General features: G+C 70.6%; 51 protein-coding genes and 1 tRNA gene (2 of these 52 cut by a window edge). 23 read left to right on the top strand and 29 right to left on the bottom strand.

Going from position 1 to position 56,982, the window contains the following annotated elements; translation table 11 throughout:
* A protein-coding gene (locus tag F9C11_RS24235; RefSeq protein WP_409186963.1) for a branched-chain amino acid ABC transporter substrate-binding protein crosses the window boundary here: on the bottom strand, positions 1-344 show its 5' end (the start). It extends 832 nt beyond the left edge of the window; the window shows 344 of its 1,176 coding nt (coding positions 1-344); its start codon is at positions 342-344; its stop codon lies beyond the left edge, outside the window.
* 635 nt (positions 345-979) lie between these two features.
* Positions 980-1,594: an ANTAR domain-containing response regulator gene (locus tag F9C11_RS24230; RefSeq protein ID WP_009079762.1), complete on the bottom strand. Its 615-nt coding sequence runs from the start codon at positions 1,592-1,594 to the stop codon at positions 980-982.
* Between the two features lie 196 nt (positions 1,595-1,790).
* Here F9C11_RS24230 and F9C11_RS24225 point away from each other — a divergent pair.
* A tRNA-Leu gene (locus F9C11_RS24225) sits at positions 1,791-1,864 on the top strand.
* 162 nt (positions 1,865-2,026) lie between these two features.
* On the opposite strand, the gene F9C11_RS24220 is transcribed toward F9C11_RS24225, so the two are convergent.
* On the bottom strand, positions 2,027-2,749 hold the full coding sequence (locus F9C11_RS24220) for a hypothetical protein (protein ID WP_409179655.1): 723 nt from the start codon (positions 2,747-2,749) through the stop codon (positions 2,027-2,029).
* Positions 2,750-3,155: 406 nt separating this feature from the next.
* Between F9C11_RS24220 and F9C11_RS24215 the strand changes: the two genes are divergently transcribed.
* Positions 3,156-7,142, top strand: a complete 3,987-nt coding sequence (locus F9C11_RS24215) for a hypothetical protein (protein ID WP_409179654.1) — start codon at positions 3,156-3,158, stop codon at positions 7,140-7,142.
* Positions 7,143-7,847: 705 nt separating this feature from the next.
* Here the strand turns inward: F9C11_RS24215 and F9C11_RS24210 are convergent.
* The gene (locus F9C11_RS24210) at positions 7,848-8,726 is read right to left on the bottom strand and encodes a helix-turn-helix transcriptional regulator (RefSeq protein WP_409179653.1); all 879 of its coding nucleotides are present in this window, start codon (positions 8,724-8,726) and stop codon (positions 7,848-7,850) included.
* A gap of 159 nt (positions 8,727-8,885) precedes the next feature.
* Between F9C11_RS24210 and F9C11_RS24205 the strand changes: the two genes are divergently transcribed.
* From F9C11_RS24205 to F9C11_RS24195, 3 genes are all read left to right on the top strand, one after another.
* Positions 8,886-9,785 (top strand): alpha/beta hydrolase, encoded by a 900-nt coding sequence (locus tag F9C11_RS24205; RefSeq protein ID WP_409179652.1) that lies wholly within the window; start codon positions 8,886-8,888, stop codon positions 9,783-9,785.
* 78 nt (positions 9,786-9,863) lie between these two features.
* On the top strand, positions 9,864-10,505 hold the full coding sequence (locus F9C11_RS24200) for a GntR family transcriptional regulator (RefSeq protein WP_409179651.1): 642 nt from the start codon (positions 9,864-9,866) through the stop codon (positions 10,503-10,505).
* A gap of 909 nt (positions 10,506-11,414) precedes the next feature.
* Positions 11,415-11,984: a hypothetical protein gene (locus tag F9C11_RS24195; protein WP_409179650.1), complete on the top strand. Its 570-nt coding sequence runs from the start codon at positions 11,415-11,417 to the stop codon at positions 11,982-11,984.
* A 39-nt stretch (positions 11,985-12,023) separates the two neighbouring features.
* Here F9C11_RS24195 and F9C11_RS24190 read toward each other — a convergent pair whose 3' ends face one another.
* Complete coding sequence (locus F9C11_RS24190) at positions 12,024-13,031, bottom strand: fatty acid desaturase family protein (RefSeq protein WP_409179649.1); 1,008 nt, start codon at positions 13,029-13,031, stop codon at positions 12,024-12,026.
* A gap of 579 nt (positions 13,032-13,610) precedes the next feature.
* Between F9C11_RS24190 and F9C11_RS24185 the strand changes: the two genes are divergently transcribed.
* The 5 genes from F9C11_RS24185 to F9C11_RS24165 all read left to right on the top strand — a co-directional run bounded on the left by F9C11_RS24185 (position 13,611) and on the right by F9C11_RS24165 (position 18,358).
* A complete protein-coding gene (locus tag F9C11_RS24185) occupies positions 13,611-13,814 on the top strand; it encodes a cold-shock protein (protein WP_409179648.1) in 204 nt (67 codons plus the stop codon).
* 109 nt (positions 13,815-13,923) lie between these two features.
* Positions 13,924-14,481 (top strand): DUF6292 family protein, encoded by a 558-nt coding sequence (locus F9C11_RS24180; RefSeq protein ID WP_409179647.1) that lies wholly within the window; start codon positions 13,924-13,926, stop codon positions 14,479-14,481.
* A 1,097-nt stretch (positions 14,482-15,578) separates the two neighbouring features.
* A complete protein-coding gene (locus tag F9C11_RS24175) occupies positions 15,579-15,908 on the top strand; it encodes a hypothetical protein (protein WP_409179646.1) in 330 nt (109 codons plus the stop codon).
* A 921-nt stretch (positions 15,909-16,829) separates the two neighbouring features.
* Positions 16,830-17,159 carry an RGCVC family protein gene (locus F9C11_RS24170; protein WP_409186962.1) on the top strand — a complete coding sequence of 110 codons (330 nt, stop codon included), beginning with the start codon at positions 16,830-16,832 and terminating at the stop codon, positions 17,157-17,159.
* Positions 17,160-17,206: 47 nt separating this feature from the next.
* Positions 17,207-18,358: a N(5)-(carboxyethyl)ornithine synthase gene (locus F9C11_RS24165; protein ID WP_409179645.1), complete on the top strand. Its 1,152-nt coding sequence runs from the start codon at positions 17,207-17,209 to the stop codon at positions 18,356-18,358.
* An 84-nt stretch (positions 18,359-18,442) separates the two neighbouring features.
* On the opposite strand, the gene F9C11_RS24160 is transcribed toward F9C11_RS24165, so the two are convergent.
* Positions 18,443-18,772 carry a branched-chain amino acid transporter permease gene (locus tag F9C11_RS24160; RefSeq protein ID WP_409179644.1) on the bottom strand — a complete coding sequence of 110 codons (330 nt, stop codon included), beginning with the start codon at positions 18,770-18,772 and terminating at the stop codon, positions 18,443-18,445.
* Positions 18,765-19,481, bottom strand: a complete 717-nt coding sequence (locus F9C11_RS24155; RefSeq protein WP_409179643.1) for an AzlC family ABC transporter permease — start codon at positions 19,479-19,481, stop codon at positions 18,765-18,767. Before F9C11_RS24155 ends, F9C11_RS24160 begins: the two co-directional genes overlap by 8 nt.
* A 63-nt stretch (positions 19,482-19,544) precedes the next feature.
* Here F9C11_RS24155 and F9C11_RS24150 point away from each other — a divergent pair, with 63 nt between their 5' ends.
* Positions 19,545-20,003: an Lrp/AsnC family transcriptional regulator gene (locus F9C11_RS24150; protein ID WP_409179642.1), complete on the top strand. Its 459-nt coding sequence runs from the start codon at positions 19,545-19,547 to the stop codon at positions 20,001-20,003.
* A 153-nt stretch (positions 20,004-20,156) separates the two neighbouring features.
* Positions 20,157-20,279 (top strand): hypothetical protein, encoded by a 123-nt coding sequence (locus F9C11_RS24145; protein WP_409179641.1) that lies wholly within the window; start codon positions 20,157-20,159, stop codon positions 20,277-20,279.
* A gap of 55 nt (positions 20,280-20,334) precedes the next feature.
* On the opposite strand, the gene F9C11_RS24140 is transcribed toward F9C11_RS24145, so the two are convergent.
* The 3 genes from F9C11_RS24140 to F9C11_RS24130 form a co-directional block, all read right to left on the bottom strand.
* Positions 20,335-21,276, bottom strand: coding sequence for a zinc-binding dehydrogenase (locus F9C11_RS24140; RefSeq protein WP_409179640.1), 942 nt, complete (start codon positions 21,274-21,276; stop codon positions 20,335-20,337).
* A 193-nt stretch (positions 21,277-21,469) separates the two neighbouring features.
* Positions 21,470-21,931, bottom strand: coding sequence for a DUF6098 family protein (locus F9C11_RS24135; protein ID WP_409179639.1), 462 nt, complete (start codon positions 21,929-21,931; stop codon positions 21,470-21,472).
* A gap of 33 nt (positions 21,932-21,964) precedes the next feature.
* Positions 21,965-23,431, bottom strand: coding sequence for an aminotransferase class I/II-fold pyridoxal phosphate-dependent enzyme (locus F9C11_RS24130; RefSeq protein WP_409179638.1), 1,467 nt, complete (start codon positions 23,429-23,431; stop codon positions 21,965-21,967).
* A gap of 110 nt (positions 23,432-23,541) precedes the next feature.
* Between F9C11_RS24130 and F9C11_RS24125 the strand changes: the two genes are divergently transcribed.
* The gene (locus tag F9C11_RS24125) at positions 23,542-23,703 is read left to right on the top strand and encodes a hypothetical protein (RefSeq protein ID WP_409179637.1); all 162 of its coding nucleotides are present in this window, start codon (positions 23,542-23,544) and stop codon (positions 23,701-23,703) included.
* Between the two features lie 411 nt (positions 23,704-24,114).
* Here the strand turns inward: F9C11_RS24125 and F9C11_RS24120 are convergent, their stop codons facing one another.
* The 7 genes from F9C11_RS24120 to F9C11_RS24090 all read right to left on the bottom strand — a co-directional run bounded on the left by F9C11_RS24120 (position 24,115) and on the right by F9C11_RS24090 (position 30,532).
* Complete coding sequence (locus tag F9C11_RS24120; RefSeq protein WP_409179636.1) at positions 24,115-25,302, bottom strand: condensation domain-containing protein; 1,188 nt, start codon at positions 25,300-25,302, stop codon at positions 24,115-24,117.
* Positions 25,299-26,339, bottom strand: coding sequence for a hypothetical protein (locus F9C11_RS24115; RefSeq protein WP_409179635.1), 1,041 nt, complete (start codon positions 26,337-26,339; stop codon positions 25,299-25,301). The genes F9C11_RS24120 and F9C11_RS24115 overlap by 4 nt, the downstream gene beginning before the upstream one ends.
* Positions 26,336-27,244, bottom strand: a complete 909-nt coding sequence (locus F9C11_RS24110; protein WP_409179634.1) for a phosphotransferase family protein — start codon at positions 27,242-27,244, stop codon at positions 26,336-26,338. The genes F9C11_RS24115 and F9C11_RS24110 overlap by 4 nt, the downstream gene beginning before the upstream one ends.
* Positions 27,241-28,458 carry a hypothetical protein gene (locus F9C11_RS24105; protein ID WP_409179633.1) on the bottom strand — a complete coding sequence of 406 codons (1,218 nt, stop codon included), beginning with the start codon at positions 28,456-28,458 and terminating at the stop codon, positions 27,241-27,243. The genes F9C11_RS24110 and F9C11_RS24105 overlap by 4 nt, the downstream gene beginning before the upstream one ends.
* Positions 28,455-28,706 carry an acyl carrier protein gene (locus tag F9C11_RS24100; protein ID WP_409179632.1) on the bottom strand — a complete coding sequence of 84 codons (252 nt, stop codon included), beginning with the start codon at positions 28,704-28,706 and terminating at the stop codon, positions 28,455-28,457. The genes F9C11_RS24105 and F9C11_RS24100 overlap by 4 nt, the downstream gene beginning before the upstream one ends.
* A 5-nt stretch (positions 28,707-28,711) precedes the next feature.
* Entirely contained in the window at positions 28,712-29,887 is a 1,176-nt protein-coding gene (locus F9C11_RS24095; protein WP_409179631.1) for a radical SAM protein, read from the bottom strand.
* 165 nt (positions 29,888-30,052) lie between these two features.
* Complete coding sequence (locus F9C11_RS24090; protein ID WP_409179630.1) at positions 30,053-30,532, bottom strand: hemerythrin domain-containing protein; 480 nt, start codon at positions 30,530-30,532, stop codon at positions 30,053-30,055.
* A gap of 155 nt (positions 30,533-30,687) precedes the next feature.
* Between F9C11_RS24090 and F9C11_RS24085 the strand changes: the two genes are divergently transcribed.
* Positions 30,688-31,782 carry a glutamate--cysteine ligase gene (locus F9C11_RS24085; RefSeq protein WP_409179629.1) on the top strand — a complete coding sequence of 365 codons (1,095 nt, stop codon included), beginning with the start codon at positions 30,688-30,690 and terminating at the stop codon, positions 31,780-31,782.
* Between the two features lie 271 nt (positions 31,783-32,053).
* On the opposite strand, the gene F9C11_RS24080 is transcribed toward F9C11_RS24085, so the two are convergent.
* From F9C11_RS24080 to F9C11_RS24055, 6 genes are all read right to left on the bottom strand, one after another.
* Positions 32,054-32,869, bottom strand: a complete 816-nt coding sequence (locus F9C11_RS24080) for a DUF1206 domain-containing protein (RefSeq protein ID WP_409179628.1) — start codon at positions 32,867-32,869, stop codon at positions 32,054-32,056.
* A gap of 104 nt (positions 32,870-32,973) precedes the next feature.
* Positions 32,974-33,420, bottom strand: a complete 447-nt coding sequence (locus F9C11_RS24075) for an STAS domain-containing protein (protein ID WP_409179627.1) — start codon at positions 33,418-33,420, stop codon at positions 32,974-32,976.
* A 222-nt stretch (positions 33,421-33,642) separates the two neighbouring features.
* Positions 33,643-34,686 (bottom strand): serine hydrolase domain-containing protein, encoded by a 1,044-nt coding sequence (locus F9C11_RS24070; RefSeq protein ID WP_409179626.1) that lies wholly within the window; start codon positions 34,684-34,686, stop codon positions 33,643-33,645.
* Positions 34,687-34,826: 140 nt separating this feature from the next.
* Complete coding sequence (locus tag F9C11_RS24065) at positions 34,827-35,693, bottom strand: manganese catalase family protein (protein WP_409179625.1); 867 nt, start codon at positions 35,691-35,693, stop codon at positions 34,827-34,829.
* A 100-nt stretch (positions 35,694-35,793) separates the two neighbouring features.
* Positions 35,794-37,281 carry an FAD-dependent oxidoreductase gene (locus tag F9C11_RS24060; RefSeq protein ID WP_409179624.1) on the bottom strand — a complete coding sequence of 496 codons (1,488 nt, stop codon included), beginning with the start codon at positions 37,279-37,281 and terminating at the stop codon, positions 35,794-35,796.
* A complete protein-coding gene (locus tag F9C11_RS24055) occupies positions 37,281-37,715 on the bottom strand; it encodes a DUF4383 domain-containing protein (RefSeq protein WP_409179623.1) in 435 nt (144 codons plus the stop codon). The genes F9C11_RS24060 and F9C11_RS24055 overlap by 1 nt, the downstream gene beginning before the upstream one ends.
* Before the next feature lie 175 nt (positions 37,716-37,890).
* Here F9C11_RS24055 and F9C11_RS24050 point away from each other — a divergent pair, with 175 nt between their 5' ends.
* From F9C11_RS24050 to F9C11_RS24040, 3 genes are all read left to right on the top strand, one after another.
* Positions 37,891-38,910, top strand: a complete 1,020-nt coding sequence (locus F9C11_RS24050) for a DNA topoisomerase IB (protein ID WP_409179622.1) — start codon at positions 37,891-37,893, stop codon at positions 38,908-38,910.
* A 425-nt stretch (positions 38,911-39,335) separates the two neighbouring features.
* Entirely contained in the window at positions 39,336-39,875 is a 540-nt protein-coding gene (locus F9C11_RS24045; RefSeq protein ID WP_409179620.1) for a DUF5994 family protein, read from the top strand.
* A gap of 963 nt (positions 39,876-40,838) precedes the next feature.
* Complete coding sequence (locus F9C11_RS24040) at positions 40,839-41,282, top strand: hypothetical protein (protein WP_409179618.1); 444 nt, start codon at positions 40,839-40,841, stop codon at positions 41,280-41,282.
* An 886-nt stretch (positions 41,283-42,168) separates the two neighbouring features.
* Here the strand turns inward: F9C11_RS24040 and F9C11_RS24035 are convergent.
* The 3 genes from F9C11_RS24035 to F9C11_RS24025 all read right to left on the bottom strand — a co-directional run bounded on the left by F9C11_RS24035 (position 42,169) and on the right by F9C11_RS24025 (position 45,158).
* Positions 42,169-42,993, bottom strand: a complete 825-nt coding sequence (locus F9C11_RS24035) for a slipin family protein (RefSeq protein WP_409179617.1) — start codon at positions 42,991-42,993, stop codon at positions 42,169-42,171.
* A 660-nt stretch (positions 42,994-43,653) separates the two neighbouring features.
* Positions 43,654-44,424 carry a GAF and ANTAR domain-containing protein gene (locus F9C11_RS24030; RefSeq protein ID WP_409179616.1) on the bottom strand — a complete coding sequence of 257 codons (771 nt, stop codon included), beginning with the start codon at positions 44,422-44,424 and terminating at the stop codon, positions 43,654-43,656.
* Positions 44,421-45,158 carry a GAF domain-containing protein gene (locus F9C11_RS24025; RefSeq protein ID WP_409179615.1) on the bottom strand — a complete coding sequence of 246 codons (738 nt, stop codon included), beginning with the start codon at positions 45,156-45,158 and terminating at the stop codon, positions 44,421-44,423. Before F9C11_RS24025 ends, F9C11_RS24030 begins: the two co-directional genes overlap by 4 nt.
* Before the next feature lie 1,214 nt (positions 45,159-46,372).
* Between F9C11_RS24025 and F9C11_RS24020 the strand changes: the two genes are divergently transcribed.
* Both F9C11_RS24020 and F9C11_RS24015 read left to right on the top strand, forming a co-directional pair.
* A complete protein-coding gene (locus F9C11_RS24020) occupies positions 46,373-47,470 on the top strand; it encodes an AI-2E family transporter (protein ID WP_409179614.1) in 1,098 nt (365 codons plus the stop codon).
* Between the two features lie 386 nt (positions 47,471-47,856).
* Positions 47,857-48,363, top strand: a complete 507-nt coding sequence (locus F9C11_RS24015; RefSeq protein WP_409179613.1) for a GNAT family N-acetyltransferase — start codon at positions 47,857-47,859, stop codon at positions 48,361-48,363.
* A gap of 264 nt (positions 48,364-48,627) precedes the next feature.
* Here F9C11_RS24015 and F9C11_RS24010 read toward each other — a convergent pair whose 3' ends face one another.
* The gene (locus F9C11_RS24010) at positions 48,628-49,218 is read right to left on the bottom strand and encodes a TetR/AcrR family transcriptional regulator (protein ID WP_409179612.1); all 591 of its coding nucleotides are present in this window, start codon (positions 49,216-49,218) and stop codon (positions 48,628-48,630) included.
* Positions 49,219-49,308: 90 nt separating this feature from the next.
* Between F9C11_RS24010 and F9C11_RS24005 the strand changes: the two genes are divergently transcribed.
* Together F9C11_RS24005 and F9C11_RS24000 are read left to right on the top strand one after the other, a co-directional pair.
* On the top strand, positions 49,309-50,241 hold the full coding sequence (locus tag F9C11_RS24005; RefSeq protein ID WP_409179611.1) for a zinc-binding dehydrogenase: 933 nt from the start codon (positions 49,309-49,311) through the stop codon (positions 50,239-50,241).
* 95 nt (positions 50,242-50,336) lie between these two features.
* On the top strand, positions 50,337-51,128 hold the full coding sequence (locus F9C11_RS24000) for an IclR family transcriptional regulator (RefSeq protein WP_409179610.1): 792 nt from the start codon (positions 50,337-50,339) through the stop codon (positions 51,126-51,128).
* Here F9C11_RS24000 and F9C11_RS23995 read toward each other — a convergent pair.
* The gene (locus tag F9C11_RS23995; protein ID WP_409179609.1) at positions 51,115-53,979 is read right to left on the bottom strand and encodes an FAD-binding and (Fe-S)-binding domain-containing protein; all 2,865 of its coding nucleotides are present in this window, start codon (positions 53,977-53,979) and stop codon (positions 51,115-51,117) included. The genes F9C11_RS24000 and F9C11_RS23995 overlap by 14 nt on opposite strands.
* Positions 53,980-54,099: 120 nt before the next feature.
* Between F9C11_RS23995 and F9C11_RS23990 the strand changes: the two genes are divergently transcribed.
* Positions 54,100-55,374: a hydroxyacid-oxoacid transhydrogenase gene (locus F9C11_RS23990; RefSeq protein ID WP_409179608.1), complete on the top strand. Its 1,275-nt coding sequence runs from the start codon at positions 54,100-54,102 to the stop codon at positions 55,372-55,374.
* Between the two features lie 16 nt (positions 55,375-55,390).
* A complete protein-coding gene (locus tag F9C11_RS23985) occupies positions 55,391-56,725 on the top strand; it encodes an MFS transporter (RefSeq protein ID WP_409179607.1) in 1,335 nt (444 codons plus the stop codon).
* On the opposite strand, the gene F9C11_RS23980 is transcribed toward F9C11_RS23985, so the two are convergent.
* Positions 56,718-56,982 carry the 3' portion of an alpha/beta fold hydrolase gene (locus F9C11_RS23980; RefSeq protein ID WP_409179606.1) on the bottom strand. Its footprint extends 623 nt past the window's final position, so only the last 265 of its 888 coding nucleotides appear in the window; the start codon falls outside the window, past its right edge — the gene reads right to left on this strand; its stop codon occupies positions 56,718-56,720. The genes F9C11_RS23985 and F9C11_RS23980 overlap by 8 nt on opposite strands.

The raw sequence follows: 56,982 nt of genomic DNA, 5'->3' as shown, positions 1-56,982 counted from the left end.
TTGACGATCTGGGTCACGATGCCCGGCGCCTTGTCCGGCGTGCCCTCGGTGTCGAACTGCTCCAGCTTGACCTGGCAGCCCGGGTTGGCCTTGTTGTGCTGGTCGACCGCCAGCTTCGCGCCCTTCAGGATGTTCTGGCCGAGGGCGGCGTTCTTGCCGTTGATCGTGCCGGCGTAGGCGATCGAGGTCGGCGCGCACTGCGCCTTGCCGTCTCCCGCCGGGTCCGCCGCGTTCGCCGCCGCCGACGGGGCCGCGGCCTGCGGCGCGCCGCTGTCGCCACCCGAGTCACCGCCGGTCCGCGCCGAGCAGGCGCCCAGGGAGATGACTCCCGCCGCGGCCAGCACGATGACCTTAGTGAGTCGTGCTCTCTGCACTCGTTCCTCCAAATGCCACCCGCCACGCTCCCCGGGGGAACGGCGGGTCCCTGCGTGGGACTTCGACTGGGCGCTGAACGTAGCCGCCGGGTGAGGTGTTGCACAGAGTCACAGCGAGTCTTGTATCCACATCGTGACGGTCGTCACGAGAATTAACGGACGATTTACACTCGATCGTCTTATTGCAACGACCGAGTGAATGACTCTTCGTGTTCGTGTGCCCCTCGAACGGACCTTGACCTGACGTCCGATCGATGGGGGCAGTGTAGGAACTTCCCCTCCGTCATCGTGACCGACACCACGATCCCCCGGCCTCCAAGGTAGCAACCTTGCCCTTTCGCGCAGGGCGGATCAACCCGCACGGGTGGGTCGCCGTTCGGTGCGGCGGAAGGGTTTTCGCTGGCCAGCGGCCAGATTTCGGCGCGGCCCGGCGGCCCGGGACGGAAGCGGCGAAACGGGCGGAGGTCCCGGTGGGCGGGAGCGCGTTCCGAGGCCGGGCGGTGACTCTCCGGAACGTTTTCCGGCGTCGCCGGCCCGCCGGAAAACGAAAAAGCGGGCGCGACCCCCTGGCCGCGCCCGCTTCCCCGGGTTTTTTCGCCGGTCGCTCAGCCGATGCTTTCCACGACCGCCTCGGCGACGGCTTTCATCGTGGTGCGCCGGTCCATCGCGGTGCGCTGGATCCAGCGGAACGCGTCCGGTTCGGTGAGCCCCTGGCGGCTCATCAGCAGGCCCTTCGCCCGGTCGATGACCTTGCGGGTCTCGAGCCGGTCGGTGAGCCCGGCGACCTCGGCCTCGAGGGCCTGCAGCTCGGAGAACCGGCTGACGGCCAGCTCGATCGCGGGCACGAGGTCGCGTTTGGCGAACGGTTTCACCAGGTACGCCATGGTGCCCGCGTCGCGGGCCCGTTCGACGAGGTCGCGCTGGCTGAACGCGGTGAGAATGACGACCGGCGCGATCCGGTCGCCGGTGATCCGCGCGGCCGCCTCGATGCCATCGAGCTTCGGCATCTTGACGTCGAGGATCACGAGGTCCGGCTTGAGGTCGGTGGCCAGGGCGATGGCCTCCTCGCCGTCGCCGGCCTCGCCGACGACCTCGTAGCCCTCCTCGCGCAGCATTTCCACCAGGTCGAGCCGGATGAGCGCCTCGTCTTCCGCGACGAGCACCCGTCGCTGCGGCACGCCGGCGGCGGCGCCGTTCGACTCGGCAGCCTGTTCGGTCACCGGTGTCCTCCTGAAGGCTCGGCGGGACGTCTTCGACACGCGGTCACCCGCGAGAGCCCAGCGTACCGGGACCGATCCAGATCCCACGATGGCCTTCACCACGAAGTGGCGGGCGACACCCAGCCCCGGCCCCAAGTCGATCACCGGACCCGGTCGCCGGAGGAGAGGGCGGGTCCCGTAGAGTTTCCGGCACTGCGCCCCCGTAGCCCAACTGGCAGAGGCAACGGATTCAAAACCCGTCCAGTGTGAGTTCGAATCTCACCGGGGGCACCGTCGAGAACCCCACCAGACGCGGCCAAGCCGGTCCGGTTCGTCCCTTCAGTTATCCCCTCCGCCGCACTCGCGATCGCGGGCAGCTCGTCTGCTGGAAGGGTGATCGCCAGTTTCGCATGGTTTCCGCCTTCGTGGACCTGGATCGCCAGCTGGACCGCCTCAAAGAGTGCTCCGGACAGATCCGCGGGGACCTTCGCGAAGTCGGCCACCAGCCGGGGCAATGCGTCGAGAAGACTGATGTCCTCCGTCGTCGGGCGCTTCGGCGCGGCGGCTTCCGCCTCGCGCAGCGCGTCGAACTCGGCAACGAGCTGCGGAGGCGATGACACCGACATTCAGGTCGACCTCGGTGGAACTCGCGGCGAGGCGCGCGTTCTTGTGCTGGATCTCCTCCTGCGCGGAATGCACATCGGCCGGGACACCGGCGCTGTCGGCTCCGTGCTCTTCGTCTTGCCCCATCAGATCGCGGGTGCGGCGGCGATCGGCGGCACGGGCTTCCTCGTGGGTTTTCACGGTGGTCCGCAGCGCGTAGTCGATACCGAATCCGAGATCGGCCAACCGGGCGAGGATTTCGTGACCGGGAAAGGGGAACGCGCGCGGCATTTCCGCGAGGATGAGATAGGCCTCGCAGCTCGCGAGGAGACCGTCGTCGGACGGGGTCAGGCATTTGACGAACCGCAGGTTCAGGGCCGCGAGCGGGGCGAGCAGCCCGGACGGCGGAGCCAGCACGTGGGAGAGGAATCCACGGAGCCAGCCCAGCGGAGTGCGGGCCTCGATCCGCGCACGGCGCACCAACACCGCCGACAACGGCACGCACCACCGGGTCGCGCCCAGCCAGTCCAGTAACGGCAGCTTCCACGCCACGACCGGCGATACCAGGAACACCACACCCTGCGTCAGCGTGCAGGACTCGCCAGGGAAAAGCCACCGTCCCAGCCTGGCATCCGCCAAGCATCCGCGGATACCGCCGCGGCCGCGTATAAGAGCGACCGACCAGCGTGTCGGTGCGGGGTTTCGGCGCGGGCACGGCTAGCGGGTGCCCCAGGAGCCGAACATCCCTGACACCGCGTCCAGGTTCAACAGGACGTTCCCGCAAATCGAGTGTTCTCAGGCACAGGCACGGTTCAGTAACGCGAACGGCACGACTGTCACCGCGATGCAATACCGTGACACAGCCGGTCGACATCTTCGAGGTACGACGGAGATCGTTCATGAGCATCTCGCCGAGTGCGGAGCGAACTGGCCATGGACAACCAAGCAGAGGGATTCTGACGAGACCGTGGAGGGGATAGTGCCTGCCAGTTTGCCGGCGGGGTTGGATCGCTACGTTCGGCCGTCTTCCGAGGGAGTCGAGGGCATCCTCGACGAAGACGGTTTCCTCGAAGTGCCGAGCACGAATATCGCCTGGTGGTACGGCGGCCCACAACCCATCCCCGTGGCGGAGCTGACCGGATCGGGTAGTTTCGTCCTGCTCGCGCCGGGCGGTGCGGGGAAGACGACCGTGCTCGAAGCCCTGAGGACCTGCGAGCCTACGGCGACGGTTGTTGACCTCAGCCTGTACGACAAGAGCGGCATGCACCGCGAACTGGCTGCCGCGATCGACATCGGGCAACCTGTCTATCTTGACGGGCTGGATGTCGCCGCTCGTGAAGTGCCAGGTGCGCTCCGCATCCTGCAGTCTCACCTGGTGAAACCCGAATCTCGCGGGATTCCTTGGCGGCTGGCCTGCCGCCCCGCAGCCTGGGACGCCCACCTGTCTCAAGCGCTATCCGACGCTCTGCCCGACTTTCAAAAGTTCGTCCTCTTGCCCCTGACCCGGGCCGCCGCAGCAGCACTGTGCGAGCGGATTGACGCACCCGAGGACTTCATCAACGCCGTCACCGACGCGAAGCTCGGCCGGCTTGCAGGATCGGCGCTGCGATTCCAGGCCGCGGCAGAGCAGTGGCGGGACAGCCGCACTTTGCCCGACAGTCCGTTAGCTGCGATCTCATACGAAGTTGAGCGTCTGCTCACCGACGCTGCCCCGACAGCTAACCCGACCCTCCCGCTTGATCGGATGCTCCGGATTGCTATGCGCATGGCTGCGATGGTCGTCTTCGGCGGCATCAACCGCTACGCCCGGACAAGTGAACCAGCTGCGCCGGGGCGTCGCGACGTGGCGACGCTTCCGTCCGCCCCCGAACCGGACGAGCCTGGCGTCATAGTCGGACCCGAGGCGTACGCCGAAGTACTCGACACAGCTCTCTTCGACGCCGCGCCCGGCAGCTCAGTAGCGTTCCGCCATCAGCAGTATGCGGAGTACCTCGCTGCGCGGTACGTGACTCAGCGCTCAAACGTCACTCACCGACAGGTCAGAGACTTGCTTCGGGCTGGAGCAGACGGACAGGTCCCCGGCGTTCTCGGCGGTGTCCTGGCTTGGCTCCTCGCCCTTCGGCCCGAACTGGCGAATGATCTTGTGCCTGCGAACGCGTATTTGCTGGCTCAAGCCGGGGTGGAACTGCAGTCGGACGAAATCCGCAGCTTGATCACTTCAGCCCTGCTCGAAACCGCACGCTCCGGAGACACCCAGCCAGAGTGGGGATACGACCTGCCTTGGCTGGGGCACCCGATGCTTGAAGCCGCCCTCAGCCAGCACCTCAACGACGGCCTGACCGACGCTGGGCACCTATGGTGGGTAGCCCGGCTGGCCGAAGCGACAGGTTGCAAGGGCGTTGTGGACCAACTTCTCGCGGAGGCGCTGGAAGAAAGCTGGCCAGACTGGGCACGCCGAGCAGCAGTAGCCGCCGTAGCGACCTCGGGCGACCTCGCTGCTGTCAACAGCCTGTCTCCGCTGCTGAGCCTTGACGCAGCGCGCGACCCGAATGACGAGTTGCGGGCCGCGGCGATCGAGGCGATGTATCCGCGCGTGTTAAGCACCACAAGCGTGCTGGAAGCATTAAAGCCGCGGAATAATCGGTCTCTGGTCGGCGCTTACGTTATGCTTCTGAGCCGTTTGCCCGGTCAGTTCGCGGTTGGTGACCTGCCTGAGGTTCTCGAATGGGCGTCTCAGCTGCCGGGACCCGGCGATGCCGCCTGGGGGCAGTTCCCGGAGCGGCTTGTCGAGGTCGCATGGCGCAACCGGCAGGCGGAGAATACCATGCCGGCCCTGGCTCGTTTTGTCGCGCATCTGATCGCTCCGTCGCCCTGGAGCTCCTGGACCTTTCACCGGAAACCGCCTTGGGAATCCGCGCCACGCGAAGAACGACGGCAGCTTCTGGTTTTCACGGCCCAGCATATGGATGCGATTAGTGCACATGACCTCGTCACATCCCATCTCGTCACCGACGATGACGCAGACTATTTGCTCGCCGACCTCATAAACCTCCCCACCGCTAGCTGGCCAGCGCTCGTTGAAATCCTTGGCCATCTCCTCTTCGAGCCAAGCCGCAGCCAGGCTGACGCTGTCCTCACGATGCAGGAGGATCATCCGGCCTTTGCGGCGACCGCATACTTTCGCGAGCCAGTGGAACTTGATTCGCCGATCGCTCAGCAAAGTAGGCGTTCTCGCGAGCGCGCGGTGCATCGGGAACGCCAGGCTGCCGAACGGATCCTTCATCAACGAGCCAGACTGGCCAAGGCGCTCGATGCCGCCAGCGCCGACGTCAACGAGTGGTGGACCATTCCTCTCGCGTTGGCCGGCCAGCGCCACGGCGATCTATTCACTCATGACCTCACGCACCGGGCTGGGTGGAAACTCCTCGACGATGTTGAGCGCGAGGTTGTGTTCAAACTTGGCTTGCGCTATCTCGAACAACACAAGCCGAGTACCTCTTCCGAGCACCTGCAGCAAATCAATGATCTCGACGTCATGGCCGACTGGTCTGGCGTGTTTTTCCTTACCACGCTCACTGCGCACCGACCGGAAGTCATTCAACAACTCGGCATCGACGTGTGGCAACGATGGGCAACGCCCATCGTCACAGCATGGAACGTTGACCACGAAAACGGAAGCAGGAAACTCCGCGAGCAACTCCTTGAGCTCGCACCAGCGACAGCACGCACATTTCTCGCCGAGGCTGCCCTTGCAGCTTTGCCAGCCGACTCTGAGCATTTGCCCCAATATGACACGTACCGGAATCTCATGCCAGAGCTAAGCTCGGATTTAATTCCGCGCCTAGTTCGAGGCGACTACTCGGGGAACCTGACCGAGAGTCTCGTGGACCTTCTTGTGAGAGAAGTTCCGGTTGCGGCATCCGAGCTCTGCCTGCACCTCTGGAACACCGGTCAGGCAGAATTTGCAGACACAGCCCTGCGCGGCCTTGCCGTCCTCGAATCCGAACTCGTTATCAACCTATACAATAACGGCGAACTCCCTGCGGATCAACTAACGAAAGCATCTCCCTGCCTCAAAATAACTACGTTGAGCAATCCCAGCCTCAGCCTGCTTGCTGAAGTCCTCCTCGATCTGCACCCGCCGCACAGGGATCCTCCTTGGGACAGTCACCCGCACTCGGATCGAAGCATAGAAAGAGCACGAGGCAGCGTGCTCGACGAGCTTGTTGCGCGCGGCCTCAGCGATGTTCTTGAAAATCTCCAAAAGGGCCGGCATGAGACTGATCGATCGATTCTCGCCAGCTACCTTCGCCGGGCGCGCGTTCGCGCCATGGACTTGACCTTCCGGCCGATCGAGCCAGCCGAACTGCTGCAGCTCCTTGGCCGCGCAGACGCACGTCTGGTACGCAACGACCAGGACCTGCAGTCCGTGGTAATTGAGGCCCTTGGCGACCTCCAGCGCATGATCGATCGCGAATCCTACCGCGACTTGTGGAACCTGGGAGACGTCGCGACTCCGAAGTCCGAAGACGACATCTCCGACTGGATTCGACGCAACCTCGAGCAACGCCTCGGCGGTGGCGCGGTCGTGGCTCGCGAACCCCAGGTGCGTCGCCCCAGAGACAAGGGAATCGGCACCCGCATCGACCTCACAGTGTTCGCGTCAACAGCAACCCAGCCCCGTAACCAAGCCACCGTGATAGCCGAGGCCAAACTCGTCAACCACAGAGAACTGTTCACTGCTATGCGCGAACAACTCGTTGAGCGCTATCTCAACCCGACCGGCCTGCGCCATGGCATCTACCTGGTGTACTGGGTCGATCCCTCGCAACGTCCGCCACATTGGCGACGTGGCCGCCTCGATTTGGAAGAGCTTGCCCGAGAGCTAGCGGAGCAAGCGCATGACCTCGGACCGGGTTTTACGATCGTCCCCGTTGTCCTCGATATAAGTCGTCCAGTCTCGTGAGGCGGTGCGCTGGTCGCGTCGGATCGGTCAACGATTCTCTCCGACTTGCACGCGCAAACACGCCCGATCCGATCATCACACCCGCTCGGGCAACTGCCGGTCACCGAAGACAACCAAGCACAGCAGACGGGCTCGTCGGCCAGCCGCATCGTAATTCCTCGCAGCAATCCACTCGCCAGGTTCCAGTACCTCGTCACCGTTGTGAGCTTGGGCAGCGAGAAGCTCCAGTTGCGCGGCTGATGCTGCGGCCTTTCGCCCCTGCGAGAGCAATACAGTCGTTGCCGTGTTCTCGGTGCCTGTTGCTTGATCTGCCTACGGCCGCTCTGCCCGGCTTGCCGTGGCTGAGTACATGTATCCGGCAATGTGGTCACGAACGAGTCTGACTTTCGCTCGCACCTCACAACGTTCGCGCTCGACCAACTCCGGCGGCTATAGATCACGTTTCCATTGACGGAGTCAACCGCCACTACTAGCGACAACGGCCTGACATCCGGCCCCATCTCACGAGGCAAGGTTGCTCTCGTTCACCCCGGATCTCCACGATGAGGGGCATCCTTCCGCAGGCCTACGCCTCTGATCTCGCAGCCGCGCCGAGCGATGGTGATGCCCCTCGACTCGTTGTCGCCTTGTCAAGGGTTGATGCCGCGGTGTGTCCAGATCTTCGTTTCGCCTCTTGACTTCTGTGGACCGGGAACACTGTCCCGGTCAGCCATTCCGCTGTCCGGCCTTGCTCGCGACCGAATCCCGCAGCCGGGCCAGCCGTTCCGCCGATTCCGAATCCGGCTCCGCCGACCAGATCACCAGCTGCTGGTCGACGTTGCCTGCCTGCTGGAAGCTGTCCCAGTCCAGCGACATCTCCCCTACCTCGGGATGCGCGACCGTCTTCGTGCCGAAGTTCTGGTGTGCCACCCGGCGTTCGGCCCACCAGCGGCCGAAGTCCGGGCTGGTCAGGGAGAGATCCCCGACCAGGCGCGACAGGGCCGGGTCGGTCGGGTTGCCCGCGGCGTTCATGCGCAGCACCGCGACGCACGTGCGCGCGACCTGTTCCCACTCCGGGTACCGCGCCCGCATTTCCGGATTCGTGAAGACCAGCCGGACGTAGTTGCGGTCCCGCTCGGGAATCTCGCTGAAATCGAGTAGCAGCGCGGCGGCGAGCGCGTTCCACGCCAGGATGTCCAGGTACCGGCCGAACACCAGCGCGGGCACCCGGTCCAGCTGGCCCAGCAGCCGCTCCAGCTGCGGGCGGATCGCGCGGCGGCGCCGGGCCGGTTCGCGCGGCGCGGGCGGCGAACCAGGCCGGGTGAGCAGGGTGCGGACGTAGTCGCGCTGTTCGCCGTCCAGCCGCAGGACTCGCTCCAGTGCTGCCTGGACCGGCTCGGACGGGGCGAGGCGGCCCTGTTCGATCCGGGTGTAGTAGTCCGTGCTGATCGAGACCAGCTGTGCCACTTCTTCGCGGCGCAGTCCGGGCACCCGGCGGCGCTCGCCGGCCGGGACGTCGAGGCCGACCTCGCGCGGCTGCAGCTCAGCGCGGCGGTGCTGGAAGAACTGTCCCAGCTCGCGCAGTTCAGTCGGTGCGTCGGCCATGCGTTCCACCCTACGTCGGATGCCGCATTCTCTCCTGGGAAGGATCTTTCCCAGGATAAGCCTCTCTCTCCTGGGCGCACCCGCGCGAGACGAAAATGGAGGCAGAAGCCGGGCAGGACGGGAAGGTCCCGCCGAGGTCCCGGCGAAGGAGCAGACACCATGACGGTCCAGCAGACCGCGGTCCGGTTCCTCAGCGACGGCAAGGAACTGGCCGGTCTCGTCCACCTCCCGGACAACGCCTCGGGCAAGCTGCCCGCGATTGTGGTCGGGCACCCGACCACCGGCGTCAAGGAACAGGCACCCGCCAACTACGCGCCGAAGCTCGCCGAGGACGGCTACGTCGTTCTCACCTTCGACGCGGCATACCAAGGCGAAAGCGAAGGACTCCCCCGCGGCCTGGAAGACCCGGTGCAGCGCGCCGACGACTTCCGCAACGCCGTCACCTATCTGGCCACCCGCCCGGACGTCGACCCCGAACGGATCGGCATCATGGGCATCTGCGGTTCCGGCGCCTACGCGCCCTACGCCGCCCAGACCGACCACCGCGTCAAGGCGGTCGCCGGGGTCAGCGGCACCGACGTCACCAGCTTCTTCCGCGACGTCGACCCCGACGCGTGGAAGGCCCAGGTCGCCGCTTCCGGCAACGCCCGCACCGAAGAAGCCGAGGGAAAACCGGCTCGGACAGTCCCGGTGCTGCCGGACGCGGTGGACGAGTCCACGCCCCCGGCGATCGCGGAGTTTTTCGACTACTACAAGACTCCGCGAGCCCAGCACCCGAACTCGATCGGCGCGTACGTCCTGCGCAGCGCCGACCTGCTCGACCAGTTCGACGCGTTCGCCGGCGTCGCGAAGATCGCCCCGCGCCCGCTGCTGATGATCGCGGGAACGGAAGCGATCACCCGCGGCTTCAGCGAGAAGGCCGTCGCGGACGTCGGCGAGTCCGGCAAGCTCGTGCTGATCGAGGGTGCCACGCACGTCGATCTCTACGACCGCGACCCGTACGTCGCCCAGGCCATCGACGAGCTGAAAGCGTTCTTCGGGCAACACCTGAAGGTGTGAGCCGGTCCCGGCCGCGCACCCGGCCCACCGGTCGGGTGCGCGGCCGAGCCCTTCTCCCGAACCGGTGTTAAATATATAATGCGTCCCTACGCCTGTGAGCTGATCATGTCGGGCCAGGTCAAACCGGGCGAATTCCTGCGCACCGAGCCGATCGCCGAGGCCGTGGGCGTCAGCAACACCCCGGTCCGCGAAGGCCTGCTGTCGCTGAGCAGCGAAGGCTTCGTGGAACTGGTGCCGCGCCGCGGATTCGTCGTCGCCCCGGTCTCCCGCCAGGACATCCGCGACCTGTTCTGGGCCCAAGCCCAGTTCTCCGCCGAGCTCGCCGCCCGCGCAGCGAAGCGGATCACTCCCGACGAGATCGCCCGGCTGGAAGCCATCAACGACGACTTCGAAAAGGCCGCCAAAGCCGGCGACCCCGAAACCGTCACCCGGCTAGGCCACGACTTCCACCGCCAGATCAACCTGGCAGCCGACTCGCACCGGCTCACGATGCTGCTCAACTCGGTGGTCAAGCACCTGCCGAACCGTTTCTACGGCTCCATCGAGGAACACGTCACCGCCACCCGCGACGACCACGTGGAGCTGGTCCAAGCCCTGCGCGGCCGGCACGCCCGGAAGGCCCGGACGATCGCCGAACGGCACATCCTCGAAGGCGCGGACAGCGTCATCAGGTCTCTCGAGGAACGCGGCCTGTGGGCGGACGAGGAAGCGACTGCCTGACCGCCGGGGCTCTCGGTACGCCCTCCGGTATCGCGAGCGGTGATCCGGCCACACGTCCGTCTCGGCAACGAAGCCGTCGGTGTGCTGGCTGCCTAATCATGACCGGTCTTCCGCATGGCCGCTCGGCGGCAGACGCCACTGAGCGGACCGACCGGCAGGCTTCTGGCCTTGGTCAGCGCCTCGGGACTGCGATCGACACGGTTGCGCGTCGAAGCTGCTCAGGAGAGGAGCCGCAGGGCCTTTACGGCCTCGCGTCGGCGCGCCGCAAGGGCGGGCCCGGCCTCGTCAGGTTCGGTGCCCGCAGGCTCTGGCAGTTCATCCAGCTGCCGTCTCGCATCCGACAGACCGTGGTGGAACTGGTCCAAGGTAGCCGCGTCACGGCGGCCGACACCCATCACCCGGTTAAGTTCGGCCAGGACCTCTGCAGGGTGACGACCGGTCAACCGTGCCAGCCGGTTGCCCGCCCGGTGCGGTTCGGACCGTTGAGGCCCGGCGAACGGTGCCGCTGGGCCAGGCCGTTTCCCCTCTCCGGAGCCCTCTTCCAGGAGGGCCGTGGCAGTCAGGTAGGTCCAGCAAGCCACCGGGTGAGGCGGCCAGCCGGTCGGTGCGCAGACGGTTGCAGAATCCCTGGGGTGCCAGTGTCCCGGGCAGGCGACATCCGCCGCAACGGCCGTCACGGGAACTCAACCGGGAAGGCTGTCTCGATCATCCCGTCGCGGACGACTACCCCATACGGCGTATTGGCGAGAAATCCGATCACCGCGCGAATGCCCTGCAGCGAGTCCCGCAATGCAGCACCGCCTGCCTGAAGGAGGGTGCGATCAACTACCGATCCTGTGACACTGGGCGAGCCGGGGCCGCCCAGGCCGGAAACTGACCGGATCCCGCAGGAAGGGCATCGCATCCGCCATGGACATCCAGGCAGGCGTGCACCACCGTGTCACCGGATTGCCCGCCACCGTGGACGAGGCCGTCGTGGCGCTCGGGCACCCGGTCGCACTCCCGACCGGTCCCCTGCACGGTCCGCCGGGCATCGAGACGCGGTCCTCCCGCGAGGTCGGCGAACCAGGCTGGGCCGACGCGATCACGCTCCGCTTCCGGGGCCCTCTGCTGTGCGTCGTCACGCAGAAACGAGACCGCTGCGCCGACTCGCTGGCCGCAACGGCGGCCACGACGCTCGGCTCGTGCTGGCAGTCCGGCCCGGTCGAAGCCGAGGACGCGGAACACCTGCTGTGGCAGCTCATCCGCACCGAGCAGGCCGCGTCCCGCCGCGGCCGCACCCAGCACACCACCGTCGACGGCCGCGCGCACACCGCAATCCGGGTCGAATACGCCGACCTTGCCGCCTGGGCCCTCGACCTCGGCGAGCTCCGCATCAGTCTCTCCGGGCCCGCCGACACCGTCGACGGCCGCGGTGTCGTCCTCTGGCTTCCCCAGCCCCCGGAAGGCCCACCGCCCCGCGGGCAGGGGAACCCTTGATCCTCTCCGTTCATTCGCGCGTGCGGCGCCAGCGGGAGGTCACCTGAGGCCGCGGTCGGCGGCTCGCAGCGGTGCGCCCAGCTGATGCAGATGGCCGAGGACCTGCCGGTAGGAGTGCAGCAGACCGGTCTGGGCGTAAGGGATCCCGTGGCGGCGGCAGAATCCTTCGACGATCGGCTGGGCTCGGCGCAAGTGCGGGCGGGGCATGTTCGGGAAGAGGTGGTGCTCGATCTGGTAGTTCAGCCCGCCGAGCACGAAGTCGACGACCCGGCCGCCGCGGATGTTGCGCGAGGTCAGCACTTGCCGGTGCAGGAAATCGGCCGGGCGCCCGGTCATCGTGGGCATTCCCTTGTGGTTCGGCGCGAACGAGCAGCCCATGTAGACGCCCCAGAGGGCTTGGTGCACCACGACGAACGCGGCCGCGAGACCGGGCGAGAGCACCAGGAACACCGCGGTGAGGTACCCCGCGGCGTGCGCGGTCAGCAGAATCCCTTCCACGCGGCGCATTTTCGTGTCGCCGCGCCACACCGCCCGGATTCCCGAGACGTGCAGGCTGAGCCCTTCGAGGGTGAGCAAGGGGAAGAAGAGGATCGCCTGGTTCTTGGCCATCCAGCGGAGAAAACCCCGCTTCGCGCGGGCCTGCGGGCCGGTGAAGGCCAGCGCCGGGATGTCGAGGTCGGGGTCGTGCTCCTCGTGGTTGGGGTTGGCGTGGTGCCGGTTGTGCCCGTCGATCCACCACTGGTAGCTCATCCCGACCAGGCCGCCGTGCACGACGCCGACCGCGTCGTTGGGGCGGCGGGTCCGGAAGATCTGCTTGTGCCCGGCGTCGTGGCCGACGAACGCCAGCTGCGCGAACACCACGGCCAGGAGGGCCGCGATCAGCAGCTGCCACCACGTGTCGCCCAGGAATGCGAAGGCGACCCACGCTCCGGCGAGCACCGCGAGGTTCGCGGTGATCACTGCCGCGTAGTAGCCGTGGCGGCGGCGCAGCAGCCCGGCTTCCCGGATTTCGGCGAGCAGGGTGCCGTATGCCGCCGGAGCGTTCATCGGCGCGTCGTCGCAGGGGCTCCGGAGAACGAGGAGGAGAACCGGACGCCGCGGCTGCGGCGCTGATCGGCGGGGGAAAGCGTGCGCCCGGCGGCGTGCGAGACGGGATGGCTGAACAGGACGGGCGCGGCCGGGGCGCGAGCGCTGCGGGAACGTACGGGTATGCGCGACAAAGGAACTCCTGGGAAGGGGGCGGGCGAAAGCGGCCGGCGGCGCGCGCACCGGCAGGCGGTGGCGAGCGGGCCGTCATCGGGAAAGGGCTTGGGGTCGCAGGTCGGACAGCGTCGGCAAGGCTCCTCGTGACCCGGGGTCGAAAAGCGCGGCGCGAGCCTGCTGATCCCGACGCTACCCGCGTCGGCGGGCGGCTGCCGGACGGGGGTCCGGCTTGACGTCGCGGCCGCCGGTGTGTTCCACTGCTCTCGGTTGAAGATTTTTGTGCTCGTTGTTCCCGACGCCGCAGAGGTTTTTGGCGAGCGTCGTCTCGGTGCCTTTCCGGCTTTCCTTGGTTTCGCGCTCGCAACCCGGCCGCCTCGCTCGAGGTCGCGCCGCATCGTTTCGACACGGCAAGGAAGTGCTCGGATGTCCGAAGGCACTGTGAAGTGGTTCAATTCCGAAAAGGGATTCGGTTTCATCGCCCCCGACGACGGAGGCAGCGACGTGTTCGTCCACTATTCGGAAATCGCCGGCGGCGGGTTCCGCAGCCTCGACGAGAACGCCCGCGTGCAGTTCGACGTCGGCCAGGGCAACCGCGGCCCGCAGGCCACGGCGGTGTCGGTCCTCTGACCACCGTCACGCCTGCCGGGCGTCCGCGCCGCCGCGGACGCCCGGCGGCGCCTGCCCGCCCGCCCTCGTCCCCGCCGCGTTCGGCTTTCCGGGGTGCGGGGTGCAGACCGTGACCGCGATCCCCGCAGGACCGGCCGCGCAGCCCGCCTCCGACCGTGCCCGGAATTCGCGCGAGCACGAGCGATGCCGCGTCCGCGCGGCGCGCACAGTCGTCCGGACGGCGCGCGATCCGCGCGGCGAACCTCTCTTGCTGTCCATTGTGGACCTCAAGCCCGCCGGCGCCGCGGCGCCGAGCCTGGACTCCGCCCTGGCGGGCTACCTCCGGCAGGTGGCCGAGGAGGTCGGCGTTCCCCTCGACGCGGTGACCCACGAAGTCACCGACACCGCCACCGCCTACCTCGGCCTCAGCTCCGGCACCGCCGAGCACCCGCGGCGCGACCTGATGCTCGTCTGGGACGAACGGCTCGGCTGGTCCGTCGCGATCGAGCCGCGCGGCGACGACCGCTCGCCCGTGCTCTGCCGTCTCCGCGGCCACGTCGCGCCCCCGGCCGGGACCGTCGCGCAGTTCGTCGCCGGAGTTCTCGGCGGCGATCGCGGCGGCCAGCTCAGCCCCGTGCCTCCTCAGCTCGACCGGGCGACCCTGGCGGCACACCTGAACGCGCTTTAGGTCGGCTCGCTGACGCGGACTCCCCGGCCCGCCGCGAGGTCCGGAGACTCGTGAGCGAATCCGGCGCACCGGGGAGGCGCGCAACCCCGGGCCTTCGGCCATCTGCGGACCGCGCGGGACCGGGGAGACGGCGCACGACCCGCGTCGTTTCCCCGGCCAGTTCTTCCCCGGCTACGCGGCCGCGGACACCGCCGGATCGTGTCGCCACCGCCGCCGGGCCGGAGTCGTAGCAGTCGCGTGGAGCGCGAAGGCAGCGGCGTTTCCCGCGCTGCGCAAGCTCGCGGGCCGGGAGAGCTGACGGCTGGCGGGCACGACAGTTTTCTTTCCTGGGCAGCGATGCCCGCTGCATGCGGATCTTCCGCAGACGGCGCGCCACCGACGCGGCCAGGACGAGGCTGGCTCGGCTGAGCTGCGGCTGGCGGGTCGGCAAGCTCACTCGCCGCCGCGTTCAGCCGGACGTTCGCGAGGACCGGACATCGGCATCCCGGCGCTGGCATTCCGGCGGGGCCGGGTTCCCGCGCTGGACGGCGGGATACCAGGCTGAGACGCCAGAAACCGGACTGCCGGCTGAATGACCGTCTCAGGCCGGAAGAAGCCCGCGCGGGACTGCAACCCGCCCGTCGCTGGAGCCGACCGGCTCCGAGCGCGGGCACGTCGACGGCCGGTGGCCGCGGTCAGCGGACGACGCCGCGCGACTGCCTCGCCGCGGCGCTGGCCGAAGCGACCGGCTCACTCCGCCTAGAGGCCAGCCGCGCGCTCAGTCGCAGTGAAGATCGGATCCGCTTACGCCGCAGGCAATCCGCCGCTTCTTGATCGCATCCCGGATCTCGGGTGGCTTTGAGCGAGCGTTGCCGCGCCGTACCCGGATGGTGTACTGACATCGCGTCAGAGTGTCCCTAGGGTGATTTCTGTAGAGGAGGGTCGCCTCAGGCCCCTGCGCGGGATCCCGCAGACGCGGTTCTGCTCCCGGCCCCGGCTTGCTGCCGTGAGAGGGAACTGGCCACAGTGAGCCGGAGGTTCTGATGCCGCCTGCCTTTCCCTTCGCGGCGGCCCGGAACCATCGTGGTCCGCTGTGCGGCTACTGCGGCGAGCACGCCGTGTCCGGGAGCCTCCAGACCGCTCTGGTGCGCGACTCCTCGGTCATCGACGTGGTGGAATTCGCCTTGCCCGGGCAGCGGATCGTCCACGCGTGCTGCGACGAGCACCTGGCCGTGCTGGTGCGCAAGGCCAAGCTCGAATGGGTCGACGAACAGTGGTGGTTCGGGCTGCTGTGCCAGGCCAGCCGGGACTCGTCGCTGAGCCGCGCATCCCTGCGCCAGATCTCGCGACGGGTACGGCTTTCGACGGAACAACTGGATGCGGCGCTGCGCTGGAACGCCGGGCGGGCCGACCCGGTCGCGCACTTGCCGGGCGGGCAATCCTGCTGAAACGGAATTCGCTGCGGCCCCAAGACCGCGCGTCCCCGGGCGCCGCACGCAACCCGGCCCCGAGCCCACGCGACGGTGGCGCGCAAGCACGTCGCCACTGGCCGAACTCGGCTGTTCGGGTCCGCGTTCCGCGGCTGCCGTGGCGTCGCGTGCGTTGACCCGAGCAGGTACGGGCAGCCGGAACCGCCGAACCGTCGTGCTTGACCAGCGATACCCGCCCCGCGAAAGCGGAACCGCGGTATTCCCGGGCTCGGATACCAGCCGGTGGCCGGGCCGGGGTTGGCGGCACGTGCTGATAGACGATTTCCTTCCGGCGCAACGGTTTCCGCGCGCAGCAGTGAGCGGGCGGAGGTGATGCCGCTCCATCGGCGTTCCCGGTCCGGCACCCCCGGTGGACCGGGAGCGGGCGCCCACCGGATGCTCCCGGCCGCCACTGGCGGTACGCCCTCGGTCCACTGCCGTCCTCCCCCCCGCGCGCGGCAGACGCTGCCGATCGGCGCCGGGTTTCGGCGGGCCAGTCTGCTCCGTGCCGCCGGAGATCCCCCGGCGGGAACGGCCCCCGGGCAGCGACTCGGTCGCCGGGGGCGGCACCCGAGTGCGTGACCGTGACCTGCCGGGATCCTGGTGCGTGTAGGGTCAGTGGCATCCGGGAGCACCCCGTGTGCGGGCACTCGAGCCCGCACCGTCCCCGGACTCCGCCTGGTTCTCGCGCGCCACGTGGTGACGACCGCGGCACGCCGGCCTTCTCGTCCCCGTCTCCGGCGGCTGCCGGGACTGGAGCGTCGTGGACGTACCGCACCGCATTCCGTCGCGGGTCCGCACTGTGCCCGTCCATTCCCCGGGCACCGTCGCCGGCGTGGTCCGCGCGGCTCCGAACGGCTCGGCGGCCGCCGGCCGAAAAGGAGGCCGGCGGTGATCGCGATGCGCGCCGCCCGGACGCCGGCCGCCGCCTGCCCCGTCTGTCCACATGAGAAGAACACGCACGACCCGATCGCGAACCGCTTCTGCGCGGCGACCGCGGCCGGCGCCCGGCGCCGCCGATGCGCCTGCGCCGCAGGAAGCCGCGAAACCAGGAAAGAGGAACAGCACATGACCGCCGAACCCGCCTTCGTCTCCCGCTACGACCAACGGGTCGCCCGGGTGCGGGACCTGCTCGAACAAGACACCGGCCTCACCGAGACGGCCTGCCAGGCCCTCGCCGTGCGGCTGCTGCGCCTCATCGACGAAGCGCCCGAAAAGCTGCGCCGGTAACGCTCGGAAACGCGGTGTCCAGACCACCATCCAGCAAAAGGAACCCGGTGCACCAGCTCACTCTCGGCGTCGTCGCGCATTCGCGGAAACCGGACGAACGCCGGCTGCCCATCCACCCCCGGCATCTCGAGCGGATCGACGCCGACCTGCGCGAGCGCATCTACCTCGAATACGGCTACGGCAAGGACTTCGGCGTGCCCGACGAGCAGCTGAAGGGCACCGTCGCGGGGCTGCGCACGCGGGAGGAGCTCATCGCCGAATGCGACGTCGTCCTGCTCGCCAAACCGGTTCCGAGCGATGTCGCCGAACTCCGGCCGCACCAGGTGCTGTGGGGCTGGCCGCACTGCGTCCAGGACCGGGAACTCACCCAGCTGGCCGTCGACCGCAGGCTGACGCTGATCGCGTTCGAGGCGATGAACCACTGGACCCGCGACGGATCCTTCGGGCTGCACGTGTTCCACAAGAACAACGAGCTGGCCGGCTACTGCTCGGTCCTGCACGCCCTGCAGCTGACCGGGTCGACCGGCGACTACGGACGCCGCCTCCGTGCCGTCGTGATCGGTTTCGGCGCGACCGCACGAGGCGCGGTCACCGCGCTCAACGCGCACGGCGTGCACGACGTGCGCGTCCTCACCGGCCGCGGCGTCGCCGCGGTCGGCTCGCCGATCCACTCCGCGACGATGGTGCACTTCCAGCACGACGCGGACACCCCGGGCGATCCCCGCCGCAGCCACGCGCTCACCGACCGGGGCCGGGTCCCCCTCGCCGGGTTCCTCGCCGAGCACGACATCGTCGTCAACTGCGTGCTGCAGGATCCCGGCGAGCCGCTGACGTTCCTCGGCAAAGCCGACCTGGACGCGTTCGAACCGGGCAGCCTCATCGTCGACGTCTCGTGCGACGAGGGCATGGGCTTCAGCTGGGCCCGGCCCACGTCTTTCGCCGACCCGACATTCGAAGTCGGCGCGGGCATCACTTACTACGCTGTCGACCACAGCCCGTCCTACCTGTGGAGTTCGGCGACCTGGGAGATCAGCGAGGCGCTGCTGCCCCTCCTGCGGCCGGTCCTCGACGGGCCCTCCGCGTGGGGCGCCGACGACGTCGTCGGACGCGCCGTCGAGATCCGTGACGGCGTCATCGCGAACCCGGCGATCCTCGCCTTCCAGCGGCGTTCTGCGGAATACCCCCACCGCGCGACGTAGCCGTCGGCGGCCGCCGGTCCGGTCTCGTCACCCGGCTTCCCAGGTCGGGAAGACGCGGTACCGCGCTCGCACCGGCGGGACGGCTCATCCCGGGAACAGCACACTCGCCAGCACAACATGCACCGCAGTACCGCCGACAATGCTCAGCACCGCGTTGCGGCGCCACCAATGCAGCCCGATCGTCACCGCCAGCGCGATGGTCGGGGCCAGCGCGCTCGGGGACGTCCACGAGACGTCTCGCAGGCAGTAGACCAGCAGGATCACCATCACGCCCGCTGGCATGCGGGTGCTCAGGTACTGCACGGTCCGGCTGGCGCGCAACGGGGCCAGGACCGCGAACGGGAGCGCGCGCAACCCCCACGTGACCGCGGCGGAGACCGCGACCGCGGCGAGCAGGTAAGCGGGGTCAGGCATTGCTCACGCTCCGTTCGGCCACGACGCCGCGGACGATCAGCCCTCCCGCGAACAACAGGAAAGCCGCCAGCAGCAGCTGGCCGGGGAAGAGCACGCGGGCCAAGACCGCGCTCAGGGCGGCTAAGACGGGAGTCGGCAGATCGCCCTTGCGGTCGCGGACGGCGTCGAGCGCCAGCACGACGAACAAGGCCGTCATGGCGAAGTCCAGGCCGACGACGCTGCTGGGGATCAGCGACCCGAGCAAGCCGCCGACCGTCGCTCCGCTGACCCAGAACAGGTGCAGGAACAGTTGCAGCCACAGGATTCGCGCGCCGTTCCACTCCCGCGCACTGTCCGTTGTGGACAGTGCGTAGGACTCGTCGGTGAGGGCGAAGGTGCTGTACGCGCGGGCCGCGCGGCCGCGCACGCGGTGCAGCGGGAAGGACAGGGCGTAGAACACGTGCCGGACGTTGACCAGGAACGCCGAGAGCCCGATCGACGCCAGCGGAGCCGCCGTCGCGGCCAGGCCGACGAGCAGGAATTCGAACGAGCCCGCGTAGATGAACGTGGTGAAGATCGTCGCCCACCACCAGGCCAGGCCCGAATGCGTGAGGAACGCGCCGAACGCGAGCCCGAGCGGGACCAGGCCGATCCCGACGGACCCGCAGTCCTTCAGCGCGGCCAGCGCGGGCGAGCGATCACGGACAGCCAGGTCGGACACGGATTCCACGCTGGGAACACTACGTCAGCTCACGGCTAATGTGGTGTCCGATCATGGCGCTAGAATGCCCTCGTGGGCAAGATAGTGAAACTGGATGCGCTGGACCGGGAAATATTGTTTCACCTCCGCCAGGACGGCAGACTGACCAACGTCGACCTCGCCAAGCGGGTCGGGCTCACCCCTCCCCCGTGCCTGCGCCGGGTCAAGCGCCTCGAGGACGCGGGGGTGATCGCCGGCTACCGCGCGGTGATCGACCCCGGGGCCGTCGGCCGGGGGCTGGAGACGCTGATCGACCTCGAGGTCTACGCGACCGACCGGGCCACGATCGAGGCGCTCGAGGACACCATCGCCTCCTACGAGGAGGTCATCGAGTTCCGGCGGCTCTTCGGCCGCCCCGACTACTTCATCCGCGTCGCGGTCGCCGATCACGCCGCGTACGAGGAGTTCCAGACCCGGAAGCTGTCCGGGCTGCCGGGCGTCCTGCGGGTCACGTCGCATCTGACGATGAAGAAGATCAAGGGCGACGCCTGACCACGTCCCGGGGAACACCTCGGCGCCGTCCGGCGTTGAAGGAGTGAGCACGCCCATCTCTGAGCGGGGCCCGCACAGCGGGGCCCCGTTTGCCGTGTCAGGGGCCGGAAATCCCTCCCGCCCCGAGACTGGCGAGTGATTGAGGTGGGCACCATGGACGAAAACCTGGCCTGGCAGATCGCGCTGGCGCTGCTCCGGGTCGCGATCTCGTGGCTGGCGCGGCAGGCAACGGCTCCCCGGCTCGAGCGCCGCGCCGCGCCGAGGAAGACCCGCTGAACTCCCCCCTGGACGTCGGGTTGGGCGCCGTCGCCCAGCCCGACGTTCCTCCAGGTCACTCCATCCGCAACACGATCTTGCCGAGCTTTCCCGGCGAACCCAGCCGGACATACGCCTCCGGTGCCTGCTCCAGCGGATAAACGCTGTCGACGGGAACCGTGAGCCGACCCGCCGCGAGCGCGCCCAGGAGCCCTTCCCGCAAGCGGGTCGCGAGGACCGCCTTCTCGACGGTGCTGCGGGCCCGGATGGTCGATCCGAGCACCCGGCCGCGGACCCGCATCAGGTCGAACAGCAGCAGCGACGCCTCCTCCCCCGCGCCGACTCCGATGACCAGGATCCGGCCGTACGGCTTGAGCCACCGCACCCGGCGCAGGCAGTCCTTGCCGCCGACCAGTTCGACGACGATGTCGTACGGGCCGTTTTCCTCTTCCTGGTCCGGGGTCACGACCGTCGCGTCCGGGACCAAGGCCTGGACGGCGGCGTGCGATTCCGGGCGGCGCACGCTCGCCACGACGTCGGCTCCGGCGAGTCCGGCGACCTGGAGCATCGCGGTCCCGACACCCCCGGCCGCGCCGGTGACCAGCACTCGGTCGCCCGGGCGCACGCCGGCCTGCTCGACCAGCCCGTCCCAGGCGGTGCTGAACGCTTCGGGGAAACCGGCCGCGCGGACGTCGTCGACCGAGTCCGGGATCGGCAGCAGCAGGCTCGCCGGAACCGCGATGCGTTCGGCGTGGGCGCCGCCGCCGACCACCGCCATCACCCGATCTCCGGCGGCCCAGCCGGTCCCGGCCGGTTGTTCGACCACCCCGGCGATTTCGAGGCCGGGGATGTCGTCCGGCCAGCCGGGCGGAGCGGGGTAGGTGCCCCGGGCCTGCTGCAGGTCCGCCGCGTTCAGTCCGGCCGCGCGGATCCGGACCACCACGTGGTCGCCGTCCGCAGCCGGGTCGGGCGCATCGCTGAGTTCGAAGGTGCCGTTCTTGATCTTCACCGCACGCATGGGCCCAGCTTCGCAGATCTCCTCAGGCGTCGTGCTCTGAGGCCGAACCGGCAGCCGCCGAGCGAGCCAATGCCCGGCCCAGCAACCGTTGAGCACCCGCGTCGGCTCGTGCCCGGGCACGCCCAGGATTCCCCTCGCCGACAGCGCGCAAGACCGGGCAAACCGCGGGATTCCTTGCGCGGCGCGACGCGGGTCAGGACTGCCGGTCCATCGACCCCCAGTCCGCCGGGGCCTCCTCCGCCACCAGGCGGCGCGCTTCGTGCATCACGGCGTCTTCGATCCACGCCAGCGGTTCGGCGTCCACGATCAACGGCTCGTTGTCCGGGCCCCGCGCGATCTCGCGGCCCCGCAGCAGCCACGGGCGCACGCCGGGGCCGCCGCGTTCGCGCAGGTGCTGGTAGTCGTGCAGGCGCCGGGCCAGCCACAGCCGGAGCGAGCGGCCGCGCCACCACGGCTGCCGGGCCAGCGAGTTCGCCGACAGGCCGGGCAGCAGCATCCCAGTGAGCCCGTCGCGGCTTTCCTCGCCGGAGCGCAGGTCCGCGTCCGGGCCGCGCGACCACCGCACGTACAGGTCGTCCTCTCCGGCCCGGCGGAACGCCGAGACCAGTTCGTCCAGGTCGCGTACCACGGGCAGCCGGTCGTCCCATTCCGTCATGGGCGCGGGATTACCCACGTCCGCCGGAGGCAATCAGCGCGCGACGACCCGGACGCCGCGCAGCAGCGGGTCCACCGGGTCGGGCAGGAACATGCCCGCCTCCACGCCGCTGCGCAGGTAGTCGAGCACCGGGCGGGTCAGCACCTCGCCGGGCAGCACGGCCGGGACGCCCGGCGGGTACGGGCTCATCGTCTCGGCGGCGATCCGCCCGGCGGCCTTCTCCACCGGGACCTGTTCGGCCGGGCCGAAGAACGCGTCGCGCGGCAGCATCGCCTGGTCCGGTTCCAGGTCCTCGGGATCCGGCAGGTCCACCGGTTTGGCGCGCGGCAGTTCGTCGGCGTGCTCGGAAAGCGCCCGCAGCGCCTCGACCAGCCGGGCGGCGGTGCTCTCGTCGTCGCCGACGGTCAGCTGGGCGGCGATCCGGCGATGGTCCGACAGCCCGGCGTCGACGCGCTGGTGTTCGCGCAGCCAATGGTTCGCGTCGTAGCCGGAGCAGCCGAGTTCCGACACGTCGATCAGCAGTTTCAGCGGGTCCCGGTCGTCCGCGCGGCCGGGGCCGAGAAGCTCGGCGTCGCCCAGCACGGCGATCCCGGGGATCCCGGCCAGCCGCTCCCGGGTGTCGGCGGCCAGCCGGAGCACTTCGTCGAGCAATTCCTTTCCGTGCTCGACCATCTGCCGGCGCCAGCCGTCGAGCCCGGCGTAGATCAGCGACGACGGGCTGGTGGTGTCGAGCAGATCGGCGCGCATGGCGAGCACGTCGGCGTCCACCAGGTCGCCCCGCAGGTGGTAGACCGAGCCCTGTTCCAGGCCCGCGCCCATTTTGTGCACGCTCGTCACGCACAGGTCGGCGCCCGCGTCCATCGCCCACGCCGGAAGGTCCGGGTGGAACGGGAAGTGCGCGCCCCAAGCCTCGTCGACGATCAGCGGCGCCCCGCGGTCGTGGCAGATCCGCGCGACGCCGCGGATGTCCGCGCAGGAACCGTAATCGGTCGGCGTGATGAGCAGCATTCCCTTCGCCGCCGGGTGTTCCGCGAAGGCCGCCTCGGTTTCGTCCGGACCGGGCGGGTGGGCGAAATGCCGGTCCCGGTCCCAGCGCGGAGGCACCCACACCGGGCGGACGCCGCTGAGGATGAGCCCGGCCACCACGGATTTGTGCGCGTTGCGGGAGATCAGCAGCTCTTCGCCGGGACCCGCGACCGACAGCATCGCCGATTTGACCGACAGCGAGCTGCCGCAGGTGGAGAAGAACGCGCGGTCCGCGTGCACCGCGTCCGCCATCAGGTCCTCGGCCTTGGCCAGCACGCCGCGGTTGAGCGCCCGGTCGTCCAGGCCGTTCATCAGGATGATGTCCGAGGCGAACACGTCGCGGCCGACGATCTCCGCCAGCCGGGGGTCTACGCCGCGGCCCTGCTTGTGTCCGGGCGGCAGGAACGACACGTGCCCGGACGCGCGGAACCGCCGGATCGCCTCGAGCACTGGTGCGCGGGAATGATCGGCCACGCGCCCGGCATACCCAGTCCGGCGAATCTCAAACCCGGGAGCGTTTCGCGGGCCCCGATAGGGGTAGTCCGTGGTGGTCTTCGCACGGAGACGGAGGAATCATGACTCAGATGACAGAAGAACCGAAGCCGGCCGGCGGCCTCGCGGCGCCGCGGCGCACCTGGCCCGGCGACCACGACCCGACGGACCAGAACTGGCAGGAGGTCGGCGACGAAATCGAGCTGATCGCCCAGCGGGCCGGACGGACGTGGCAGCAGCCCGAAACGGACTGACCGCACCCGGGCCGGACGACGGCGAAGACGAGGAACGGGCAGGCGAGGGTGCCTGGACGTACTCCGGTCTTCGCCTTGCGCGGGCTTCCGGCCGGCTTCGCCGAGTCTCCGTCGGCCGTCGATCGGCGCGGCTCAGCGCGCCGCGGGTCGGTCGGCCGGGGTTGCCTGCCGACTGGCCGGAATGGACGGACCCTTCGGACGGTCCTGCTTTCCCGCCATTCTCCCAAACTTCGGCGGCGCTCCCGTTTCCCGGTGAAGCGGGCCGTTGCCGAAGCCCGGAAAGCGTTGCTGAGCAACGGGCACGAGATCGAGGCGGTCGACCTCGGCGCGCGCGGTGGAGGCCGGCTGGAAGGCCGATCAGCCGCAGCCGGCCGCGTCCGGGGTGAAGCTGCTCGTCGCGCTCGACCTGCTCTACCGTTCCGAGTCCATTGTGGACCCAGCACCGACCTGCTCAGCCACTACCGGCCAGAGCGAACGGACTCGGTCGCGCGTCCAGCCGCGGCCGTCCGAGGACAGGTGCGCGGTCAACGTGCCCTCGGCCGTCGAACGGGACCGGATCGCCAGCGTCGTGCGGGCGCGCGTGTCCTTCGGCCCGGCTGCCGCGACGACCTGGCCGGTGACCGGGCCGAACGCGTACGGTTCGGGCCAGTCGTCGGGAACGTATTCGTAGAACGGCACCGCGTCCGGAGGCTTGAGGAACGCGCGGACTTCCGGCGTCGGGAACCGGCAGTGGCGGCGGCAGTCGCGCAGGACGTCGCGGACCTCGACGGCGTATTCCGGGGTCAGCCGCGGCGGTGGGGCCGGCAGCGGAACGTACGCGGTGAGCAGGCACGGCCCCAGCATCCGGCGCCATTCCGGGCGGTCGCGCAGGCTGAAGACGGTGGTGAACGCCAGCGGCCCCGGGCCGGTGTGCGGGCGCATCGCGCAGGCCAAGGCGGCGAACAGCGTGGTGGCGGGAGTCGTGCGGTGCGTCCGCGCGAACCGGTGGACCGCGTCCAGTTCAGCTTTCGAGAGCAGCGTGGCGCGCTCGGCGTACGGCGGGCCGGTCCCGTCCGGCCGGACCGACGCGAACTCCTGGGCCATCGCGTTTTCCCACCACGCCCGGTCTCCGGCTTCCGTCATCCGGCGCAGCCGGTCTTCGGCGGCCGCGTAATCGCCGTACTGCGCGGAGGGCGCGGGCGGCGCGGCACCGCCCAGTTCGGCGGAGTACAGCGCGGCGAGTTCCCGGCAGGTGGCCCAGACCGTGCTCGGATCGGCGACCAGATGGTGCAGGTGCACGGTGAGCAGTTCGCCGCCTACCAGGCGGACCACGAGCGGTCCGGAATCCGGCGGCACCGGTGCGTGCAGGCGGTCGGCGACGTCTTGGCACACCTCGAGAACCGGCGGGCCGGGCGGCGACACCACCTGGGCGTCCTCGGTCACCCGGGTGCGCAGGATTTCGTGCCGGGCCACGAGTTTCGTCAACGTGGCGGCCAGGACGTCCGGGTCGAGCGGCGCGCTCAGCCGGAGGACGGTGTTCATGGTGAACCACTGCCCGGTGAAGTCCGGGCCGTAGTCCATCATCACCCGTTGGAACACCGAAAGCGGGCGGGTGTTCACGCGGCCAGCTCCGCCGCGTAGTCGGCGATCCCGGGCAGCGCGCGCACCAGGTTCTCGTACATCTCGGCAAGCAGTCCGGCGGAGAAACCGCTGTCCCGCCAGGTTTCGTACGGGAGCCCGAAACCGAGCCTCTGCCAGACGTCGGCGTTGCGCTTTTCGGCTTCTCCCAACGGTTCCAGCAGCAGCAACGGCGTCGCGGCCCACAGCGAGTCCAGGCAGGTGCCGCCGCCGGGCTTGCTGACCATCGCCCGCGCCGAGCGGACCAGCTCGAACGAATCCGGATGCGCCTCGCCGCGCGTGTAACTCTCGCGGTTCGCCGGCCGGAGCGGCGGGAAGCCGTTGTCGTGCCAGGGATGCCATTCCGGATCGAGCAGGAAGTGCCGGATCCCGGGCCGGGAGTCCACATCGGACTCCCGGTAGGCCAAAACGTCGAGGGCGAACCCGGCGTCGGTCAGTTCGGCGACGTGCTCGCGATAGGTGCCCATCCCCCAGCCGCCGCCGTGCAGGTACAGCCGGGGCTGGCGCTCCTCCCACGGCAGCGGCGGGCGGGTGCTCACCGGCACGCTGCACGGGACCGTCATCGACGCGCCGTCCACCAGGAAAACGTCCTCGTGCGGCACCTGCCATCCGGCGGCTTTCCGAAACGACGGCGAGGCGATCGCGTCGATATGGCAGAGCACCACGCGTACGGTGCGACCGCGGGCGAGGTAGCGTTCGACGATCGGCAACCAGAAACCGGAGAAGAGCACGAAAGTCTCGACTTGCTCGACGTCCCAGCGGGCGAAGAGTTCGGCTTCGGCTGCCGGGTCGGTCACCGCGGCGGGGTCGGTCGCGAGGCGGTGCCCGGCCTTGGCGAGGCGGAAGTCCCGGTGGAAGGCCCATTTCATCTCGGCGGTGGTGGCCAGTTTCCGTTGCGGCAGCAGCCGTTCGAGGACGCTGACGTCGGCGGCCGCGCCGCGTTCCCGCAGCCGCTGGGCGAGCAGGAGACCCGGCACGTGCACGCCGAGCGCCACGCCGGAAGTGAGCACTTCGATCACGAAAACCTCCCCAGAAAGGCCAAAGCCCGGCGCAAATGCGCGGTCGCCAGCTGGATCGCCGCGGGCGCGCCGCATCCGCGCGGCACCGTCTCGACCAGCATGATCAGGTACAGATAGCACCGGTACAGTGCGAGCCGCACGCGGACCGCGTCGTCGAAGACCAGGTCGCCGCCTGCGTCCCGGTAGCCGCGGCAGAAGTCGGCGTCGCGTTCGATGTCGCCGAAAAGCGCCGTCGACACCAGGTCCGCGAGCGGGTCGCCCCAGAACGCGCGTTCGCCGTCCACGAAACCGGTGATCCCGGAGTCGCCCAGCAGGATGTTGCCTTGCCACAGATCGAAGTGGACCAGCACCGGCGTCCGTACCGCAGACAGGACGCCGGTGCGCGCCAGGAGTGTCGTGCGGATCTGGTCGAGCGGGAGCGCGACGGCGAATCGTTCGGCGTCGGCCAGCACTGCGGCCAGCATCGCGGTGAAGGCGGTGCGCCAGCTCGGCGAAAGCCTGCCGGGGTAGCCGAATCCGGTGCCGGTGATCCGGTGCAGGCCGGCCACGAGACCGCCGAGTTCGGTCCGCCGCGCGGCGCGTTCCGCGGGAGGCAGCCGTCGAGTGGCCCAGCTGTCGCCGGGGAGTTCGGTCATGACCAGGACGTCGCCGTCGACCAAGCGTCCGGAGAAGTCGGTGTGCACCACGCGCGGCACCGGCACGGCAGCAGCGGCCAGTTCGTAGAACCGCGCTTCAGTGCGCAGCAGGCCGCGCTCGTAGGTCAACGCGGGCGCGTCCGGCGGCGGGGACACCTTCACGACCAATTCGGGCGGCCGGACCCGGTAGGCAGTGTTGAAAGTCGCTCCGGTCAGCGGCGTCCATTCCGCCTGCCGCACCCCGGCCTCCCCGAGCACGTCGGCGATCATCTGGTCTCCATTCCGGCCGCCGAGATCGCGTCGAGAAGACCGGCGCGCAGACCCGCGCTCTCGCCGGGGCGGGCCATCAGCGCGCAATAGATCCGGCCGCCCGGTGCCGCGAGTCCGCTGCCGCCGACCAAGACGACTCCGGGCACCGTGCAGCCTCGATAGCGGAGCCTGTGCAACGCGCGGAAAAGGTCGCCGATTCCCTTGCCTGGCGGGACTTTCAAGTCGAACCGCCACAGATGGCAGCGCAGGCCGTGCGGACGGACGCGGCGGTCCAGCAGCAGCGACAACAACCCCAGTGACCGGCGAGCGTTGATCTCCAGCACTGGCACGAGGGTTCCGTCCGCGCGCACCATCGCGTCGATGCCCACCGGTCCCCAATAACCCGCCGAGGCCAGGGCTTCGGCCACCGCGGCGAGGGTTTCGGCGTAGCCGGCGGACGCCAGTTCGGCGAGCAGCGCGTCCGGAGCGGGCTCGGATCCGGCGTGCCGGAAGCCGCGGTTGTGCATCACTTGCACGCCAAGCGTTTCCCAGCGTCCGCTGGGTTCGAGGTGCAGGTGCGCCGAGAAATCCGTGCGCCGGTCGTACCGCGGCTGGACCAGGAGTTCGACGCGGGCCTGCTGTTTCTCCAGCGTGCGCGTGATCGCGCGCAACACCCCGGGCGTGGTCACTTCCAGGGTCGCGCGACCGGACACTCCGTACGGGTCTTTCACCACGCTCGGCCGGGTGCCGACCGCCTCGGCGAGTTCGGCCGCCGACCGGACGACGACGCCCGCGCCGGGCAGTCCGAGCGAGGTGGCCAGCGCGTGCGACCAGGTCTTGGAATTGACCTCGGCCACCGTTTCCGCCGCCGGAAACCGGTGGGCGCGACCGAGTCGGGCGGCCAGCGCGACGGTGTCCGGCAGCACCGCGTAGGGAGCCATTTCCGGTCGTCCAGCGAGCGTCTCCGGGGCCACCGCCCGCTCGACCGGGGTTCCCGGCGGCGCGGGCACCACGCGATGGTCGAACTCGATGCCGCAGCCGGCCAGCGATTCGCGGATCTCCGGCGCCGGGGCGCGGCGGGTGAGCAGCAGGTCGCCCGGCGCACATCCCGCGGCGAGCAGTTCGTCCATGGCGTCGGCGTCGGCGCCGCCGGGCGCGGCGGGCAGGGCGGCCAGGTCCGCGGGCCGCCACCAGCGCTCGGCGTCGAAGGTGCCGAAGTGCGCCGTCGCGGTCATGACGCCGCGAGCGTCCGCAGGAACCCGGTGAACCGGCCGAACACGCGCAGGTCGTCGAGTTCGAGGTGTTCGTAGTCCAGCTGCACGCCGAGTTCGTCCTCGACGCCGAGCAGGAAGGAGATCATCTGCAGGGAGTCCAGGCCGTAGTCGTCGACGAGGTCGGCGTCCGGGCCGATCTCCTCGGCGGCCGTCCCGTTGTCCAGCACGGCGACCAGCACGTCGGTGACCCTGCGTTCGAGGTCTGCCACGGCGTTCACACTCCGTTGAGGTAGAGGAGGACGCACCGCGAGCAGACGGGCATCATCCCGTTCGCGCCGAGGATCCGGCGGACCTCGCGGAAGGATTCGTTGTGCCACAACTGCACCGGATCCGTCTCGTACAGGTTGCCGACGACGAACTCGGGGAAGAACTTGCACGAGCTGACGTTGCCGTCGGCGTGCACCTCCATCCGGTTCGACACCGCGAGGCACCGGCTGCGGTGCTGGGCCGGCTTCGGCGTGCCGAGCACGAAGTCCTCGACCTCGTCCGGTTCGAGCTGCGGCTGGTAGCGGATCCGCACGCGCCACCGCCGGGAAGCCAGCCGCGCCATAGATGCGCGCAGGTCCGGCAGGCATTCCGGAGGCAGCCGGTAGGTGTAGGAATGCCAGGTCGGCCGGGCGGTCCCGGTGTCCGGCCGCAGCCAGGCGAACGACTCGGCGTAGACCCGGTCCATGGCCTCGGCCACCTCGGGGCTGATGTACCAGGGGAACTGGAAGTAGACCGTGTTGACGCCGAGGTCTTCGGCCCATTCCATGAATTCGTACATCGTGTGCACGGTCCGGTGCGACACCATGCAATTCACCGAAACCTCGCCCGCGAAAGCGCCTTCGCGCTTGAGGCCGAGCATCAGTTCGATGTTCTTCGTGGTCCGGGCGAACGTGCCGCGGCCGCGCAGGTCTTCGTGGTCCGCGCCGAGGCCGTCGAGGCTCACCAGCAGGTTGAGGTGTTCGCCGAGCTTCAGGAGATGGTCGAGGTTGCGCTTGAAGAGCAACCCGTTGGTGCAGACGGTGATCGTGCGCGGCGAACGGCACAGCAGCTCGGCGATGTCGCCGAACCGGCTGTGCATCAGCGGTTCGCCGCCCCACACGAACACCTTCGAGCGGACGGATTCCGTGGCGTCCAGCAGCTTCGCGACGATGTCCACGTCGAGTTCGGTCCGCTGCTTGGCGGTGTCGAAGTCCCGGAAGAAACCCTGCTCGCTCCACTGGTAGCAGTGGCTGCAGCGCAGATTGCAGCGGTAGGTCAGCTGCAGGCACAGTTCCCTCGGCAGCGGCGTGGCGTACGCCGGGTCTTCGGCGACGGCCCGGCGCGCCGAAGAGCGGATCGCCACGGTGTGCTTGAGATCGGCGAATTCCTTGGCAGTCAACGTTCTGGTGGTGAGCGGACGCATCGGTCGTCCCCCTCGGGTGCGGCTCGTTCCGAGGTTAGGAACACCGAGGGGGCGGCGGCACCCCTACGCCGGGCGGCAGGGGAAGACCGCGGAACCGGGACAATCGCCGCCAGCCGGGCACGGGCTTCCGGACGCGGGGACCCGCTCCCCGCGTCCGGGAACCGGTCAGGTGGTGGCGCTCTGCAATTTCAGCGGGTTCTTCGGCGCGTCCGGCCGCGCGTCGATCATCCGCTGCCCCAGTTCCTGGAGCCGTTTGCGGCCCATCGCCGAGCGGACCTCCGGGAACCAGTCGTCCTCTTCTTCCTCGACGTGGTGGCGGACGTTTTCCGTCAGCACGGTCACCTTCGCGTCGAAAGTCTCGTCCTCCGGGTCCAGGTCCAGCAGCTCCGACAGCATCCACACCACGACGTGGTGTTCCTCGACGCTTTCCAGCACGTGGTCCTTGGTCTCCGGCACCGCCTCCCGCGCTGCCGGGTAGAAGATCTCTTCCTCGATGTAGGCGTGCACGGTCAGCTCTTCGATGATCGAGTCGACGATGCGGCGCTTTTTCCGGTGGGCGTTCTCCCCCGCTTTCTCGAATTCCTTGAACAGCTTCTCCACCGTCTTGTGGTCGTTCTTGAGCAGCACGATCGCGTCGGTCGACATCGGCGTCCTCACAGTGCGGTCCGGGCGCGGGCAGCGCGGGGTGGGCCGCCCGGCGTTTCTTGGCCCGCGGATTACCCTTTTTACGCCCGGGAAAACGTCGTTTGCGCGCGGGCGGGCGGGGGTACTCCGATGCCCCCGACCCCAGGAGACCATCGGTGAACGACCAGACCGGCGACGTGCTGACCTTCGGCATCGAGGAGGAGTTCTTCGTCGTCGACCGCGAGGGACGGCTGGCCCCGGCCTCCGACGTGGTCGACCACGCCGCGGAAACGGGCGGCGACAACGGCGAGCTGCAGCGCGAACTCATCCAGTCGCAGGCCGAGATCGCCACCGACGTCTGCCGGACCCGCGACGAGGCGCTGCGGCGGCTGCGCGAACTGCGCGAGGACTTGGCCGGGGCCGCGCGCCGGCGGGACTGCCGGCTGCTGCCCGCGGGCGCGCCGCCGGTGCCGGAAGAGGGATTGCCGGGAGTCACCGCGAATCCGCGCTACCAGCGGATCGGCGAGCATTTCGGGGCCACCGCGCGGACGTCGCTGACTTGCGGCTGCCACGTGCACGTCGCGATCCCGGACAAGGAGACCGGCGTCCTGGTGCTCGGGCGGATCCGTCCGTGGCTGCCGGTCCTGCTGACCGTGACCGCGAATTCCGCGATCGCCGACGGTTACGACACCGGATACCAAAGCTGGCGCTACCAGCAGTGGAGCCGGTGGCCCTCGGCCGGCCCGCCGCCGCGGTTCGCGTCGCTCGACGAGTACGAAAGCGTCGTCGACGCGTGGCTGCGCTCGGGCGCGATCCTCGACCGCGGGATGGTCTACTGGGACGTCCGGCTCTCGGAGAAGCAGCCGACCATCGAGTTCCGCATCGCCGACGTCGCCGCGACGCCGGAGGAAGCGGTCCTGCTCGGCGTGCTGGCGCGCGGCCTGGCCGCCACCGCGCTGGACGACGACGCTCCCCCGCCGGACCTGCCGAACGAGGTGCTGCGCGCCCAGCTCTGGCGCGCGTCGCGGGACGGCGTCAGCGGCTGTTGCCCGCATCCGCGCAGCGGCGATCTGGAGCCGACGAAGGCGGTGCTCGCCGACCTGGTCGAGTTCGCCGCGCCCGCGCTGGAATCCGCCGGGGACCTGGAGTTCGCCGCGGAAGCAACGGCGCGGCTGTGCGCCGAGGGCAGCGGCGCGGACCGGCAACGGCGGCGCTTCGCCGAACGGGGGCGCGCGGAGGACGTGGTCGACTTGCTCGCGGGCTCGGCCTGACCGGCGACCGGTGCGGAGCAGCAGGCACCGAGGACAGCACGCACCCGGTGAAGACGACGCGAACATGCTCGCCCCGCCGGTGCCAGGCTGGTCAAGCAGCAGGCACCGACGACGGGCGCTCACCGGTGTGAGGGCGGCGACCGGCCCGGGATGGTTAAGGGCGAATCTGGAGATGGCGACGGCGGGCGTTCACCGGCGCGAGGGCAGCGGGCAAGCTGACCGGGACGGTGAAGGCGGAGCTGGCAGTCCCGCCCCGCCCAACCGCGGCCGGTCAGCGCCGATGTGCCCAAGCCGCGGCCAGGCAGTACGCGCCGAACGCGGCGAGGCCCAGCGCCACCACGGTCAGCAGCACCGTGCCGAACGGCTGGGCGGCAAGGGTCTTCAGGCTGGCGTCCAGCCCGCCCGCCTGTTTCGCGTCGGCGCGGAAACCGGCGTAGCCCAGCAGGAACGCGGTCACCGCGAACACGACGGCCTTGGCCAGGTACCCGGTGGTGCCGAGGCGGCCGACCCAGCGGCGGGTCTTGCCGGGCAGTCCGGCGGGGTCGAGGTCCTCGAGGAAAGTCTGCTTTACGCCCTTGACCCCGGCCGCGACGGCGACGCCCAGCACCACCGCGGCGGCGAGCACCACGAGGGCCGGGCCGGCGGGCAGCTGGAGCAGCTTCGCGGTGAACTCCTGCTGGGTCTGGTCGCTCGAACCGCCGCCGCCGGCGCCCGCGGCCAGGCGGAAGGCGGTGCCGCCGACCGCGAGCACGACGATTCCCCGCGCGGCGGCGCCGAGCCGTTTGCGCGTGCGCTTCCCGCCGCTGGTCCAGGAGTAGCCGGTCGCGGCCATCAGGAACTGCCACAGCCCGAACGCGACCAGCCCGGCGGCGAGCACCCACAGCAGGACCCGGCCGAACGCCGTCGACCCGACCTCCTGCAGGGCGCCCTTCTGGTCGGTCTGCTCGCCGCCGCCGAACGCGACCCGCACGGCGAGGTAGGCGAGGATGAGGTGCACGAGCGCGTAGCAGGCCATCCCGGCGCGGCCGAGCAGCTGCGCGGTGTCGGTCTTTTCGCCTCGGGCGACCTTGTCGGCGATCCGGTTCATGGGGCGGGGATACCCGCTGTGGTCCCGGTTCACTGAGCCAGGTGGCGCAATCCACGACCGGGTCACCGCGGACGCGTCCACAGCGGACTCCGGGCGCCGGGAGGTCAGGGAGCCATGCCGGTTTCCGGCCGCGCCGGGAGCGGACGGCTCGCTCTCCGCCGGGTTCGCGCGGGAAGGGCGGCTTCGTCAAGGTGGTGCACGACCGGGAGCACGCGGTTGAGGCCCAGCAGAGCCAGCGGGCGCAGCACGGCGCGGTGCGGGGCGACCGCGGCGAAGCCCACTCCGCGGCCGCGGGCGTCGTCCGCCTGGTCGGCGAGGGATTTCAGGACCCGAGCCGAGCAGAAGGGCACCTCGGTCAGGTCGACGAGCAGGGTCGCGGGCCGCAGCCCGAGTTCGCCGGACACGATCCGGCGAAGCCAGGGAACGTCGGCGGCGTCGAGGTCCCCGGCGAGGGTGACGACGGTCGACTTCGGGGTCCGGGTCAGGGTGGTCGCGGGACGGCGGGCGGGACACAGGACGGTCAGGCTCAACGGCGAGGCGTTGCTGTGCATGGTTTTCGTTCCCTCCTCGCGAAAGCGGGGTGGGGACCGGGAACACGCGGTCACGGCCGGGACGCGGGAACTCCCCCGTTGGCTGGTGCGATGCGAGCGATTGCCCGGTTGACCGGCGATGCCGCCAACATACCTTCGGGGCGCCCGTTTTGCGCAACCCTGCCTCACCCGCGCGGCGGTACGCACTTCGCGGGGAACCGGGGCGGAGAAAGGTCCGTGCCGTCAGGCGTTCCGGATCCGCCGGTCGATTTCCCGGATCACCGCCAGGCTGCCGTATTCGGCGTTGGACAGCAGCGCCACGTCGAGGTTCTCCGCCGGGTAATGGCGCGCGATGCCGCCGGCGCCCGCGTTGCCGCCGTCCTTGTAGTAGTTCCGCACCGAGCCGTCCGGGCCGAGGGTGAATTCCAGGCCGAAGCCGAACCAGACGTCGCCGTGGTGCCGCACCTGCGGGGTGAGGAACTGCTCGGTGCGCTCGGCCGACAGCAGTTCGCCGGCGCGGACGGCGCGCAGGAACCGCACCAGGTCGGCGACGGTGGCGTGCGCTCCGCCGTCGGGCGAGCCGATCGGCGGATAGCTGAAGATGTTCTGCTTCCACCCGGTGATCCGCCCGTCGGCGCCGGTGACCGGATCCCAGCCCTCGGCCACGTCCGGCGCCGCTTCCCGGCGGTCGAAGAAGTCCGACGCGGTCATGCCCGCCCGCGCGAAAACGGCGCGCCGGACGTGGTCGCGGTAAGCGGTCCCGGTGATTTCCTCGATCGCGAGGCCGACCAGGACGTACCCGGCGTTGCAGTACCGGCAGCCCTCCCCCGGCGGGAAATTCGGCGGTTTGGCGGCGAAGTTGGGCAGGTGGTCGCGGGTGCGCGTCACCGAATAGACCGGCTTGTCGACCCACAGCGCCTCGTAGCTCTCCCCGGCCTCCTCGTCCGCGTCGTCGGCGATCCCGGAGGTGTGCGTGAGCAGGTGCCGCACGGTCACGCGCGGCGAGATCGCCGTGCCGGTCAGCTCGACGATCCCGGTGATCGGCGTGTCCAGCTCGAGCCGCCCTTCGTCCACCAGCTGCAAGGCGGCCACCGCGGTGAAGAGCTTGGTGATGGACGCCGTGTCGAACCGCAGGGCAAGCCGGTTCGGCACCGCCCATCGGCGGCTGGCCTGGCCGTACGCGCCGGAAAACACCACGCGCTCGCCCTGGCGGATCAGCACCGCGCCGGAGAATCGGCCGGCGGCGGCTCGGGAACTCAACCAGGCGTCGAGGCCGGAGAAAGGCATCTGCCGAAGGTAGCTCATCCGACCGTGACCACCCTCGCCCATTCCGGCGGGGCATCGCCTGGCCGTCCTTCCGGAAAGCCGCCGGACGGCAGGCGTGCGGGGACCCCGGGCGCGGAAGGCCCGGGGTCCCCCGGCACTGGTCACTTCGCCTTGTTCTTGACTTCCTTCGCTTTCCCCTTGAGCGAGCCCTTGACGTCCTGCGTCGGCGAGTACGTCCCGTACAGCGCCGGGTCCGGCTTGGGAGCCGTGCCGGGGCCGCCGAGCGGTTTCGGGTCGGTGAGGTACTCGATGCCCTCCCCGCCGAAGCTCCAGCCCGCCTTCGCCCCGTCCGGGCCGTCCGACAGGTGCCACACCGTGTTGTTGTGGTCCTGGTTCTCCTCGTCGAACAACGCGTTCGGCGCGATCTCGCTCTCCAGGCCGTCCGCCTTCAGTTCTTCGATCGCGGCCAGCCACTGCTTCTGGTGCACGGTGTCGCGCGCGAGGTTGAACTGCAGCATCGCCTTCACGCCGGGGTCGTCGGTCATCCGGTACAGCCGCGCGGTCTGCAGCCTGCCCTGCGCCTCGGCCGCCGCGTTCGCCCGGAAGTCGGCGAGCAGGTTGCCGGAGGCGACGATGTACTTGCCGTTCCATGGCGTGCCGTTGGAGTCGGCGGGCAGCGCGCCGCCGCCGGCCACGATCGCCTGCTGCGGGTCCATCCCGCCGATCACCGCCGCCATCACCGGGTCCTTCACCGCTTCCGCGGTCGCGGTGGCCGGCGCGCCCTCCAGCAGCCGCGCGACCATCGTGGCGAGCATCTCGACGTGCCCGATCTCCTCGGTCGCGGTGTCCATGATCAGGTCCTTGTACTTGCCCTCGATGCGGCAGTTCCAGCCCTGGAACAGGTACTGCATGGTCACCGTCATCTCGCCGAACGCGCCGCCGATCAGCTCCTGGAGCTTGTGCGCGTACACCGGATCCGGCTTTTCGGGCTTGGCCTCGAACTGCAGCAGCTTGGTGTGTCGGAACATCAGCGTCCTTTCCCGGGGTGTCGAGCCGGGCGGCCTGCCCGGCCGGTCCGGCAGGAGTGCCCCCGATCCCCCGGCCTACACCCGGCGATCGGTTGATTTTTCACGGAGTCCGGCGCGGCAGCGGCGCGGTGGCCGGGCCTTCGAGCACGCTGCCGTCGACGTCGAACCGCGAACCGTGGCACGGGCAGTCCCAGCTGCGTTCCGCGGCGTTGAACCGCACGAAGCAGCCGAGATGCGTACAGCGCAGGGAAACCGCGTGCAAGGCGCCTTCGCGGTCTCGGTAAACGCCTTTGCGGCCGTGTCCGTCCGCCAGCACCTTCGCCTGGTCCACGGCGATGTCGTCGGTGCTTTTCGCGTCGGCCGGGGCGAGCCGGTCGCCGACGAAGTCCTTCGCCACCTTCGCGTTCTGCTGCACCAGTTTCGGGGCTGACCGCAGCGAAATCCGTTGCGGGGAAAAGAGGTCCCGATGCGGATTGGCCGATCCGGTGATCCCGTCGGCCACGACGGCCGCCGCCGCGGTCCCCATCGCCAGCCCCCATTTGCCGAACCCGGTCTCGACCCACAGCTTCCGGGCGCCCGGGAGGTACGGCCCGGCGAGCGGGATGCTGTCGTAGGCCTTCGGATCCTGCGCGGACCACCGGTGCGTGACCGCGTCGAGGTCGAAGTGCCGCGCGGCGAACTCGCCCAGTTCGGTATAGCGGGCGAAGTCGACCGGATCGCCCGCCGGATGGCCCTGCCCGCCGACGATCAGCCGGTCCTCGTAGGAGGCGAAAGACCACAATGGACTCCCGGCGCTGATCGCCAGGTCCTGCGGCGGTGTGCCGGATTTCAGGGTCGCGGCCACGCAATACGACCGCTGCACCTCCAACCGGGGGAAGAAAAACCCTCGATCGAGGATCGGATAGTGCGTCGCGACGACCACGTTCTCGGCGTCGAGTTCGCCGTCGCCGGTCGTGACGTGATACGGCGGCGCGGCGCTGACGTGCTGCACCCGGCTGTTCTCGAAGACCCGCCCGCCCTCGGCCTCGACGGCGTCGGCGAGCCCGCGCACGTAGTCGGCCGGGTGGAGCGCGAGTTGTTCGGGCAGCCGCACCGCGCCGTGCACCGGCACCGGCAGGTCGAGCGTCGTCGTCCACTCGACCGGCAGACCGGCCTGGTGCGCCGCTTCGTACTCGGCCCGCACGGTGTCCACCTCGTCGGCGTCCATCGCGAATGTCGCGGCGGGCAGCCTGCGGAGCCCGCAGTCGATCGGCTCGGCCAGCTCCGCGACCAGTTCCACCCCGGCCTGCGCCGCCTCGGCGTAGGCCGTCGCGGTGGCGGCGCCGTGCTCGCGGACGAGCGTCGAGTACACAGTGGACTGCAAGGCGGTGACCTTGGCGGTGTTGTTGCCGCTGGCCCCCTCCGCGACCCGCCCCGATTCGAGGACGACCACGTCGACCCCTCGGCGGGCGAGCAGCAGCGCCGTGGTCAGTCCCGCGATGCCCCCGCCGAGAATGGCGGCTTCGGCGCGTTCCCGGCAGCTCAAGGACGACCGGCTGGTCGCCGAGGCGGTCGCGAGCCAGAGGGATTGGTCTGCGGTAGTGGTCATCAGAGGCTCCGCCGGGTGCCCATCGGGAGGACGCCGAGCACGATCATCGCCAGGGCGAGGCCGAGATGCAGCCAGTTGTCGGCGGTGTTGACCGGGATGAAATTGGCCGCGCTGCCGTGGTCGACGACCAGCCCGTACACCCACAGCGCCAGGTAGACGACCCCGCCGACGACGAGGAAGTTTTTCGCCCCGGCCGGTGTGCGGGCCAGCGCGAGCCCGGCGACGCCGAAGGCCAGGTGCACGAGGTTGTGCAGGATCGACACGCTGAACAGCCCGAGCAGCAGCGCGCCGGAATGGTGCCCGGCCACGGCGAGCTGGTCGTACTGCGTGGTGACGCCCGGGACGAACCCGAGGATGCCGACGAGCAGGAACACCGCGCCCACTCCGGCGGCGACGAGCTGGCGCGGCGTGCGCCGCGCAACGGCAGTTGACATGTCCGGAGCCCTCCCTGAATCGCCCGCGCCGGGTCCGGCGCGGAGTCGTCCGGATAACCCGTGCCGGATCGGGCAAACCTCGGACCCTCGTCCGGGGACGGGAGATCCGGTGGTCCAGCGGGCAACCGGCGTCCGGAATCCGGTTTGAACCGGGCCGCCGCGGGCAACCGCGAGCATGCGACTGCGGCGGAGCGAGCTGTCCTCGCCAGGCATCCAGCGGCAGCGGCGCGGCCGCGGCTTCCGGTACCTCGCGCCGGACGGCTCCCCGGTGACCGATCCCGAGGTCCTCGAACGCATCCGCGGCCTCGTGATCCCGCCCGCCTGGCGCCGGGTGTGGATCTGCCCGCATCCGGACGGGCACGTCCAGGCCGTCGGGACCGACGACGCGGGCCGCCGCCAGTACCTGTACCACTCCGAATGGCGGCGGGCGCGCGACGAGGAGAAGCACGACCGGGTGCTCGCGCTGGCGAGCGAACTGCCGGCCGTCCGCGCCGCCATCCGGGAGGACCTGCGCCGGCGGCGCCTCGACCGCCTGCGCGTCTCGGCCGCCGCGCTGCGGATGATCGACCGCGGCGTGTTCCGCAGCGGCGGGGAGGAGTACGCCGAGACCAACGGCTCGCACGGGGCGACCACGCTGCTGCGCGAACACGTGAAGATCAGCGGCGCCGAGCTGACCTTCTGCTACCCCGCGAAAAGCGGCCTGGTCCGGTCGCTGAGCCTGCACGACGCCGAACTCGCCGCCGTCCTCAAGTCGCTCCGCCGCAGCCGCACCGGCACCTCGCGGCTGTTCGTCTACCGCGCCGACGACGGCTGGCACGAACTGCACGCCAGCGATGTCAACGAACGGTTCAAGGAACTGGCGGGCGAGGAATTCACGGTGAAGGACCTGCGGACGTGGCACGCGACGGTCCTCGCCGCCGTCTCCCTCGCCGCCCAGGAGACGCCGACTTCCCAGCGTGGCCGGGCGCGCGCGGAAAGCGCCGCGATCAAAGAAGTCGCGGAGGAACTCGGCAACACGCCCGCGGTCGCCCGGCGTTCGTATGTCGACCCGCGCGTACTGCGGGAATTCGAGCGCGACAACACGATCCGCCGAGCTCTCCGCAAGGCCGACGCGGACGGGCTCGCGGAGGAGGAACTGCGGGAACGGATGGAGAAAGCGGTGATCCGGCTGCTGCGGCGGGCTTCCCGCGGGTGACCGCCGCTGTCGTCCGCCCGGCCGTACGCAACGCTCAGCAGGATCGGGACACGCTCGAAGACGGCCCCCGCGTGGGCGCCGCGGTTGGAAATGCTCGCGATATGGCTGGCGCTGCCCCGAATGCCCACGATTTTCGCGCCGCCGTCGAGCAGCTCCCCGGCCGGCGGCCCGTTCCTTTTCGCCACAGCACATTTCGTCGCGGAATTTCGGCGGCGGTTTTTCCGCCAGTTCCGGACCTCTGCCGCGGGACGAATTCGCGGTTTCGTTTCCGCCGCGCACCGATCCTCGGGAAAGCGGGCGCCCTTCCGTTCCGGGGGTGTAGTGTCGACAGTGTCCGAGAGCATCTCGCACGTGGGCGGTCAAGCTCGCGTCGTCCTCGGCCCCAGTCCGGCCGGTGGCAGCGACCGGGGACGGGAACGACCGCCATGTCACCCCATCTCGACACCGCCGCTCTTCCCGCTCTGAAATCCGCCGAGCAGCCTTCGCGCGCACCGCGCCTGCGGTCGAAGCCGGCCGGGCCCGTCACGGGACACGTCGACGGCGCGTGGTGGCCCCGCACCCGGGACCTGGGCACGGAATTGCCCGCGCTGCTCGTCCTGCCAGCCTTGCGGCTGGACCGGATCGAACGCGTCGCCTACTGCCTCGCCGACTGGCCGCGGGCCCCGCGCCACCTCACCGTGGACGGCGCGGTCGTCCGGCTCGAAGGATTCCGCTCGCAGCGTCCCGGCACCGTGACCATCGTCGGCGCGCGGGACCGGCTCACGCTGCTGGTCGTGCCGCCGGAGACCGAGCCGGCCGACGCCGAGCACATCCTGACGACCGCGGCTCACCGGGACAATCGCGACACTGTCGAGAACCTGCTCGCCACCGGCAACGCGCACGGGACCGGCACGGCGGCGGACTCCGGCGACGAGGCCGCCCAGCGCTGGGACGCCGAGGGCGGCCGCCTCCCCGCATCGGTCTGACCCCTGCCTCGCGAAACCCGGCGAAACGATCACCCCGCCGGAAGACTTCCCCGCCCGGCAACGGGGAAGGGGTGGCCTCTTCCCGCCCTCCCCCGCGAAGGAGGCCACCCGCCGGAGCGGTCCCGCCCCGGCCGTCAATCCGCCCGCCGGTCCCCGGCCGGCTCGCCGGATCGTCCGCGGCTGTGTGGTCACCGCCGCTGCCGCGGACAGGCCGGGCATCCCCGAGTACGAGGGTGCCCGGCCACCAGCCCGGCCGCGCACGGCTTATCGGCCGCTCACCGCGGGAGCCGCGGAGGCGCAAGCGCCTCGCGAGCAGAGGGCAGGATCCGCATGCGCGCCGCGGCGGCCAGTTCGGCGCGTGACCGGGTACGAAAAACTCCAGCGACGCCGCGGAATCCGTGCCGAACTCCTGGCTCAGCCGAGAGCCGATGCACCGGACCGTGCTGTTCCATCGCTGTCGCCGAGTTTCGGAGGCTATGCGCGGCGGGCCGCGAGGAATGCCGCGGCACCCGACCGCACCCGCGCGGGCGAAAAGCTCCGGCAAACGCCGCAGCACGCCATCGTGCGGTCTTTCGGGTTTGACGGGCGCGAGAAGCACCGGATTGGCTCAGCCGAACAGGCACGACGCGCCCCGTCCGTCCATTTCGGACAGAGACTGGGGCCGCCGAGCCCGCCCGACCCGCCCTCTGCGTCCTCCGCCGCGAACCCGCTTTGGCGCTGTCGCTGAATTTCGACACTTGCAGCATCTTGTCCGCGCGCGTCGCGGTCCCGAAGCGGAACACAGATGCCCTGCGCGGCAAGGAAAATTCTCTTCTTCCGATCCTGCACCGGCGTACCGAGAGCCGCTTCCGGGCCGGGCCCGAACATGGACAAAGACCCTTTCGCGGGCTACTGTCACAGTGTTCCGACGTCGCCCCGGACCTTGGCCGCCACTGCGCGTTCCACCGACACCTAGGACGACACATGCCAGCCCACATCTCCAGCCCCGCCCCGCGGACGGGGAGTCTTCCCGAGCGCGCCGGATGCGGCGTCTGCGGGGAGCCCGGCACCGCCGGAAACGCCCAAGGCGCGCTCGTCGCGGACTCCTCGGCCATCGACCCGTACGATTTCGCTTTCGACGGCCGTCGATACGTCGTCGCGTGCTGCCCGGAACACATGCGCACGCTGGTCGAAGAGGCTCGCGCGGCGTGGTCCGCCGGAGAACAGTGGTTCGGCCAGTTGTGCCGGGCCAGCCTGCTGAACGCGATGCGCGACGCCAGCCTCGACGAGATCCGCGCCCACGCCCGTCTCGACGACGCGGCACTGCGCGCCGCTCTGGAGTGGAACTCCGCACGGAAAGCCGCTGCGCTCACCCTGCCGGGCGGGCAGATCCTGCCGATGCGGCCGGTTCCCGCATCCGGCTGCTGAGACGCCGAACAGGGTCGTTTCCGCGGCCCGTGCGCCGATCTCGCCGCGGGTGCCGGGCAACCCCGGCTCGCAGCGCGGATCAAGCCGGCACTCCTGAGAAACTCCGACGCGCTCGCAGTCCGGGAAGCGCACTGCCGCCAGGACCGCACACCTTGCTTCTCCCCATCCCCGGCCCCAGGGAGCCATACCACCTGTTCGAGGTGCCGCTTCTCGCGCCCAGAGCCGTGGCCGAGGCACGATCCACTGGCTGAGTGGCGGGTCCGGCAAGCTGGAACGGCAGGGCTGCTCCTTCGACGAGGATCTGGTCCACGGCGGGCAGCGCACGCTCGACCCGCTGCCCGCCGTGGACCAGTTTCCCGCTCGGCGTCGACTGCCTTCCGGTGCGGCAAGACGGGCGTCGGCCGCGGCGCCAGCCGCGATCCGGCCGGGGCGCCCGGTCCCGTCGGCACGTCTCCCGGCGGACCGCGAACACCGGCAAGGTCGGCGAATCCCGTCCTCACAAGCACTTTCAGCCCGGTTTCGGGTCATTCTCCTTGCCAGGGCGGACAACCGAAGCCGGTTCCGGCGCCTCGCGCTGTCCGCGGCCGGACCCGGACTCGCACGGGCCCGATCCGCGCCGGGCCCAACCTCGGCAGGCGGCCCGAACTCTCCGCCGGGACCGGAGCGATCTTTCCGGGAGAAACCGCGCGGCAGGCGGAGCCGGCGAGACGGGTGCCGCGCCCGAGCAGATGCCCGGGCGCCCCACTGGTCGCAGCGGGGCGCGAGGACGATTTCAGCGGTCGCGAACTGGCCCTCTTTCCTGGTTTCGCGAGCGAGTCGTGCGCCTGCCTCTCCCCGCGAACAGACCGGGCAGTCGCCGCGTGAGCCGCCGCGGCCGCGTTCCTCCTCAGCCGGACGCCGCCGATCCGTTCGACACCGCACCGGCAGGCACGGGCGCGAGGTTCGCGGCCGCGTTCTCGCGGGCCACGAAGGCGCCCAGCTCTCCGATCGTGCTCATCAACGGCGCGGGGAACACCACAGTGGTGTTCTTGTCCACGCCGATCTCGACGAGGCTCTGCAGGTTGCGCAGCTGCAACGCGAGCGGGTGCGCCATCATCGTGTCGGAGGCGTCGCCGAGCGCGGCCGCGGCCATCGCCTCGCCCTCGGCGCTGATGATCTTGGCGCGCTTCTCCCGTTCCGCCTCGGCCTGGCGCGCCATCGCCCGTTTCATCGCGTCCGGCAGCTGGATGTCCTTCAGCTCCACCAGGGTGACTTCCACGCCCCATTCGAGAGTGGCGACGTCGAGGATCTGCCGGATGTCGAGGTTGATGCTGTCGGTCTCGGACAGGGTTTCGTCGAGCGTGTGCCGCCCGACGACCTTGCGCAGGGTGGTCTGCGCGATCTGGTCGATCGCGGCGTAGACGTTCTCGATCGCGACGACCGACTTCACCGCGTCCCGCACCCGGAAGTACGCGACGGCGGACACGTCGACGCTCACGTTGTCGCGGGTGATGATGCCCTGGGACTGGATCGGCATCGTGATGATCCGCAGCGTCACCCGGCGGAGCACGTCCACGACCGGGACGATCAGCCGCAGCCCCGGTTCGCGCACCCCGATCACCCGGCCGAGCCGGAACAGGACCCCGCGTTCGTACTGTTTCACGATCCGGATGGCGGAGGCCAGCAAAGCCAGCACCGCCACCGCGGCCACCATGATCAGGAAAACGGCCATGACGCTCCAGACTCCGGCGCTCGCCGGAGCTGGGCCCCAGGACCGGCGAGTGCCGCGATCGTCACCACGTCGCGCGCGAAGTCCGGGCGAACTACGGGGCACCCGGGGACGGCGCGGGCTCGACCGCTCGCGCACGGGATGCTCCCGGACGCCGTCAACACTACGCGCGCTCAAGCGCCAGCAGGTCACGGGCGCACACCCGGCGGCGGCCGATCCGCGCGGGCCAGGGCGATCGCCGCCGGCCGCGCGAGTCCGCCGCGCCGTCGGCGAGTTGCCGGCGTCCGCTCGGCCCAGGTGCGATCCGGTGACCGCCTGCCCGGTCAAAGTCCGCTTCGGCCAGACCGTCCGACTGCACCCCCGGTCAGACCACGACGCCGGGGATTCAGCGGTCTCGACCGGACCGCTCGGCCCACAGCCTGGAGCGGGCGCGGAGGCGCGGGCGAAATCCCGGTGCCCGATCCCCGATCGGCCGGAGAGAGATCGGCCGAAGAGATCGACTCGGCCGCTCCGCCTCAGGGCCGGGATCGGCCGCACCGCCGCGCACCGGACCAGACACGGTCTCGCCGCCGCTGCACGCCCGGGCAGCCGGCGCGTGCCGCGCCATCGGCCCCAAACGCGGCCTCGCCCCGCTGCACGCCCGGGCAGCCGGCGCGGGCCTCGCTATCGGCGGTCCCGGCGCTGGCGGTTCGGCGGCTCGGCTGGCTGAAGGACCGCGTCGGCTACCGCGTTGTCGGAGATCACGGCGAGCGCGAGCGCGCTGAGCAGCTGGTTCGTGGAACGGGCGTGGTTGCGCAGCAGGACGAAGGCCGCGGCCGGATCGAGCTCGCTGCGGCCGGCCAGCACGCCTTTCGCCTGTTCGATGATCACCCGGCTGTTGAGCGCGCCCTGCAGCTGCTCGGCGAGCAGGTCGGCGCGGCGGACGCTCTGCTCGTGCAGGATGCCGATGGTGGCCACGTCGGCCAGTGCCCGCGCGGTACGCGCGGCGGAGTGCGGCAGCGCGCCGGGTTCGGCGCGGAAGAGGTTGAGCGCGCCGATGGTTTCGCCGCGCAGCCGCATCGGAACGGCGTGCACGGCGCGGAACCCCTCCGCCCCGGCGCGCTCGGCGAACCGCGGCCAGCGCTGGGGCGGCTCGCGCAGGTCCGGGGCGGAGACCTGCTCCCCGGTGCGGAAGGCGTCCAGGCAGGGGCCTTCGTCGGCCTCCAGCTGGAACAGCTCGGCGACCCGGACCTGCTCGGTCGAGCAGGACACCACCCGCAGGCGGCCCCGCTGGTCGGACAGCACGATCCCGGCCGCGTCCGCGGGCAGCAGCCGCACGCAGTATTCGGCCAGCCGGTCCAGCACGTCGATCACGTCGTAGTCGTCGACCAGCGTGTCGGCCAAGTCGACCAAAGCCTCGGCCAGTGCCGCTTCGTGATCGTCGGCCGTCTTCATCGCAGCTCCTCGTCGTCGAATCGCAATCGCCGCGCGACCACGTCCCTGGCCACCTCGTCGATGGGCCGGTTGCGCGCGAACGCGTAGGCCCGCAACCGCGCCAGCGCGGCGGCCGGGGGAGCCCCGGTCTGCCCGATGATCATCCCGGTGGCCTGATAGACCTCCGTCCGGTGCAGCGGCGCGCCGGACAGCCAGCCGGGCAGCCCCGCCGATCCCGGCGCGTCGGCACGCGGCTCCAGTGTCTCCCCCGCCCGGACGCCGAGCAACGCCCACAGCCCGGCGTCCGCCGCCCGCAGCGCCCCGGCCAGGGCCTCTCCGGTCAGCGAGCCCGGTTCGCGGCGGTAGAGGTCGAGCACTCCGACGGTGATCGCACCGAGCTGCAGGGGAAACACGAACAACGCCCGGACCCCGGTCAAGCGCGCGGCGTGGGCGAACATCGGCCAGCGCCCGTCGGCCACCTCCGCCAGATCGGCGACCAGCACCGGACGGCGCCCGGTGAACGCCTCGACGCAGGGCCCCTCGCCCAGGCTGAACTGGAGCGCGTCCACCTGCCCGGCCGTCGGGTCGCTGGCATAGACCGGTTCCTGCGCGTCCGCGCCCGTCATCACCGTGATCGCCGCGCCGCTGACCGGGAGGAACTCCACGCACGCAGCGCCCACCCGGGACGGGCCGTCCGCGCCGCCGTCGGCGACGATCGCCTGCAGCCGCGCGCCGAGCCGGACGAGATCAACCACGCCGGGCCACCGCCGGCAGCCGAGCCGGCGAGCCGGCAGGTGCCCACTGCGCCATCCTCATCTCCGTCCGCCCACCAGCGGGCCGCGATTCCGGCGCTGCCGCCCGCGACCCTCGGAGCGGGTCGCCCCGGAACACTACACACCGCGGCCGGTCCCCGCCGGGAACGCCGCCCGGGCGGCTGGGGCGCCCGAGCCTCGCGGCGGGCCGGGAGCCGTCGGCCCGGATGTCCTCCGCGCCGCGACGGAAAGCCCGGCCGGGGCTGCCGGAAAACCGGCCCGGCGCGAGCCGGGCTCTCCGCGGCGGCACGCGTCGTGTCCCGGAAACGGCGGCCGGGCCTCGGAACTTCCCCCTTCGGCCATGCCGCCGGCGAGTCCGGCGGACGCGCTTTGCCGGAACATCAGGACGGCGCCGTCCTCGGCCAGGCGTCCGGTCTCGCGCGGCGCGGGTAAAGTGGCGAGACAGCACGCGAGCGCTCAGACCCTGCTCTCGACGGCCTGCACCAGATCCGGCCACAATCCGCTAGGAGCAGGATCTTCATGAACCCCGCGAAAACCGCCCCGGGCTTGCCGCGAAGGCCGAAGCCCCTCCGGACTTCCCTGCCCGCCCCAGCACCAGGCTCGTCCGCCCCCGCACTCGCCACGCGACAGCCGAAGCCCCATCAGACTTCCCTCTCCGCCCCAACACCAGGCTCGCCCACCCCCGCACTCGCCACGCGACAGCCGAAGCCCCTCCGGACTTCCCTCCCCGCCCCAACACCAGGCTCGTCCGCCCCCGCACTCGCCACGCGACAGCCGAAGCCCCTCCGGACTTCCCTCCCCGCCCCAACACCAAGCTCGTCCGCCCGCGCTCTCGCCCCGCGAAAGCCGAAGCCCCTCCAGACTTCCCCGCCCGCCCCAGCACCGAGCTCCTCCGCCCCCGCACTCGCCCCGCGATGCCCTGTGTCCGGCTGGCGCCGAGCACCGTCCGGGGACAGGCCGCGTTCTTTCCGGGCCGACCCCGCCGCACCGTCCTGGACCGGGCTCGCGCGGGTTCCCTCGCAGCGCCACGCCACTTGGCGGGCGGACTGGATCCGCCGCCCGGTCGGCGTCCGTTCCGCGGGCTTCTGGGCCTTGGCGAACCTGCCGGAGCGCGAACCCCGGCCGCCCGCCCCCGTCTTCTTGTGCTTCGGAAATCCCGGCCCGGTCCGCGCCCGCGCAGCGGTGCGCTGATCCTGGTGCGGGACGACACGCCCTCTTCTTCCGTGCCGCCCGGGCTCCGCGTCGCGGCCGCGCTGTCGTGGCGCCTGCTGGTCGTGGCTGCGGCGCTCACGGCAGTCGGGTTCGTGGCCGCCAGGCTGGCTTCGGTGCTCGTCCCGGTCGCGGTGGCGCTGCTGCTGGCCGGGCTGTTCGCGCCCGCCGTTTCCTGGCTGGCGCGCAAAAAGGTGCCGCGCGGGCTGGCGACCGCGATCGTGCTGGTCGCCGGGATCGCGCTGGCCGGCGGCGTGGTCACGTTCGTGGTCGGCACCGTGAGCGCGGGGATGCCCGCGCTGCTCGACCAGGTCTCCGCGAGCCTGACCGAGCTGCACACGTGGCTGCGGACCGGTCCGCTCCGGCTGAGCCAGGGCCAGCTCGACGAAATGCTCGGCAACCTGACCTCGATGCTCGGCCGGAACAAATCGGCGATCGCCTCGGGCGCCCTCACCACCGCGGTCACCGTCGGGGAACTGCTCGCCGAGTTCCTGCTCACGGTGTTCTGCCTGATCTTCTTCCTCGCCCAGGGGAACACGATCTGGGCGTTCGTGCTGCGGGCGGCGCCCGCGCGCCTGCGCGACCGCGTCGACACCGCCGGGCGCAGCGGATTCACCACCCTGGCGCACTACATCCGGGGCACCGCCGCCGTCGCGTTCGCCGACGCCGCCGGCATCGGGCTGGGGCTGGTGATCGTCGGGGTTCCGCTGGCAGCTCCGCTGAGCACGCTCGTTTTCCTCGGCGCGTTCGTCCCCGTGATCGGCTCGGTGCTCGCCGGCGCGGTCGCCGTCCTCGTCGCGCTGGCGGCCGACGGCTGGCTGGCGGCCGTCGTCGTGCTCGCCGTCGTGGTCGGCGTCATGCAGGTCGAAAGCCATGTCCTGCAACCGCTTCTGCTCGGGCGGGCGGTCCGGCTGCATCCGCTGGCCGTCGTTCTCGCCCTCGCCGTCGGACTGGTCTCCGCCGGGATCGTGGGCGCCCTGCTCGCCGTGCCGCTGCTCGCCGTCTTCAGCTCGGGCGTGCGAAGCCTCGCCGCCGTCCCGCCGGACGACGCCGCTTCCGAGGAAAACGAACCGCCGCGGGTGTAGAATCAGGGTGCCGAGAGCATCTCGCGCGCCGGCAGCAGAGCGGGCGCCGTCCTCGGCTCCCTTCGTATCGGTCCCCCGCGATCGGGACGGGACAACGGCATGACGCCGGAACCGCGCGCCAGAACCAGCACGTCCTTCGCCCGCCCGCGCCCCGGCGCGTCTCCCGCGGCGGGCAACCGGCCCGGAACGACACGTCCGCTGTCCGAAAAGGACAGTCCGGCGCGGCGAACCGGAACGCGCGCCGGCGCGGATCGCGCTGCCGCCGGGGACGGACGGGGCGCGTCCGGCAGCGGGAACCGATCGCCGTCCCGCCGCGAGACGACGGGCACCGGCGACTCCGCCGCCGGATCTCGCGGAACCGGTCGCGCGCCCCGGCCCGGCCCGCCGTGACCGCGACCACCCCGCCGGTGAAAGCCCTCCTCGCCGACGGAGAGATCGTGTGGGTCCGCGGGCTGGAGCCGGGCGACATCACGGAGGTCCAGTCGCTGCGGACCCGGCTGTCCGGCCGCGACCGCGGACTCCGGTTCTTCGGGCTGGGCGACACGGGGCTGGCCGGGCTCGCGAAGCGGTTGTCCGCCCGCTCCGGCGTCGGCCCGACCTCGGTCGGGTGTTTCCGGAACGCCCGGCTGGTCGGCGTCGCACAGTACGAGATCGTCGACGACCCGGCCGAGGCGGAGGTCTCCCTGATCGTCGACCGCCGCGCCCCGGCCCTCGGCGTCGCCACGCTGCTGCTGGCACAACTCATCTTTTCCGCCGAACACGAAGGCGTGCGGATATTCGTCGCCGGCACCGGCACCGAGGATTCGACGATGCTCGGCGTGTTCTCCGCTCTGGGCATCCCGTTCCGGGCCTGGCGGAACCCGCCTCCGCAAGGGACCGCGCCGACCGCTTGAGGTGCGCGCCGAGCCGGTTCCCGCACCCGGCGAGGCTCTGCTCCGGGTCGCCGCATCCTCGCTCAGCTTCGGCGAGGTCAAAGGCACCGCCGATCCATCCGCGCCGGACGGCACCGGGATCGGCTGGGACACGGCGCGCATGAGCCGGGTCCTCGGACGGCGGGTGCTGATCACAGCCGCTCATAGGTCGACCCACCCGTGCTGCGGGAATTCAAGCGCGACAACACGATCCGCCGGGCTCTCCGCAACGCCGCGCCGGGGCGGTCACCCCCGCAGCCGCAGACTGCCGTCCATCGCGGCGAAAGCGCGCCGCACGTGGCCGGGGAGTTCGCCCGGCGCGCAGTCGGGCAGCCATTCGTCCAGCGCGCACCGCCAGGCCGCGACGCAGAATTCGACCAGCAGACGCAGTTCCAGGCTGGAATCGCCGAGCCGGCGCACGATTTCCGCCTCGGTTTCCGCGCAGTGCGCCAAGGTGTGCCCGTTCAGCGCCGGGGACTGGTCGATCAGCCGGAGCGTCGCGGGGAAACGCTGGTGCCAGTTCTCGTCCATCCGGTCGAGGGTGGCCAGCATCGCGTCGCGGAAGACGTCGGCCAGCGGCCCGGATTTGGCGGTCTCGTCCAGGACGTCGAGGTAGGCGCTCCAGAGTTCCTTGACCGCGGCGAGCGCGACGTCTTCCTTCGAGCGGAAGGTGCGGAAGAACGTCCGGCGCGAGACCTCGACCTCGTCCAGCAGCGCGTCGAGCGGCGTGGCGTCGAAACCGCGTTCGCTGAAGAGCGCGACGGCGGTTTCCACCAGCGCCTGGCGGGTGCGCTGCTTCTTGCGCTCGCGCAGCGTGGGCGGTCCGGAGGCGGTCATCGGCCGCAGTCTACCGAGGACGCGGCGGTGGCGCATATGCTATACAGGAGCAAATGCCACACTGTGGCACATTGACCCTAGGGGGTTCCCGTGCGCGCACTCGTCGTCGACCATTCCGCGACGGCACATCTGTCCCTGGCCGAGGTCGCCGACCCGGTCCCCGCGCCCGGCGAGGCGCTGATCCGCGTCGCCGCGGCCTCGCTCAACTTCGGCGAGGTCGAAGGCGCGACCGATCCGTCCGTTCCGGACGGCGCCGTGATCGGCTGGGACGCGGCGGGCGTCGTCGTCCAGGCCGCGGCCGACGGCTCCGGTCCCGCGGCCGGGACGCCGGTGGTCTCGGTGGGCACGGCGGGCTGGGCCGAATTGCGCGCGGTGCCGACGAACTTGCTCGGCACCGTCCCCGACGGTGCGGACCTGGGCGCGATCAGCACGATCCCGGTCGCCGCGCTGAGCGCCTTGCACGTGCTGCGCCGGATGGGCCAGGTCCTCGGGCGGCGGGTGCTGGTCACCGGCGCGTCCGGCGGGGTCGGGCGGTACGCGGTGCAGCTCGCCGCGCGGGCGGGAGCGGAGGTGGTCGCGATCAGCCGGGATCCCGGTCAGGAGGACGGCCTGCGGGCTCTGGGCGCGCACCAGGTGCGCACCTCGATCGCGGACGTCGACCGGCCGGTGTTCGGCGTGCTGGACAACGTCGGCGGGCCGCACCTCGTGGCCGCCTTCGCCAAGCTGGAGGCGGGCGGCACGCTGATCGCCGTGGGCCGGTCGGCGGAGGCGGACGCCGTGCTGCCGCCGGAGGCTTTCCTGGGCACCGAGGGGCGCCACGACCGGTCGATCCGGACGTTCTTCCTGCTGGCCGACCCCGCCGCCGACTTCTCCGCCGACCTGACCTGGCTGGCCGCCGAGACCGCCGCCGGGCGCCTCGACCCGGGCATCAGCTGGCGCGGATCGTGGGAAAGGCACGCCGAGGCGGTGCGGGCGCTGCTCGACCGGCGGCTGCACGGCAAGGCGGTGCTGGAGATCGGCTGAGCCGGCGCGCCCGCCGCGGCGCCCCGGACCGGGTGCGCCCCGGCGGACGGCGTTAACCTGGCCTGAACCGACAGCGCGAGAACCACGGAACCCAGGTGAACCAGACCGGAGCACAGCCACCCGCCGGAACCCAGGCCATCCGCCGAGCGCTCGGCATCCTGCGGCTCCTGATGGACGAGGACGGGGAACTCACGCTGTCCGCGATCGCCCGCAAACTGGACCTCACGCCGGGCACCACGCACCGGGTCGTGGGCGCGCTGAGCGCCGACGGGCTCGTCGCGCACAACCCCCGCACCGACAGCTATCACCTCGGTCCCGGCGCGATCCTGCTCGGCCAGGCCGCCCAGCGCGTGCACGGGCTCCAGCTCGCGCTGCCGGTCATCCAGCGGATCAACGCGGACACCGGGGAATCGGTCAACATCACGATCCGCGAGGGCAACGAATCGGTGGTGCTGCTGCGCGCGCAGTCGACGCTGCCGTTGCGTTTCGAGCAGCACCCGGGCGCGCGTTTCCCCTTGTACGCCACGGCTTCCGGCAAGGCGATGCTCGCCAATTCCCTCGACGCGGAGTCCTACCTGGCGAGCCTCCCGGAGCAGTTGCCCGCGCTGACGCCGCACACCCTCGCCACCCGGGACGCCCTCGCCCTCGAACTCGCCGAGACCCGCGACCGCGGGTACAGCATCGACAACGAGGAAAACGTCGCCGGAGTCCGCTGCGTCGGCGCGGGGGTGCTGGACGAACGGGGCTTGGCCCGGGCGGCGGTGGTGATCCAGGTGCCGACGGTGCGGCTGCCGGAGGATCGGGTTCCGGAGCTGGGCGCGCTCGCGATCGAGGCGGCCAAGGAGATCGCGCCGTTCCTGCCGCCGGACCGGCTCACTCGCTACTGAGCCCCAGCGCCCGCGCCGTCAGCGACGCGAGATGCACCGGACGGCGCTCCGACAGCTGCCGAATCTGGGTGCGGCAGCTGAAACCGTCCGCGTGCACCACCGTGCTCTCCGGGGCCGCGCGCAACGCGGGCATCAGCTGGTGCTCCGCGACAGCGACGGAAACGTCGTAATGGCCCCGCTGGAAACCGAAATTCCCCGCCAGGCCGCAGCAGCCCTCGCGCAGCACCTGCGTGTGCTCGGACAACCGGCTGAGCAGCCGCGAATCGGCGTCGTAGCCGAGGTCCGCGTGCTGGTGACAGTGCACCTGCGTGAGCACCGGGGCCGAGGACTTCTCCACCGCGGGCAGTTCCCTCTCCCCCACATGTTCGGCGAACGTCCGCACGCTGCGCTTCAGCACGGCGGTCCGCGGATCGTCCGGCAGCAGCTCGGAACCGTCCGAGCGCAGGGTGGCGGTGCAGCTCGGCTCCAGCCCGATCACCGGGATTCCCTGCCGCAGCCACGGATCCAGCGCATCGAGCGACCGGCGCAGGACCCGGCGGGCCGCGCCGAGCTGGCCGGTGCTGTGCCAGGTCAGTCCACAACAGACAGTCCGCTCCGGAAGGACCACCTCGTGGCCGAGCGCTTCCAGCACCGCCACCGCGTCGCGGCCGACTTGCGGGTCGAAGAAATTCGTGAAGGTGTCCGGCCACAGCACGACCTTCGACCCCGACGGCACCCGTTCCCGGCGGCGGAACCACGCAGCGAAAGTCGGCGAAGCCAGCCGCGGCAGTTCGCGTTCGGCGGCGATCCCGCCGAGGCGGTTCAGGGCGGGCCGGAGCGGGCCGGACGCCACGGCGTTGATCGCGCGGGCGAACGGCGCGCCCAGCCGGAGCCAGCGCGGCAGCGCGCCCATCGTGTAGTGCGACATCGGCCGGATCCGGCGTTCGTAGTGGCGGCTGAGGAATTCGGTCCGATACGAGGCCATGTCGACGCCGACCGGGCAATCGGATTTGCACGCCTTGCAGCCGAGGCAGAGGTCGAGCGCGTCGCGGACTTCCGGGGAACGCCAGCCGTCCTCGATGACGTCTCCGGCGAGCATTTCGAACAGCAGCCGCGCCCGGCCGCGGGTCGAGTGTTCCTCCTTGCCGGTGGCGCGGTAGCTCGGGCACATCATCCCGCCGGACGCCGAGACGCATTTGCCCACGCCGACGCATCGGCGGGAGGCCGCGGCCAGGTCGCCGTCGTCGGCGTGCAGCGCGAGCCGGGCGCGGGTCGGCAGGATCGGCGGGGCGACGACCGTGCGCAAATCGGCGTCGAGCGGGGCGGGATCGACGACCCGGCCGGGGTTCATGCCGTTCGACGGGTCGAAGGCTGCTTTGAAGCCGGCGAAGGCCCGCATCAGCCGCGGCGGGAACATCAGCGGCAGGAGTTCGGCCCGGGCCTGGCCGTCGCCGTGTTCGCCGGAGAGCGAACCGCCATGGGAGACCACGAGTTCCGCCGCCTCGACCATGAACGACCGGTACGCTTGCTTCGCTTCCGGCGCGGCCATCGGGAAATCGATCCGCACGTGCAGGCAGCCGTCGCCGAAGTGGCCGTAGACCACGCCTTTGCGGCCGTGCTTGTCCAGCAGCAGGTCGAATTCGCGCAGGTACGCGCCTAGCCGGTCCGGCGGGACCGCGGAGTCTTCCCAGCCCGACCACGCTTCGGAGCCGTCGGCCAGCCGGGTCGCCAGGCCCGCGCCTTCCTCCCGGATCCGCCAGAGTTTCCGTTGCGCCACCGGATCTTCCACCACCAGCGCGGAAGCGCCGACCTGCGGCGCGCGAGCGGCGACCTGGCGCGCGACCGCCACCGCCTCGGCCGCGTCGGCGCCGCCGGTTTCCAGGTACAGCCAGGCCGTTCCCTCCGGCAAAGTGCTGCGGTCGCCGGGTTTCCGGGCATCGAGAGCGGCGACGAGACCGGCTTCGATGCCTTCCATGGTCAGCACCGGAAGGTCGAGCAGCGACGGGACCGCGTCGGCGGCGGCGATGCTGTTTTCGAAGCCCAGCACGGCGAGAGCGCGCGTCGCCGGGATCGGGGCCAGGTCGACGACCGCGCTGAGCATGGTCGCGCAGGTGCCCTCGGAGCCGACCAAAGCCTTGGCGACGTCGAAACCGTTCTCCGGCAACAGGTATTCCAGGTTGTACCCGGAGACTCGCCGCGGCAGTTTCGGATAGCCGAGCCGGATGTCGGCCAAGTATTCGTCGCGCAGGTCTCGCAAGCGGCGGTACAGCGCGCCGACCGAATCCTCGCGAGCGCAGAGTTCTTCCAGTTCGGCCGGGGAGGTCGGGCCGACCTCGAGCCGGGTCCCGTCGAGGAGGGCGATTTCCAGCGCGCGGACGTTGTCGACCGTCTTGCCCCAGGCCACCGAATGCGACCCGCAGGCGTTGTTGCCGATCATGCCGCCGATCGTGCACCGGCTGTGCGTCGACGGGTCCGGGCCGAAGGTGAGCCCGTGCCCGGCGGCCCGTTCGCGCAGCCGGTCGAGCACGAGGCCGGGTTCGACGCGCGCGGTGCGGGCGGCGGGGTCGAGGTCCAGCACGCGGTTGAGATGCCGGGTGAAGTCCAGGATCACCGCGCGGTTCGCGGCCTGCCCGCCGATGCTGGTCGCCGCCCCGCGCGGGAGGACCGGCACGCCGTGCTCGGCGCACACCTTCAGGGCGGCCACCACGTCGTCCGCGCTGCGCGGCCGGACCACGAGCAGCGGGACATGCCGGTAGTTCGACGCGTCCGTGGAGTGGGTGGCGAGCGTGGCCGGGTCGCCGGCGACTTCGCCGGACACCGCCCGCGCGAGTGCTTCCTGCAGTGCCGAATGCGAACGGGCTCGGGCCGGCATGGGCGTCTCCTGGGAAATCGGGGGTTCACAGCGCCGCGGTCGCCGGGCTACCGTGAAGGCTCACCACATAGTGGATATAGCTTCCACATGTTGTCAACATCGACGTGAGGAGTGGTCTCCTTGACCGACTTGCCCCGCAACGAAAGCGTCTTCACCTGGGCCGCGCCCCCGCTGAAGTTCGGCGCCGGCGCGCTCGACGAGCTGGGCGCGGAGGTGGCCGCCCGGCAGGCCAGGTCGTGCCTGATCCTCACCGACCCGGGCGTCCGCGGCACCGGGATCCCGGACCGGGCGCTCGACTCGATCCGCGCGGCCGGGGTGAAAAGCGAGATCTTCGACGGCGTCGGCGTCGAACCGACCGACGCCAGCATCGACGAGGCGGTCGCCTACGCCCGCCAGGAGGACTGGGACTGCTTCGTCGCCATCGGCGGCGGCTCGGCGATCGACACCGCCAAGGCCGTCAACCTGCTGACCACGCACCCCGGCGAGCTGCTCGACTTCGTGACCCCGCCGATCGGCGCGGGCAAAGCCCCGTGGCTGCAGCTGAAGCCGCTGATCGCGGTCCCGACCACCGCGGGCACCGGGTCCGAGTCGACCACGATCTGCGTCGTCGACCTGCTCGGCCTGCACCTCAAGGCCGGGGTGAGCCATCCGTCGCTGCGCCCGTCGCTGGCGGTCGTCGACCCGCGCACCACGATCAGCCTGCCCCCGGCGGTGACCGCGGCCAGCGGCATGGACGTGCTGTCGCACGCGCTGGAGAGCTACACCAGCGTCGCGTTCGACGCGAAGCCCGCGCCGGAAGACCCGATGAAACGACCGGCGTTCTGCGGCTCCAACCCGATCAGCGACGTCTGGTGCGAAATGGCGCTTACCTTGGTGGGCAAGCATTTGCGCGCCGCTGTCCTCAATGGACGCGACCTGACCGCGCGCACCCAGATGGCGCTCGCGTCCACCTACGCCGGAACCGGGTTCGGCAACGCCGGCACCCACCTGCCGCACGCCAACGCCTACCCGATCGCCGGGGCGGTGAAGCAGTACCGCGCCGAGGGCTACCCGGAAATGCCGATGGTCCCGCACGGCCAGGCCGTGTCCGCGACCGCCGCCGAGGTGTTCCGCTGGACCTACCCCGCGGCGCCGGAACGGCATCTGCACGCCGCGCATCTGCTTTCCGGCGGCCAGACCTTCACCGCCACCGACGGCGCCGACGCCCTCCCCCACGTGCTCGCCGAGCTGATGGCCGACATCCAGATGCCGAAGGGACTGCACGCGTTCGGTTACGGCGAGGAGGACATCGACACCCTCGTCGACGGCACCCTCAAGCAGACCCGCCAGCTGGCTGTCGTGCCCCGTCCGGTCACCCGGACCGCGCTCGAAGACATCTTCCGCCGCTCGCTGTGACCACCGGGAGTTATCAATGGCGACAACTCCGGAGAAAAGCACCGACGTCCGCCTCGTAGTCGCGTCCAGCGTGTTCGGCACGACCGTCGAGTGGTACGACTTCTTCCTGTACGGCACCGCCGCGGGACTCGTCTTCAACAAGCTGTATTTCCCCGGCTCCGATCCCCTGGTCGGCACCGTGCTGGCCTTCGCGACCTTCGCGCTCGGCTTCCTCGCCCGCCCGATCGGCGGATTCGTCTTCGGCCACCTCGGCGACCGGGTCGGGCGCAAGAAGATCCTCGTCGCGACCATGCTCATCATGGGCACCGCGACCTGTCTCATCGGGCTGCTGCCCGACTACCGGATGATCGGGCCGGCCGCGCCGATCATCCTGGTGGTCCTCCGCCTGGCCCAGGGCGTCGCGGTCGGCGGCGAATGGGGCGGCGCGGTGCTGATGGCCACCGAATACGCCCCGGCCGGGAAACGCGGTCTCTACGGCAGTTTCCCGCAGATCGGCCTGGCCATCGGGCTCACGCTGGGCACCGGCGTGCTGGCGCTGCTGAACGCGGTCACCAGCGACGAGGCGTTCCTGTTGTGGGGCTGGCGCATCGGCTTCCTGCTGTCGGCGGTGCTGGTGGTGGCGGGGCTGCTGATCCGGGTCAAGGTGATGGAAACCCCGGCCTTCCGCACCATGGCCGCCGAGGAGGGCACGGCCACCGTCCCCGCGGTCGAACTGGTCCGCGACCGGCTGTCCCGGCGGCACCTGCTGCTCGGCATGGGCAGCCGGTTCACCGAGGGCGTGGCCTTCAACGCGTGGGCGGTCTTCGTGATCTCCTACGGCAGCGGAACCCTGAAACTGGACCGGCAGCCGCTGCTGGTCGGCGTGATGATCGCGGCCGCGGTGATGGTCGTGTTCATCCCGGTGTTCGGCAAGGTCTCCGACCGGCTCGGACGCCGCAGAACCTTCACGACCGGAGCCGTGACGACGCTGGTGCTGGCGATCCCCGCACTGGCCGCGCTGCACAGCGGCAATCCGGTGCTGATCACGCTCGCCCTGGTCGCGGTCCTGGGCATCAGCTACCCGGTGATGTACGGCCCGCAGGCGGCGTTCTACGCCGAACTGTTCCCGATTTCGCGGCGGTGCACGGGGATTTCCGTCGTGTACCAGCTTTCCGGCGTCGTGGCTTCGGGACTGACCCCGCTGATCCTCGCCTACCTCGCCGGGAAGACCGGGACGACCGGCATCCTGGTCTACCTCGCCGCGACGACCGCGGTCAGCGTCGTCTGCACGCTGGCGATCCGGCAGAGCGACCTGTTCGAGGACGACGAACTGGCTCCCGCGCCGGTCAAGGAGGTTCCCCGGCTCACCTGAGCGACGGCGTTCCGGGCGGCCGGCCGCCGCCCGGAACGCCGATCGCCTCGAGAACCCGTTCCCGGTCGGCCTGTCTGAGGTACAGGCAATGCCCCGCCTCGGGCAGGATCTCCACCTCCGCGTGCGGGACGAGCCGGCGGAGATTCGCCGCCGCGGCAACGGGATCGTGGACGACGCTGCGCCCGCCGAACAACGCCCGCAGCGGCGTCCGGATTCCGCGCAGGGCTTCGTCGGGCGGGCAGGTCTGGAACGGGATC

Origin of the sequence: Amycolatopsis sp. VS8301801F10, from assembly GCF_046195355.1 — a bacterium.
In the GTDB taxonomy this organism is placed as follows: domain Bacteria; phylum Actinomycetota; class Actinomycetes; order Mycobacteriales; family Pseudonocardiaceae; genus Amycolatopsis.
The sequence above is the reverse complement of the archived record's forward strand: the minus strand, read 5'-3'. Positions and strand labels throughout refer to the sequence as shown.

Bases quoted from the DNA above. Each gene is read 5' to 3' on its own strand.
- F9C11_RS24210 (WP_409179653.1), bottom strand. From the start codon at position 8,726: ATGGCCGACGCACCGACTGAACTGCGCGAGCTGGGACAGTTCTTCCAG.
- F9C11_RS24205 (WP_409179652.1), top strand. From the start codon at position 8,886: ATGACGGTCCAGCAGACCGCGGTCCGGTTCCTCAGCGACGGCAAGGAA.
- F9C11_RS24200 (WP_409179651.1), top strand. From the start codon at position 9,864: ATGCGTCCCTACGCCTGTGAGCTGATCATGTCGGGCCAGGTCAAACCG.
- F9C11_RS24195 (WP_409179650.1), top strand. From the start codon at position 11,415: ATGGACATCCAGGCAGGCGTGCACCACCGTGTCACCGGATTGCCCGCC.
- F9C11_RS24190 (WP_409179649.1), bottom strand. From the start codon at position 13,031: ATGAACGCTCCGGCGGCATACGGCACCCTGCTCGCCGAAATCCGGGAA.
- F9C11_RS24185 (WP_409179648.1), top strand. From the start codon at position 13,611: ATGTCCGAAGGCACTGTGAAGTGGTTCAATTCCGAAAAGGGATTCGGT.
- F9C11_RS24170 (WP_409186962.1), top strand. From the start codon at position 16,830: ATGCGCGCCGCCCGGACGCCGGCCGCCGCCTGCCCCGTCTGTCCACAT.
- F9C11_RS24160 (WP_409179644.1), bottom strand. From the start codon at position 18,772: ATGCCTGACCCCGCTTACCTGCTCGCCGCGGTCGCGGTCTCCGCCGCG.
- F9C11_RS24145 (WP_409179641.1), top strand. From the start codon at position 20,157: ATGGACGAAAACCTGGCCTGGCAGATCGCGCTGGCGCTGCTCCGGGTC.
- F9C11_RS24140 (WP_409179640.1), bottom strand. From the start codon at position 21,276: ATGCGTGCGGTGAAGATCAAGAACGGCACCTTCGAACTCAGCGATGCG.
- F9C11_RS24135 (WP_409179639.1), bottom strand. From the start codon at position 21,931: ATGACGGAATGGGACGACCGGCTGCCCGTGGTACGCGACCTGGACGAA.
- F9C11_RS24125 (WP_409179637.1), top strand. From the start codon at position 23,542: ATGACAGAAGAACCGAAGCCGGCCGGCGGCCTCGCGGCGCCGCGGCGC.
- F9C11_RS24110 (WP_409179634.1), bottom strand. From the start codon at position 27,244: ATGATCGCCGACGTGCTCGGGGAGGCCGGGGTGCGGCAGGCGGAATGG.
- F9C11_RS24105 (WP_409179633.1), bottom strand. From the start codon at position 28,458: ATGACCGCGACGGCGCACTTCGGCACCTTCGACGCCGAGCGCTGGTGG.
- F9C11_RS24095 (WP_409179631.1), bottom strand. From the start codon at position 29,887: ATGCGTCCGCTCACCACCAGAACGTTGACTGCCAAGGAATTCGCCGAT.
- F9C11_RS24090 (WP_409179630.1), bottom strand. From the start codon at position 30,532: ATGTCGACCGACGCGATCGTGCTGCTCAAGAACGACCACAAGACGGTG.
- F9C11_RS24080 (WP_409179628.1), bottom strand. From the start codon at position 32,869: ATGAACCGGATCGCCGACAAGGTCGCCCGAGGCGAAAAGACCGACACC.
- F9C11_RS24075 (WP_409179627.1), bottom strand. From the start codon at position 33,420: ATGCACAGCAACGCCTCGCCGTTGAGCCTGACCGTCCTGTGTCCCGCC.
- F9C11_RS24070 (WP_409179626.1), bottom strand. From the start codon at position 34,686: ATGCCTTTCTCCGGCCTCGACGCCTGGTTGAGTTCCCGAGCCGCCGCC.
- F9C11_RS24065 (WP_409179625.1), bottom strand. From the start codon at position 35,693: ATGTTCCGACACACCAAGCTGCTGCAGTTCGAGGCCAAGCCCGAAAAG.
- F9C11_RS24060 (WP_409179624.1), bottom strand. From the start codon at position 37,281: ATGACCACTACCGCAGACCAATCCCTCTGGCTCGCGACCGCCTCGGCG.
- F9C11_RS24055 (WP_409179623.1), bottom strand. From the start codon at position 37,715: ATGTCAACTGCCGTTGCGCGGCGCACGCCGCGCCAGCTCGTCGCCGCC.
- F9C11_RS24050 (WP_409179622.1), top strand. From the start codon at position 37,891: ATGCGACTGCGGCGGAGCGAGCTGTCCTCGCCAGGCATCCAGCGGCAG.
- F9C11_RS24045 (WP_409179620.1), top strand. From the start codon at position 39,336: ATGTCACCCCATCTCGACACCGCCGCTCTTCCCGCTCTGAAATCCGCC.
- F9C11_RS24040 (WP_409179618.1), top strand. From the start codon at position 40,839: ATGCCAGCCCACATCTCCAGCCCCGCCCCGCGGACGGGGAGTCTTCCC.
- F9C11_RS24035 (WP_409179617.1), bottom strand. From the start codon at position 42,993: ATGGCCGTTTTCCTGATCATGGTGGCCGCGGTGGCGGTGCTGGCTTTG.
- F9C11_RS24030 (WP_409179616.1), bottom strand. From the start codon at position 44,424: ATGAAGACGGCCGACGATCACGAAGCGGCACTGGCCGAGGCTTTGGTC.
- F9C11_RS24010 (WP_409179612.1), bottom strand. From the start codon at position 49,218: ATGACCGCCTCCGGACCGCCCACGCTGCGCGAGCGCAAGAAGCAGCGC.
- F9C11_RS23995 (WP_409179609.1), bottom strand. From the start codon at position 53,979: ATGCCGGCCCGAGCCCGTTCGCATTCGGCACTGCAGGAAGCACTCGCG.
- F9C11_RS23985 (WP_409179607.1), top strand. From the start codon at position 55,391: ATGGCGACAACTCCGGAGAAAAGCACCGACGTCCGCCTCGTAGTCGCG.